This window comes from Neisseria subflava (assembly GCF_024205745.1).
GTDB lineage: Bacteria > Pseudomonadota > Gammaproteobacteria > Burkholderiales > Neisseriaceae > Neisseria > Neisseria flavescens_B.
This window is the reverse complement of sequence record NZ_CP073117.1, coordinates 344,721-401,084: the sequence shown is the minus strand read 5'-3', so window position 1 is coordinate 401,084 and position 56,364 is coordinate 344,721. Positions and strand designations below refer to the sequence as shown.

The 56,364-nt window shown below is 46.7% G+C and carries 56 protein-coding genes, 1 tRNA gene, 2 pseudogenes and 1 riboswitch (2 of these 60 running past the window's edge); of the genes and pseudogenes, 34 read left to right on the top strand and 25 right to left on the bottom strand.

The window, feature by feature from the left end; all coding sequences use genetic code 11:
• Together KCG55_RS01930 and KCG55_RS01925 are read right to left on the bottom strand one after the other, a co-directional pair.
• Positions 1-214 carry the 5' end (the start) of a bifunctional alpha/beta hydrolase/class I SAM-dependent methyltransferase gene (locus KCG55_RS01930; RefSeq protein ID WP_254323233.1) on the bottom strand. 1,529 nt of this gene lie to the left of the window's left edge, so 214 of the gene's 1,743 nt are visible here — the first part of the coding sequence; it begins with the start codon at positions 212-214; its stop codon lies off the left edge, out of view.
• 156 nt (positions 215-370) lie between these two features.
• Positions 371-1,141 (bottom strand): PP2C family protein-serine/threonine phosphatase, encoded by a 771-nt coding sequence (locus KCG55_RS01925; protein ID WP_254323232.1) that lies wholly within the window; start codon positions 1,139-1,141, stop codon positions 371-373.
• A gap of 231 nt (positions 1,142-1,372) precedes the next feature.
• Between KCG55_RS01925 and KCG55_RS01920 the strand changes: the two genes are divergently transcribed.
• The gene (locus KCG55_RS01920; RefSeq protein ID WP_254323231.1) at positions 1,373-1,657 is read left to right on the top strand and encodes a PepSY domain-containing protein; all 285 of its coding nucleotides are present in this window, start codon (positions 1,373-1,375) and stop codon (positions 1,655-1,657) included.
• 165 nt (positions 1,658-1,822) lie between these two features.
• Entirely contained in the window at positions 1,823-3,667 is a 1,845-nt protein-coding gene (locus KCG55_RS01915) for a Pycsar system effector family protein (protein WP_432761067.1), read from the top strand.
• 139 nt (positions 3,668-3,806) lie between these two features.
• Here KCG55_RS01915 and KCG55_RS01910 read toward each other — a convergent pair whose 3' ends face one another.
• A complete protein-coding gene (locus tag KCG55_RS01910) occupies positions 3,807-4,406 on the bottom strand; it encodes a CDP-alcohol phosphatidyltransferase family protein (RefSeq protein WP_254321015.1) in 600 nt (199 codons plus the stop codon).
• A gap of 71 nt (positions 4,407-4,477) precedes the next feature.
• Positions 4,478-4,523, top strand: a riboswitch (PreQ1 riboswitch).
• 3 nt (positions 4,524-4,526) lie between these two features.
• On the opposite strand from KCG55_RS01910, the gene queC reads away from it, so the two are divergent.
• Positions 4,527-5,186, top strand: coding sequence for a 7-cyano-7-deazaguanine synthase QueC (queC, locus tag KCG55_RS01905; protein ID WP_254323230.1), 660 nt, complete (start codon positions 4,527-4,529; stop codon positions 5,184-5,186).
• Between the two features lie 95 nt (positions 5,187-5,281).
• Here queC and KCG55_RS01900 read toward each other — a convergent pair whose 3' ends face one another.
• Complete coding sequence (locus KCG55_RS01900) at positions 5,282-6,385, bottom strand: L,D-transpeptidase (protein ID WP_254323229.1); 1,104 nt, start codon at positions 6,383-6,385, stop codon at positions 5,282-5,284.
• Positions 6,386-6,524: 139 nt separating this feature from the next.
• On the opposite strand from KCG55_RS01900, the pseudogene rlmD reads away from it, so the two are divergent.
• The 10 genes and pseudogenes from rlmD to KCG55_RS01850 all read left to right on the top strand — a co-directional run bounded on the left by rlmD (position 6,525) and on the right by KCG55_RS01850 (position 15,835).
• A pseudogene (gene rlmD / locus KCG55_RS01895) lies at positions 6,525-7,849 on the top strand (23S rRNA (uracil(1939)-C(5))-methyltransferase RlmD).
• A gap of 124 nt (positions 7,850-7,973) precedes the next feature.
• On the top strand, positions 7,974-9,449 hold the full coding sequence (locus KCG55_RS01890) for a 23S rRNA methyltransferase (protein WP_254323228.1): 1,476 nt from the start codon (positions 7,974-7,976) through the stop codon (positions 9,447-9,449).
• Positions 9,450-9,472: 23 nt separating this feature from the next.
• Positions 9,473-10,576, top strand: coding sequence for a response regulator (locus KCG55_RS01885; RefSeq protein WP_254323227.1), 1,104 nt, complete (start codon positions 9,473-9,475; stop codon positions 10,574-10,576).
• A gap of 10 nt (positions 10,577-10,586) precedes the next feature.
• Complete coding sequence (locus tag KCG55_RS01880) at positions 10,587-11,123, top strand: GTP-binding protein (RefSeq protein WP_003748733.1); 537 nt, start codon at positions 10,587-10,589, stop codon at positions 11,121-11,123.
• A gap of 1 nt (position 11,124) precedes the next feature.
• Complete coding sequence (locus tag KCG55_RS01875; RefSeq protein WP_003679679.1) at positions 11,125-11,766, top strand: hypothetical protein; 642 nt, start codon at positions 11,125-11,127, stop codon at positions 11,764-11,766.
• A 39-nt stretch (positions 11,767-11,805) separates the two neighbouring features.
• Complete coding sequence (locus tag KCG55_RS01870) at positions 11,806-12,165, top strand: roadblock/LC7 domain-containing protein (protein WP_003679682.1); 360 nt, start codon at positions 11,806-11,808, stop codon at positions 12,163-12,165.
• A 98-nt stretch (positions 12,166-12,263) separates the two neighbouring features.
• Positions 12,264-12,339 (top strand) — tRNA-Asn (locus KCG55_RS01865).
• A gap of 245 nt (positions 12,340-12,584) precedes the next feature.
• Positions 12,585-12,980, top strand: a complete 396-nt coding sequence (locus tag KCG55_RS01860; protein ID WP_063069136.1) for a hypothetical protein — start codon at positions 12,585-12,587, stop codon at positions 12,978-12,980.
• A gap of 345 nt (positions 12,981-13,325) precedes the next feature.
• On the top strand, positions 13,326-13,700 hold the full coding sequence (locus KCG55_RS01855) for a DUF596 domain-containing protein (RefSeq protein ID WP_254323226.1): 375 nt from the start codon (positions 13,326-13,328) through the stop codon (positions 13,698-13,700).
• 575 nt (positions 13,701-14,275) lie between these two features.
• Entirely contained in the window at positions 14,276-15,835 is a 1,560-nt protein-coding gene (locus KCG55_RS01850) for a TerC family protein (RefSeq protein WP_254323225.1), read from the top strand.
• 63 nt (positions 15,836-15,898) lie between these two features.
• On the opposite strand, the gene KCG55_RS01845 is transcribed toward KCG55_RS01850, so the two are convergent.
• Entirely contained in the window at positions 15,899-17,002 is a 1,104-nt protein-coding gene (locus KCG55_RS01845) for an anhydro-N-acetylmuramic acid kinase (RefSeq protein ID WP_254323224.1), read from the bottom strand.
• 153 nt (positions 17,003-17,155) lie between these two features.
• Here KCG55_RS01845 and KCG55_RS01840 point away from each other — a divergent pair, with 153 nt between their 5' ends.
• Complete coding sequence (locus tag KCG55_RS01840) at positions 17,156-18,730, top strand: inorganic phosphate transporter (protein WP_254323223.1); 1,575 nt, start codon at positions 17,156-17,158, stop codon at positions 18,728-18,730.
• Positions 18,731-19,068: 338 nt separating this feature from the next.
• Here the strand turns inward: KCG55_RS01840 and KCG55_RS01835 are convergent, their stop codons facing one another.
• From KCG55_RS01835 to secA, 4 genes are all read right to left on the bottom strand, one after another.
• On the bottom strand, positions 19,069-19,506 hold the full coding sequence (locus KCG55_RS01835; protein ID WP_254323222.1) for a ProQ/FINO family protein: 438 nt from the start codon (positions 19,504-19,506) through the stop codon (positions 19,069-19,071).
• A 202-nt stretch (positions 19,507-19,708) separates the two neighbouring features.
• Positions 19,709-20,302 carry a type II secretion system protein GspG gene (locus tag KCG55_RS01830; protein ID WP_254323221.1) on the bottom strand — a complete coding sequence of 198 codons (594 nt, stop codon included), beginning with the start codon at positions 20,300-20,302 and terminating at the stop codon, positions 19,709-19,711.
• Positions 20,303-20,393: 91 nt separating this feature from the next.
• Positions 20,394-21,494, bottom strand: a complete 1,101-nt coding sequence (gene aroC / locus KCG55_RS01825; RefSeq protein ID WP_254323220.1) for a chorismate synthase — start codon at positions 21,492-21,494, stop codon at positions 20,394-20,396.
• Between the two features lie 132 nt (positions 21,495-21,626).
• Positions 21,627-24,380, bottom strand: coding sequence for a preprotein translocase subunit SecA (gene secA, locus KCG55_RS01820; protein WP_254323219.1), 2,754 nt, complete (start codon positions 24,378-24,380; stop codon positions 21,627-21,629).
• A gap of 153 nt (positions 24,381-24,533) precedes the next feature.
• Here secA and KCG55_RS01815 point away from each other — a divergent pair, with 153 nt between their 5' ends.
• The 8 genes and pseudogenes from KCG55_RS01815 (at position 24,534) to KCG55_RS01780 (ending at position 30,967) form a co-directional block, all read left to right on the top strand.
• Positions 24,534-24,956 carry a DciA family protein gene (locus KCG55_RS01815; protein ID WP_254323218.1) on the top strand — a complete coding sequence of 141 codons (423 nt, stop codon included), beginning with the start codon at positions 24,534-24,536 and terminating at the stop codon, positions 24,954-24,956.
• 291 nt (positions 24,957-25,247) lie between these two features.
• The gene (azu, locus tag KCG55_RS01810; protein WP_254323217.1) at positions 25,248-25,826 is read left to right on the top strand and encodes an azurin; all 579 of its coding nucleotides are present in this window, start codon (positions 25,248-25,250) and stop codon (positions 25,824-25,826) included.
• An 85-nt stretch (positions 25,827-25,911) separates the two neighbouring features.
• Complete coding sequence (locus tag KCG55_RS01805) at positions 25,912-26,421, top strand: hemerythrin domain-containing protein (RefSeq protein ID WP_254323216.1); 510 nt, start codon at positions 25,912-25,914, stop codon at positions 26,419-26,421.
• A 34-nt stretch (positions 26,422-26,455) separates the two neighbouring features.
• Complete coding sequence (locus KCG55_RS01800; protein ID WP_101755896.1) at positions 26,456-27,076, top strand: glucose-6-phosphate 1-dehydrogenase family protein; 621 nt, start codon at positions 26,456-26,458, stop codon at positions 27,074-27,076.
• 104 nt (positions 27,077-27,180) lie between these two features.
• Positions 27,181-28,313 (top strand): annotated as a pseudogene (gene dapE, locus KCG55_RS01795) (succinyl-diaminopimelate desuccinylase).
• 106 nt (positions 28,314-28,419) lie between these two features.
• Positions 28,420-28,905, top strand: a complete 486-nt coding sequence (locus tag KCG55_RS01790) for a hypothetical protein (RefSeq protein WP_254323215.1) — start codon at positions 28,420-28,422, stop codon at positions 28,903-28,905.
• A 167-nt stretch (positions 28,906-29,072) separates the two neighbouring features.
• On the top strand, positions 29,073-29,828 hold the full coding sequence (locus tag KCG55_RS01785) for a methylated-DNA--[protein]-cysteine S-methyltransferase (protein WP_254323615.1): 756 nt from the start codon (positions 29,073-29,075) through the stop codon (positions 29,826-29,828).
• A gap of 143 nt (positions 29,829-29,971) precedes the next feature.
• Positions 29,972-30,967, top strand: coding sequence for an ornithine carbamoyltransferase (locus tag KCG55_RS01780; RefSeq protein WP_254323214.1), 996 nt, complete (start codon positions 29,972-29,974; stop codon positions 30,965-30,967).
• 99 nt (positions 30,968-31,066) lie between these two features.
• On the opposite strand, the gene KCG55_RS01775 is transcribed toward KCG55_RS01780, so the two are convergent.
• From KCG55_RS01775 to hemN, 4 genes are all read right to left on the bottom strand, one after another.
• A complete protein-coding gene (locus tag KCG55_RS01775; RefSeq protein WP_254323213.1) occupies positions 31,067-32,053 on the bottom strand; it encodes a TraB/GumN family protein in 987 nt (328 codons plus the stop codon).
• Positions 32,054-32,092: 39 nt separating this feature from the next.
• Positions 32,093-32,338, bottom strand: coding sequence for a DUF1289 domain-containing protein (locus tag KCG55_RS01770; RefSeq protein WP_070591646.1), 246 nt, complete (start codon positions 32,336-32,338; stop codon positions 32,093-32,095).
• Between the two features lie 614 nt (positions 32,339-32,952).
• A complete protein-coding gene (locus tag KCG55_RS01765) occupies positions 32,953-33,285 on the bottom strand; it encodes a hypothetical protein (protein WP_003684426.1) in 333 nt (110 codons plus the stop codon).
• A gap of 131 nt (positions 33,286-33,416) precedes the next feature.
• On the bottom strand, positions 33,417-34,838 hold the full coding sequence (hemN, locus tag KCG55_RS01760; protein ID WP_254323212.1) for an oxygen-independent coproporphyrinogen III oxidase: 1,422 nt from the start codon (positions 34,836-34,838) through the stop codon (positions 33,417-33,419).
• A 162-nt stretch (positions 34,839-35,000) separates the two neighbouring features.
• Here hemN and fnr point away from each other — a divergent pair, with 162 nt between their 5' ends.
• Positions 35,001-35,735, top strand: a complete 735-nt coding sequence (gene fnr / locus KCG55_RS01755) for a fumarate/nitrate reduction transcriptional regulator Fnr (protein ID WP_039862092.1) — start codon at positions 35,001-35,003, stop codon at positions 35,733-35,735.
• An 86-nt stretch (positions 35,736-35,821) separates the two neighbouring features.
• On the opposite strand, the gene KCG55_RS01750 is transcribed toward fnr, so the two are convergent.
• A complete protein-coding gene (locus KCG55_RS01750) occupies positions 35,822-36,772 on the bottom strand; it encodes a CysB family HTH-type transcriptional regulator (RefSeq protein ID WP_150537329.1) in 951 nt (316 codons plus the stop codon).
• A gap of 442 nt (positions 36,773-37,214) precedes the next feature.
• Between KCG55_RS01750 and KCG55_RS01745 the strand changes: the two genes are divergently transcribed.
• On the top strand, positions 37,215-37,976 hold the full coding sequence (locus KCG55_RS01745; protein WP_049323939.1) for an OmpA family protein: 762 nt from the start codon (positions 37,215-37,217) through the stop codon (positions 37,974-37,976).
• A gap of 136 nt (positions 37,977-38,112) precedes the next feature.
• Here KCG55_RS01745 and KCG55_RS01740 read toward each other — a convergent pair whose 3' ends face one another.
• Entirely contained in the window at positions 38,113-38,541 is a 429-nt protein-coding gene (locus KCG55_RS01740) for a DUF4149 domain-containing protein (RefSeq protein ID WP_254323211.1), read from the bottom strand.
• Between the two features lie 97 nt (positions 38,542-38,638).
• Complete coding sequence (gene greA / locus KCG55_RS01735) at positions 38,639-39,115, bottom strand: transcription elongation factor GreA (protein ID WP_003684304.1); 477 nt, start codon at positions 39,113-39,115, stop codon at positions 38,639-38,641.
• Positions 39,116-39,459: 344 nt separating this feature from the next.
• On the opposite strand from greA, the gene KCG55_RS01730 reads away from it, so the two are divergent.
• Positions 39,460-40,869 carry a PepSY-associated TM helix domain-containing protein gene (locus KCG55_RS01730; protein ID WP_070632549.1) on the top strand — a complete coding sequence of 470 codons (1,410 nt, stop codon included), beginning with the start codon at positions 39,460-39,462 and terminating at the stop codon, positions 40,867-40,869.
• Positions 40,870-41,079: 210 nt separating this feature from the next.
• Here the strand turns inward: KCG55_RS01730 and rplS are convergent, their stop codons facing one another.
• The 9 genes from rplS to KCG55_RS01685 all read right to left on the bottom strand — a co-directional run bounded on the left by rplS (position 41,080) and on the right by KCG55_RS01685 (position 49,987).
• A complete protein-coding gene (gene rplS, locus KCG55_RS01725; RefSeq protein WP_003679470.1) occupies positions 41,080-41,445 on the bottom strand; it encodes a 50S ribosomal protein L19 in 366 nt (121 codons plus the stop codon).
• Between the two features lie 14 nt (positions 41,446-41,459).
• Complete coding sequence (gene trmD, locus KCG55_RS01720) at positions 41,460-42,209, bottom strand: tRNA (guanosine(37)-N1)-methyltransferase TrmD (RefSeq protein ID WP_254323210.1); 750 nt, start codon at positions 42,207-42,209, stop codon at positions 41,460-41,462.
• A complete protein-coding gene (gene rimM, locus KCG55_RS01715) occupies positions 42,209-42,718 on the bottom strand; it encodes a ribosome maturation factor RimM (protein WP_254323209.1) in 510 nt (169 codons plus the stop codon). The genes trmD and rimM overlap by 1 nt, the downstream gene beginning before the upstream one ends.
• 15 nt (positions 42,719-42,733) lie before the next feature.
• Positions 42,734-42,982: a 30S ribosomal protein S16 gene (gene rpsP, locus KCG55_RS01710; protein ID WP_003684452.1), complete on the bottom strand. Its 249-nt coding sequence runs from the start codon at positions 42,980-42,982 to the stop codon at positions 42,734-42,736.
• Between the two features lie 75 nt (positions 42,983-43,057).
• Positions 43,058-45,448 (bottom strand): bifunctional acetate--CoA ligase family protein/GNAT family N-acetyltransferase, encoded by a 2,391-nt coding sequence (locus tag KCG55_RS01705; RefSeq protein WP_254323208.1) that lies wholly within the window; start codon positions 45,446-45,448, stop codon positions 43,058-43,060.
• A gap of 55 nt (positions 45,449-45,503) precedes the next feature.
• The gene (locus KCG55_RS01700) at positions 45,504-46,901 is read right to left on the bottom strand and encodes a HAMP domain-containing sensor histidine kinase (protein ID WP_254323207.1); all 1,398 of its coding nucleotides are present in this window, start codon (positions 46,899-46,901) and stop codon (positions 45,504-45,506) included.
• Between the two features lie 15 nt (positions 46,902-46,916).
• Entirely contained in the window at positions 46,917-47,594 is a 678-nt protein-coding gene (gene misR / locus KCG55_RS01695; RefSeq protein WP_063075637.1) for a two-component system response regulator MisR, read from the bottom strand.
• A gap of 207 nt (positions 47,595-47,801) precedes the next feature.
• The gene (locus KCG55_RS01690) at positions 47,802-49,634 is read right to left on the bottom strand and encodes a PglL family O-oligosaccharyltransferase (protein ID WP_254323206.1); all 1,833 of its coding nucleotides are present in this window, start codon (positions 49,632-49,634) and stop codon (positions 47,802-47,804) included.
• On the bottom strand, positions 49,631-49,987 hold the full coding sequence (locus tag KCG55_RS01685; protein WP_254323205.1) for a DUF2069 domain-containing protein: 357 nt from the start codon (positions 49,985-49,987) through the stop codon (positions 49,631-49,633). Before KCG55_RS01685 ends, KCG55_RS01690 begins: the two co-directional genes overlap by 4 nt.
• Positions 49,988-50,204: 217 nt before the next feature.
• Here KCG55_RS01685 and hisC point away from each other — a divergent pair, with 217 nt between their 5' ends.
• From hisC to KCG55_RS01640, 9 genes are all read left to right on the top strand, one after another.
• Positions 50,205-51,290, top strand: a complete 1,086-nt coding sequence (gene hisC, locus KCG55_RS01680) for a histidinol-phosphate transaminase (RefSeq protein ID WP_254323204.1) — start codon at positions 50,205-50,207, stop codon at positions 51,288-51,290.
• A gap of 19 nt (positions 51,291-51,309) precedes the next feature.
• Positions 51,310-52,266, top strand: coding sequence for an imidazoleglycerol-phosphate dehydratase HisB (gene hisB / locus KCG55_RS01675; RefSeq protein ID WP_254323203.1), 957 nt, complete (start codon positions 51,310-51,312; stop codon positions 52,264-52,266).
• Between the two features lie 168 nt (positions 52,267-52,434).
• Entirely contained in the window at positions 52,435-53,079 is a 645-nt protein-coding gene (gene hisH / locus KCG55_RS01670; protein ID WP_254323202.1) for an imidazole glycerol phosphate synthase subunit HisH, read from the top strand.
• 73 nt (positions 53,080-53,152) lie between these two features.
• On the top strand, positions 53,153-53,890 hold the full coding sequence (hisA, locus tag KCG55_RS01665; RefSeq protein WP_254323201.1) for a 1-(5-phosphoribosyl)-5-[(5-phosphoribosylamino)methylideneamino]imidazole-4-carboxamide isomerase: 738 nt from the start codon (positions 53,153-53,155) through the stop codon (positions 53,888-53,890).
• A gap of 177 nt (positions 53,891-54,067) precedes the next feature.
• Positions 54,068-54,385, top strand: coding sequence for a multidrug transporter MatE (locus KCG55_RS01660; protein ID WP_254323200.1), 318 nt, complete (start codon positions 54,068-54,070; stop codon positions 54,383-54,385).
• 40 nt (positions 54,386-54,425) lie between these two features.
• On the top strand, positions 54,426-55,193 hold the full coding sequence (gene hisF / locus KCG55_RS01655; protein ID WP_003748652.1) for an imidazole glycerol phosphate synthase subunit HisF: 768 nt from the start codon (positions 54,426-54,428) through the stop codon (positions 55,191-55,193).
• 43 nt (positions 55,194-55,236) lie between these two features.
• The gene (hisI, locus tag KCG55_RS01650; protein ID WP_432761066.1) at positions 55,237-55,644 is read left to right on the top strand and encodes a phosphoribosyl-AMP cyclohydrolase; all 408 of its coding nucleotides are present in this window, start codon (positions 55,237-55,239) and stop codon (positions 55,642-55,644) included.
• A gap of 32 nt (positions 55,645-55,676) precedes the next feature.
• Complete coding sequence (locus KCG55_RS01645; RefSeq protein ID WP_003679440.1) at positions 55,677-56,000, top strand: phosphoribosyl-ATP diphosphatase; 324 nt, start codon at positions 55,677-55,679, stop codon at positions 55,998-56,000.
• A 117-nt stretch (positions 56,001-56,117) separates the two neighbouring features.
• Positions 56,118-56,364: the 5' portion of a histidine triad nucleotide-binding protein gene (locus KCG55_RS01640; RefSeq protein ID WP_049329536.1), read on the top strand. The gene runs 77 nt beyond the window's last position; 247 of the gene's 324 nt are visible here — the first part of the coding sequence; its start codon is at positions 56,118-56,120; the stop codon falls past the right edge of the window.

The window sequence follows — 56,364 nt, the reverse complement described above, 5'->3', positions numbered from 1 at the left end:
CGGGGCTGTAACCATGACCGCGCGCGTCCCAAGCAAAATAGGCAAAATCATCAAAACCCAGCTCATCCGCTACAAACATTATCCGACCGGAATGCTCATGCCCGCGATGGAACAGCACAATAGCTTTGTCGGAAGAACCATCGGCAGCAGGGCGATAGCGGTAGAAAAGCGAAGTACCGTCTTGGGTAGAAAAGTATTTTTGCTGTTCGGACATGAGAAACTCCTAATAGTCATATTTTTTGAACAGTATCATGACATATCGAATAAATGCAATGATTATCCGATAGACGGACGAATGCAATGATGGAGAGATATGGTAAAAGATGATTCCAAATTTCACTTAAAACTAATGACAGTGATCGTTAAAAGGTTAGATAGAGGGTGTTTGGATAACCTTACAAATTACTACCGACATATCATCATAAACTCTTTGTTTCGCAATTAATTTACGAAATACAGTCAGACGGGACTTATCGTTATCATATTGTTGCCAAATTTTTTCTCTTATTTCTTCTGAAAGGGCGTCACTTAGGCCATCTGAACAAAGTAGTAGGCTTTCTCCTGCTTTAAGTGTAAGTTCGATATGGCATATTTTGTCTTGGAATTCGGAATAATCTGCTACTAGATAAGAAGAAACGCCGCCATATATGGTGGCAAAATCTTCTTCTTTTTTATCCGACAAACCATCCAGCAATTCGGAGAGTATCGAGTGATCTTGCGTCAGTTGCTTCCATTTTCCTTGTGTATCAATCAAATAGGCGCGGCTGTCGCCTACGCTGATGATTTTGGTTTTGCCGGTGGTTTGATCGATTTCTGCGGCAACGAAAGTGGTTGAGGAACCAAAATAATCCTCTGCCAACTCTTGAGATAAAGTGGCTTGTACATGATTGATGGTTTGACGGCTGAGTTGGGCTGTACGGCTTAATAGGTGCATGGCTGATTTGCTGGCTTTTTCGGGACGGTTGCTATTGGAAATGCCGTCGGCTATCCCGATGATAAAGCGTGGACGGGTTTCAAGACGTGTTTCAGCGGTTTTGAGTTTATATTGAAACACTTGTTCGCCATTAAAAAGGGCATCTTGGTTGTGCTGTTTGTTGCTGCCGATTTGTTGGCAAAAGGTGATTTCGCAAAATTTGTTCATGGTTTGTCCATTTGTTGGGTGAATATTCGCTGCAGGCTTTTCATCGTTTCTAACCCTCCAGATTTACACTTGGGCAATACGTTTGAAATTTGATGATTAAGGTTAAAGGTCGTCTGAACAGTTTTCAGACGGCCTTTACTGTGTTTAACCAAGCACTAATTAACTACTAATTTTGTCATGTTTTAATACATCCATCGAAACCCGAATACATATTTTAAAAGGAAATCAAACATGAAAAAATTCTTATTGACCGCCATCGTTGCTTTGTCTGCTGCTACTGCTGGTGCCAGCGATTACATCGAACACAAAATTTACAGCGACAAAAACTTCGAGCAAAACCGTGCTAAAGCCGTAAGAATGTTGGAACAACGCGGCTATCAAGTTCAAGATGTTGATGCCGATAGCCGTCGAGGTCAGCCTGTATTGGATATCGAAGCTTTTAAAGATGGACGTGAGTACGACATTGTTTTGTCTTACCCTGATTTGAAAATTATTAAAGAACGCATCGATTATTAATATTTCGATATAAAGTGGATTGTCGCAGGGCTTTTGGTCCTGCGGCAGTTTGCTATTTAGGCATTTAAAGAATGTAAATAGCATGTAAATTACCTGAAATAAATGAACTAAATATATTTTTTATTTTCCATGTAGTTCAAAGTGTTTGATGTTGGGAGTCATGATATGAGTTTGAATGATTGGAAGGAAGATAGTCAGTCGAAGCTGGTGGGCGACCAAGAAAAACCTTTAAACGACGGCGCAGCTGCCGAATCCCAACAGGATGTTGATTTTTGGGATCACAGTCAAAACGGTGTTGTTGAAAATGAAGTTGAGGTTGTGACTGAAGCGGTAGAAGGTCAGGGAGTGGTTGAACATCCTGAAATGCCGTCTGAAAAAAATGAGAAGAAAGCCAAACGCAAAAAAAACAAGGCGAAGAAGAAAAAAAATAAAGCCGAGGATTTGAATGCGCCTGATTTGTTGGGTACGAATAAGGGCGTGGAAACCATGTTCCGCAACGCCGTACGCTCGGAGATGGAATTGCTGGCGCTGGCGGCAACCAAAGCGAACATTATGATTTCGCTGAATGGTTTTATTGTTTCTGCACTGATGATTTCGGGTGCGTTTATTTTTTCATCGTCGCCCGAGTTTTTGATTCCGGCCAGTACGTTTATGATTACTGCCGCCGCGTCTATCGTGTTTGCATTGCTTTCTGCCTCGCCGGAACGTATCGGCAAAATGCAGGCGGCGCGTACATGGTTTAAGGATTTTGTCCGCGGCCGTTCTAAGCTGCGGGATTTGAAAACCCGCCTCAGCAGTACCGAAACGCGCTTTTTTGGCGGCAGCCAACCCAATATTTTGATTTATGAAGACCGAGTGAAACTGCAAAAAGATCAATATTGGGAAATGATGCAGGAAATTATGGGCGACCGTAAACAAATCTATGAAAAGATGAGCGATCATCTTTACTGGCTCGGTTTGTTGGCGGATAAACAGTTCAAATACATTAACTTATCTTACGCGGTATTCCGTTGGGGCTTGCTGGCTTCGTTGGTAGCATTTATCGGCGTGAAAACATTGCCGTCATTATTGACACCTCCGGCCAACAACGCGGCAGAGCTGCGTTCGCTGGGTATCAATATGTTTAACGGCGTATTTGAGCCTTCTGCCGTACAACAGCTTCCGGATGGTAAGTTGCTGATTGCGGAAGACGAACCCAACCATGCGTTCAGTATCATCAGCATTGATAAAACAGGCAGGTTTGTGGAAGACGAGGCATTGGATACGCGCGTGATTACCGGTTTCAAACGCCGCCTGAGCGACTTGGAGGCTTTGGCGCGCGACGATGAAGGCTTTATCTACGCACTGACTTCACATTCGCGTACCCGTAAAGGCAACCGTTCGCCCGACCGCGAACACCTGATGCGCTTTAAAATCCAAGACGGCAATATGTTGGGGCTGACCAGCTACGACAATCTGACGCAGGTTTTGGAAACCGACCACAAGCTGCATGATTTGATTCGCGAGCGAACCAAGGCAGAAGTTTCTTTTGAAGAAATCAATATTGAGGGCATGGCGTTTGATCCGGTGAAAAAACGTCTTGTTTTGGGATTTCGTGATCCTGAATTCAACAACATGGCTTTGGTCGCGTTTATCAGCAATCCGAAAGATGTATTTGAGCGCAATGCCAAACCTGAGTTTGATGAAGTGGCGGTGATTGATATTGATGGCGGCGGTATCCGTTCCCTCAACTATGATCCTGTGTTGAAAACCTACGTGATCGCCAATGAAGTGAAGGATGAGAATGGACAGAAATTCTCACAACTGTGGACTTGGAGCGGTAATCCGACCGATGAACCGCAAAAAATCTCTCTGCCTAATCTGCAACACATCACCAACGTTGAAGCCGTCGATTCGATTACCGTTAACGGCAAGCCGCAGATGATTCTGATGGGGGATGAAGGCAATGCTTCACAGAAAATTACTGCCAAATATATGTTGGTAGATTACAGTCAACTGGGTAAACAGTAAGTTATCTTGGCTACTGAATAAAAGGCCGTCTGAAACCATAAACTATCGGTTTCAGACGGCCTTCTTGTTTTCAGTAAAACAGGTTGATGGGTTTAAATACTCTAATCAATGATGATTAACCCAAAAAAGTGGACAAGTTTCAGACGGCCTTCAAACCATTGATGACACGTTTGTAGCAGGTATAAACCAATGCCGCGCAGGCCAACCACATAAGGATATAGAAAGTCGAATGGAAGCTGCCGGCGATTGCATACCATACGGCCAATGCGCCGATAAAGAATGCGCGGTCGCTTTTGCCGAATGGCCCGTCATAACGACGGCCGTTGCCATGAACTTGTCCCAAAACGCCGCAAAACTCGGTCATTGCCGCCAGCCAAATAAACAGGGCGATTTGCACGCCGCCGAAGGGCGCGATGAAGGCAAAAGGCAGATACAAAGCAGCATCGGCGACAATATCGGTGATTTCATTCAAATAGCCGCCTAATGCTGATTGCTGGCCGAACTCCCGTGCCAACATGCCGTCCATCGCATTCAATGCCATGCGGACAAACAACCAAATCGGCAAAAGCCAGAATAATGTGGATACACCTGCAAACAATGCTAAAAGCAAACCGATCAAAATGGAAACGGCACAGGCAAACAGAGTAACCTGATTGGCAGTAATGCCTTTTTGATACAGTCGCTTAACCATGGGGCGCAACAGGTTTTGAAATTTTGGTTTCAGGGCGTAGATGCTCATAATTATGCTATATAAAAGAAAATGAAGTGCCGTGATTATAGACGAAATCCGTTATAATCCGTCAATCTTCGAATCACGCGGTTCGCAAACCTCCCGCGTTAACAAAACTAGGAATTTACTATGGAAAAACAGCAGGCACTCGTTATTTTTTCGGGCGGGCAGGATTCAACAACCTGCCTGATTCAGGCAATTCAAACATATGGCCGTGAAAATGTGCAGGCCATCACTTTTCAATATGGGCAACGCCATGCCATCGAATTGGAGCGCGCGCGTTGGATTGCCCAAGATTTGGGCGTAAAGCAGACCGTACTCGATTTGAGCCTGATGCAACAGATTACGCATAATGCCTTGATGGATGATACGGCATCTATTGAAACAGCTTCAGACGGCCTGCCCAATACATTTGTAGATGGACGCAATGCTTTGTTTTTGCTTTACGCCGCTATTTACGCCAAAGGGCAGGGAATACGCCATATCATTGTCGGCGTATGCGAAACCGATTTTTCCGGTTATCCCGACTGCCGCGATGTGTTCGTCAAGTCGATGAATGTTACGCTGAATCTGGCCATGGATTACGCTTTTCAAATCCATACGCCCTTGATGTATTTAACCAAAGCGCAAACTTGGGCATTGGCGGATGAAATGGGTGCGTTGGATTACATTCGCGAGCACACACATACTTGTTATAACGGCATAGTCGGTGGTTGCCATGAATGCCCGAGCTGTATTTTGCGCGAGCGCGGTTTGTCAGAATATTTGGAAAGTAAAAAGGCCGTCTGAATTAAGAGAGGCATCTATTTCCAATATCCAGTTATACGAAAAGGCCGTCTGAAAAATTCATTTCAGACGGCCTTTGGCTATGTATTTTGTTCTGCTTAGAACAGCAAATCTGCCGGTTCACTGCTTGCCGGAGCATCTTTCACAGGAGAAGAGGCTGGGGCAGTAGCCGGTTCGGAAGCGGCTTTAGGTGCAGAGGCAGGGGCAGTAGCCGGTTCGGAAGCGGCTTTAGGTGCAGAGGCAGGAGCATCGGCCGGAGTGGTTGCCGGTTTGGCAGCAGGTTTTGCCGGTTTCACCGGAGTCGGACGAACGCTTTGTTTTGGTTCGGATGCTGCCTTGTTTGTATCGTCGGTAGCATCGACTTCGATTTCAGTGCCTTGAGGCAATACCACATCTTTAGCAGGAGCCGGTTTCGGCATAACTTTAGGTTTGCTGTAAGCATCTGTGCCGCTGGTCCATGCCAAAGATTTCAAGGGCGATTTGAGTTTCACGCCTTTGGCACAGGTCAGACAGTTTGCTGCGCCGGTGCGTCCTTTCAGGATTGCATCCACACGAGCGGCAGGAATGGTTTTACCGTGCGCTTTTGCCCAGGCGGCAATGCTTTTTTTCAGGGCAGCCGTATCAAGGTTTTTCTTGTCGTATGGGTCACGATAGGCAGCCAGCCACAAGTTTTGGTTGGCATCTTCGTTCAGGCTTGCCATTTGGTAGATAACGGAAGCAGGGGAACCTGTTGCGATGGTTTTGGCGAATTCCAATGCATCAGGCGATTTCATGCGCACGCAACCATGGCTGCGGACACCGGGTACGCTGGCAGGGGCATTGGTGCCGTGAATGCCAAGGCTCAATTTCGGGTCGCCAAGACGGACAAATACGGGGCCCAGCGGGTTATTTGGACCGGCCGGTACGCTTTTTACGCCGTCATTGCGTTCTTTTTGGATGGATTTAGGGATGTGCCAAACCGGATTGTAGGCTTTTGCGCCGATTTTATGTTCGCCCAGATTGGTTTGGGTCATGGCTTTGCCGACGGCAACGGGATAAATTTTGCTCAATTTACCGTTGTCGTAGAGGAACAAACGTTGTTGCGTAATATTGATAACGACGTGTTGTCCGGAAGAGGCGGGGGAGACGTCTGGAATAAGTGTGTTTGCAGCAGAGGCTGAAGTTAAAAGAGCGGCGGTCAGGCCGAACAGTATTTTTTTCATGTCGTCTTTTTTTGTAGGGTTTGAAATGAAAGTTTTTGGCGCATGATACCTGAAACTCTGTGTTTTTGTGAGAAAATATGCGCTTTCGGTATTGGAAGACAGTCAAACGGTCGGGTGGCGGCTGCGTGGCGGAAACGGTATGGGTGTGAAAGAACAGTATCAAGAGACGGAAGTTTTTTCTTTGGATTATGAGGGCAGGGGTGTTGCCAGAGTCGATGGGAAGACTGTATTTATCGGCGGTGCGCTGCCTGGGGAGCGTGTAACGTTTGTCATACATAAAGAGAAAAAGCAGTTTGCCGAGGCTCAGGTTGAAAAGGTTTTGAAGGCTTCTTCCGAACGTGTCGAGCCCGCGTGTTGCTATTTTGATACATGTGGCGGCTGTTCGCTTCAACATGTTTCTTTCGGAGCGCAAGTTGCGTTAAAGCAACGGATTTTGGAAGAGCAGTTGGAACGGATAGGTAAGGTCAAGCCGGAGCTAATTTTACCCCCTTTATATGGTTACTCCTGGTATTATCGTGATAGAGCACGTTTAAGTGTTTCGGTCGATAAAAAAGGCCGTCTGAAACTCGGTTTTCAGGCCAAAAAAAGCCATGATGTCGTCAATATCCGCTATTGCCAGATTTTGCCTAAACATGTGTCCGATAGATTGCCTGATGTCCGCAATTTGCTGCAAAAGCTGCATGATGACGGTGTAAAAGTGAAATTTGTTGAGTTTTATTGCGGGAAAAATGTGACAGTGCTCAACATTCGTTTCGTAAATCAACCGTTTGGACAAATATTAAGCGAATTGCGTAAATGGTTTGATAAGATATTGTCGGGTGCTGAAAAGGCATGGCAAATATGGTTGCAGGATCGTGCCGAGTCCTTGCCGTTTTACCCTGAGAATGCGCCTGCCCTGAACTATACTTTTGCTCAATTTGATATGGAAATGCCTTACAAACCCGGTGATTTTACGCAGATTAATGCGCAGCTGAACGAAGTGATGGTGGCAAGGGCCGTCAGACTTTTAAACCCTCAAAAAGGGGAGCGGATTGCCGATCTGTTTTGCGGTTTGGGTAATTTTAGTTTGCTGCTGGCAAAAAGTGGCGCATCAGTTGTCGGTATCGAAGGCGCCGATTATTTGGTAGATAGGGCAAGGGAAAATGCACGCCTGAATCGTTGTGCCGAGAATATGACGTTTTCTGTTGCAGACTTATTTGATACTGATGAAAAGACTGTTGAGTCGTGGGGCAATTTGACAAGATGTTGCTCGATCCGCCGAGAAATGGGGCTTATGCTGTTGTCAAATCGCTACACAAGCCGTTTTTGCCTCAGAAGATAGTGTATGTTTCGTGTAATCCATCAACATTTGCACGAGATGCCGGTGTCTTGGTTGATAAGGGCTATAAGTTTAAGGCGGCAGGAATCATGAATATGTTTGCACAAACCTCGCATGTTGAATCCATTGGTGTGTTTGAGTTGTAAATTGGTATCAAGTCCTTTATGTAAGTAGGGTTTTTAATGTAAAAATGAGTGCATTCATGTTATCATCATTCGTTTGGGGAATGAATAACGTTGAAGTTGCGTGTAAAGCAACAGATGTTAATAAATGCAGTTTGCAGCACAAGACCGGGAGGTGTTCTTGAACTATCAATTTTTAACTATTTTTTTGCTGGTGCTTTTTTTGCTGGTGTTGGTTTTTGTTCGTCATAAACAAAGTAACAATTCAGACAAACAAAGCGCGCATGCATCAAAAAGCGGCCGTACATCTGCTGCTCATACAGCCTCCTCTGAGGATGGAAACGACTGGATTGAGAAAGTCAACCAGACAGTTTCCAATGCGGATAATCAAGACTGGGAATGGGGTGGAAGCGGCTCAAACGATGCAACAGCTTCTGTTTCCGCACAAGAAGTCGATCCGTTGACCGAATATCAGGTTTATAAACAGTTCGGCTATGAGAGCAAAGCAGCGGAGTCTTTGGCCGGTTATCTCAATACTTTGGAAGACGGTGCGCCGGAAAAACTGGTTCATGAATTAATCGGTTTGAATCTGCGAGTCGGTAATATCGACATGCTGGCGGATACGCTTGAGCGTCATAGTGCTTCCCTTTCTGAAGACAGCGTAGCCGAATACCTGAAAGCCGGTCTGGCTTTGGATTCTACTAACCTGCGCCTGCGTGTTTTTGCCGAGCATCATCTCGGTTGGAATATGCAGGAAGTAGATCGTCAAATTGGCGAACAAAGCGGTTTGGAAGTTGCTTCCGACGAGCATATTGCTTTTGAAAACGATTCGGTTGAACGCATTGTCGTTCCAGGTATGGGCAAACGTGCGCCTATCGTATTAGGTAAGAAAGATTTTGGCGAAATCAGCCCTGAAGAGATGGGGGCAGTTATTGGTTTTGCCAAACCGGAGCGTAGTGCAAAAATCCTGAAAGACAAGATCAGCTACGAGACTGCTTTGCATCAATACAATAAAGCAATCCAAACTTCTGCGAAGCCTGCTGGTCTCATTATCGATGCCTTGCGTCTGGATTATCAGAATGAAGAAGTAGGGCAGTTTGCCAAGCATCTGTGGAAGCTTTACCACTCTTTGGGTCAATATGGCCGTCAAGTAAAAGAACGTATGCTTGGTTGGGGTTATAGCCTTGGTTATCACGAAATTTTTGATGACTTGGAAAAAGGGCCGTCTGAACAGCAAATTAAAGAAATTGGCTTGAAACGTGGTTATATTCAGCCAAGTTCTTTGCAGATGAAAGCCAAATATCGTGAGTTGGTTCAAAAAGACTCTTCAGTTATCAGCGCCAGCTCTTCACCAGCTGATGAAGCTCTGAAAGAAGTGGAATCTTTGTTGGCCTACGGTCAGTTGGATTTGGCCATTGGTACTTTGGAACAGGCTGTTTTGCAGTATCCTCAAGAATCGCAGTTGTACATTATCTTGTTTGATTTGTACGAACGCGTTGAAGATTGGGGACGTTTGGAACAATTTCTGCGCTTGTTGCGTGAACGTGTTGTCAGCCTGCCTGAAGAGGTTGTCTTGGCAATGAGCCGTCTCTTGCAACGAATGAACCAATATTCAAAAAAATAAGATAATCGTAGAAAGTACGAGTGATGAATAATCATTTACCAAAAATTAAAACCATACGGGTTATGCTACAGGAGATGGGTGAGCAACAGCAGGCGGTATTCCGTATGGCATTTAAAATGCACAATACGACGAATTACGTCATCGTTTCCTCTGATTCTGATGAAAAACCGGACTTGATATTGGTTGATACCGATACTCCGGTAGGTGTAGAGGCTTGGAAAGAGTCGAAGAAAACTTATCCGGAAGTACCTGTGGCTATGTTTTCTTCCGAGTTGCCGACAGTAACAACTCCTTATTTGGCTAAGCCGGTCAAATTCGATACCTTGTTTCCTGTTTTGCGCAGCCTGGCTCAAGGCGGCAATGTTTTTGAGCCGTCTGAACAACAAGCGGCTGAAGAGAATAAAAGACAATCAAATTCCGATGGCACAAGAAAAGCAACTATTCGCCGATTTAATCCAAATAAAGGCTTGTTGGGTGCGCTGAAATTTGCCAGTCAAGGACACCAAGATATTGCTGTCTTGCATGAAGGTAAGCCGATATTAATCGTGTTTCCTAGCATCCAGCGAGTACTGTTGACAGTCAGTGCCAACGAGTTAGAGAAATTGTGTAAGAACGATAACTTGGCTGTCGTGTGTAAGGCTGTTCCTGATAATCCTCAATGGAAAGAAAAAGCCAAAGTCACCATTATGTCATGCTTGTGGCAAATGGCTATTTGGACTGCATCAGGCCGTCTGATTTATCCGATGACACCGCAAACTGTCTTTACACTCAAGCGTTGGCCAAACTTAACCCGTTTGGCACATGTTCCGGAATCTATGCGTTTGTCGGCATTTCTGACGAAAACATCTGTTAATCTGAACATCCTCTATAAAGTCATGCCTTTAGAAATGCCTGATATTTTGAACTATTTATCGGCAACATATATGACAGGCTTTTTGGCGACAGATACAGAGTTTGCAACTGATGCGAACAATACGCCTTCGTTGAACGAACAGATTGATGTGAATAGCAAAGACGTACCTGAAACAGCAATGAGCAAAGAGGCTCAAAAAATTGCCGGTCCGTCGAAAGAACAACCTCGCGGCCTGTTGCAACGCCTGATGCGTAAGTTGCTGGGTAAATCGTAAAGGACACGTCATGAAAGAAAATAAAATTATCTTTACCGGTCCTGTTGGCGTAGGTAAAACCACTGCAATTTCAGCTTTATCTGATGAACCACCGGTTCAAACCGATGCATCCGCATCCGATATGACACTTGTCCGCAAGGGGTACACAACTGTGGCAATGGACTACGGTGTCATTCATTTGGATGAAGAAACCAAGGTTCACCTGTATGGTACGCCTGGTCAGGAGCGTTTTAATTTCATGTGGGAAATTCTGAGCCAAGGCAGTATGGGCTTGGTGCTTCTTTTGGATAATACAAGAAGCAATCCATTGAAAGACTTGCAATTCTTCTTGGATGCATTCCGGGAGTTGCTGAAAAAAGCACCTCTGGTTGTAGGGGTAACGAAGATGGATATCCGATCCTTACCAAGCGTGGATGTTTATCAAAAATATTTAGCACAGAATAATTTTAATGTACCGGTTTTTGAGATTGATGCGCGTCGAGAAGACGATGTAAAACAATTGGTTACTGCCATGTTGTTCTCAATTGACCCCGGATTAGAGGTATAAGATGGAAGCGACACTCTCTTTACAAGCAAATTTATATCCTAAGATTACACCGGCGGGTGCGTATTATGCTGTTTCAAGTGATACGCCCAGTGCCAGCAGAACTTTATTGTATGGTCTGTTGCGTGCAGAGCCGTCTGAAACCATCAGCAGTGAAAAAATCTTGGCGTGGGCGGATACCAGTGACATCAATACCGCTTTGAACCTGCTATACCGCCTCCAACGCTTGGAATTTTTGTATGGTGATGAGGAAATCAGTACAGACGATATCCATTTGACTGACGAGCAATTGCCTACATTGTTGGAACAGTTGTCTAATTCTGGCAAAGCTTTATTGGCTGATGAAAACGGTTTGTATTTTGCCAATGCCAATTTCCATCACGAGGCTGCGGAAGAGTTGGGTCTTTTGGCGAGCGAAGTGGCCAAAATGGAAGACAATCACCGTCTTTTGATTCGCAATAACCTGCATATCAATAATAGTGCATGGGGTATTTGTGATCCTTCAGGCCAAAGTGAATTGACCTTTTTCCCTCTGTATATTGGCATGACCAAGCTGATTTTGGTAATTGGCGGAATGCCTGACTTAAATAAAGAGGCTTTTGTTACTTTGGTTAAAGTGCTGTACCACCGATACGGCAGCCGTTGATTTTTGCCTGACCGATATTTATTTTAGAATGGAGCGACTATGCAACAACTATTAATCTCTGTATTAAGCGATTTGAACAATACCTCTGCTGATATCACTGCTTCTGCAGTTATTTCTACAGACGGCCTGCCGATCGCAACCATGCTGCCTTCCCACCTGAATGCAGACCGTGTAGGTGCGATGTCGGCAACGCTTTTGGCATTGGGCAATCGTTCTGTACATGAGTTGGCTTGCGGTGAGTTGGATCAGGTAATGGTTAAAGGTAAAAATGGCTATATTCTGTTGAGTCAAGCAGGTGAAAATGCAGTGTTGGCATTGATGGCAAAAGAAAGCGGTAAATTGGGCTTGATTTTGTTGGATGCGAAACGTGCGGCCAAACAAATTGCTGAAATCTTATAAAAGTTTTATAAATTAAAAAGATATAAAAATATTTTTGTTTTTATATAGATTGTTGCTTGACAGGTTTCTGATATTTTCTATATAATCCTATCCTTAATTCCCCGATAGCTCAGTCGGTAGAGCGACGGACTGTTAATCCGCAGGTCCCTGGTTCGAGCCCAGGTCGGGGAGCCAAATTTTAAAACCACCATGTTACATGGTGGTTTTTATTTTATCTATTGGTTAATATTTTAAGATATTTTGATGATGATTGATTAAATGATTATACTTAATTTATCAGCCTTTATAGGAACAAATTATTAAAGTGCCATCACAACCATCCATGTGAAAAGTGGAAAAGAGTTTTGGAAAGCTATAAATCGTAGCAATCCAAAAGATAAAACAATTTATGAAGTAAAATAATTTATGAAAGGTTAAAAATGATTTACTCAGCAAAGCTAAAAAAAATGGATGAAACAATTGAGGAATTTGCATATTTTTCTATAGAAAATAACGATCTATATTGTTTCCTTAATTGTTGTCCAATGGCTATTGAAGTGAATAAAGTTTACAATGTGGAACTTGACTATTTCATTATTGATGAGTTTATATTGGAAGAGGTTAATACAGATGAATCTGTTATTATTCCTTTTGAAAGAATAGGTGATAGTACACAATATAAGATAACAGGTAGGCTAGATGGCAATACATTTACAGCTGGAAATATTTGCTTTGAAGATGATGCTCTTCAATTAGAATATTCTTATTTAGATGGCAGATTAATTACTTTAACTGTATGGAGATTAAGTATATCCGTAATTTCTGAAAGAATATAATCGTTATATTTTCTAAGAAAATTATTGCCTATATAAATCGTGCCGTCTGAAAAGAATCCCAATTTTCAGACGGCTTGAGACCTTGGCAAAATCCCCTAAATTTCTACCTATTTAGGAGGAGCATTTGGGTATCCGGGGAAAAGGGAGACTTTTGGGGAAAAAGAAATTTAGATATGGAATAGTTGAAATCTTGTGTCCGGGTTGCGGCGATTGGCTACAGGGGGTTTGCAAAGGTTTCAACATTTAACTAACGCTCGATGGACATTAGAGTTCCACAAGGTACCATCATCTTTTAAGGGTGGTGTATTGGAGCTTAAATTTCAATAATTTATAAAGGATATTCCCGTGGATAAGAAACAAAAATTTGAGATTCTTGATTTTAATTTGAAGTTGTCTGCGATCTTTAATTCATATAAAGAATACATGCATATTGATCTTCAAGATCCGAACTTAAAAGATAAATTCTGTTCTTTTCTTGAAGAGCTTATAGATGATGGTTCAATTCGTTTGTATGATTATACTAATGGTATTGGAACTCCTCTGACTGGAACTTCAAAAGAACAGGTGCAGAAATTAAAAGACATATGGCCGACTTTGGAATATGCCCAAGAAGTCTTTCCTGAAGACCCTTGGTATTACTTGGAATGGCTTTGGTGGGATATTTTGAGCACCATAGGTTTGGACGGCATACCGAATATTGATATTTATGAGACGGTATAATGTGTAAGATTTGAGGTATTGGCAAAATCCTCTAAATTTCTACCCAGGCATTTAGGGGATTTCTTATGAGAATCTTCTTTCAGCAAACCGAACAAGCTGAGACCTTTGCAAAAATAGTCTGTTAACGAAATTTGACGCATAAAAATGCGCCAAAAAATTTTCAATTGACTAAAACCCTCCTAATATTGAGCAAAAAGTAGGAAAATCAGAAAGGTTTTGCATTTTGAAAATGAGATTGAGCATAAAATTTTAGTAACCTATGTTATTGCAAAGGTCTCAAGCTATGATCACCATATACATCGACCGACTCCTTTTGTTAAAGCTGGAGAAAGTGATTGATTGACAGCTGTAGGCTGTTTTTAAAAGAAAATATGCTGTCAGACTTTGCCTTTCTTTCGCCAAACTGATAAACTGTTTGCCATCATTTTTGACCGAGGCATAAATTTTTCATGAAAGACGCAGAGCAGAGTAGTTGTTATACCGCTTCTTTCCCTTTATTTATGTCCGAACTTTGGCAGTCTGTCCGTTTTAAGCGGAACGGCTGCCTTTTTGTATTTTAAAGGAACACAATCATTATGGATTTCAGTTGGTTGGCAGAGCCGCATACTTGGATAGGCTTTGCCACGCTTCTGGTTTTAGAAGTTGTTTTAGGTATTGATAACCTTGTTTTCGTAGCGATTTTGGCAAACAAGGTTAAACCGTCGCAACGTGATAGGGCGCGGATAACGGGCTTGGGTTTGGCCGTTGTTATTCGGATTTTCATGCTGGGCTTTATGGCGCACATCATGACGCTGACGCGTCCTTTGTTTGAGCTGGGCGGCTTGGATATTTCCGGTAAAGATATGATTATGTTTGCCGGCGGTATTTTCCTGCTTTATAAAGCGACTACCGAGCTGCACGAACGCCTTGAAGGCCACAATCAATTTGCTGTTGCTGAAGGGCAGAAGAAGCATTCCGCTTTTTGGGGCGTTGTGGCGCAAATCTTGATTTTGGATGCGGTTTTCTCTATCGATTCTGTCATTACGGCAGTGGCGATGGTGGATCATATTGTGGTGGCAATGGGTGCGGTTGTTGTGGCGATGACGGTGATGATTTCTGCCAGCAAACTGTTGACTGCCTTTGTGGACAAACATCCGACCGTTGTGATGTTGTGTCTGGGTTTCTTGTTGATGATTGGTTTCAGTCTGATTGCGGAAGCCTTCCATTTTCATATTCCGAAAGGCTATTTGTATGCGGCGATCGGCTTCTCGATTTTGATCGAACTGTTTAATCAGGTTTCGCAAAAGAATGCCCGCAAAAATGACTACATCAGCACTTCTTGGCGTAAGCGCACTGCTGAAAATGTGTTGGGTATGATGGGTATCCGCGAAAGCATTTTGGCAAAAGCAGGCGATAATGGCGGCGATGACGAGCATTTTGAAGAAAACGAAAAATCTATGATTCGCAGTGTACTGACTTTGGCGGAGCGTCCGATTATGGGCGTGATGATTCCGCGTCGGGAAATCGAAAAATTGGATATTTCCCAAAGCCGGGAAGAACAAAATGTGCAGCTGAAAAATACGCCGTATAGCCGTTTGTTGGTTGTCGGTAAAGCAGGTGTAGATGAGCCTTTGGGCTATATCAGTAAAAAAGATTTGCTGAACCAGCTGCTTGAATCGGGAGAAATCAATATTCAGACGGCCTTGCGCCAGCCATTGATTTTGCCGGACAGTACGACGGCGTTGAATGCGATTGAATTGTTCCGTCAAAGCAGCGCGGATTATGCGTTGGTGGTGGATGAGTTCGGTGCGGTGTTAGGCATGGTAACCATGAAAGATTTGTTGGAAACCATTGCCGGTGAATTCCCCGAAGAGTTTGAGCGTGAGGAAGAAGAAGCTGCTCCAGCCAGTCAGGATGAAACACTGTCTGTGGATGGTGCATTGGAGTATGTGGAATTGGCTTCTCAGTTAAATCTGCCTGCTCAAGAGGAAGATGCGGATTTTCATACCGTTGCCGGCTTGATTATGGAAGAGTTGCAAAGTATTCCTGATGTAGGAGATTTCATCGATTATCACGGCTGGCGTTTTGAAGTGGTTGAAAAAGACGGACAACGGATTGCCCGTGTGAAAATCAACCGTTTGCCAGAAGAGGAATAAGTAAAGGCTAATATAGTAAAGGCCGTCTGAAAATGTTCAGACGGCCTTTTTATTGATTCAACTTTAGTTGCCGTAATGTCCCGAGCCTAAGATTCGGTGTGAATGTGCGCCGGTTGCATGGTGGGGATTGCTCGGAACTTGATTGCACCAACAGGCTGCAAGCCAGGCGAAAGCGGCGGCTTCGACCCATTGTGGGTCAAGATGGAGCTTGGCTGTGCTGTGCAATTTGGTGTCAGTAGAAAACAGGGTTTCCAAGTCTTGCATCAAAACCGGATTGCGGATACCGCCGCCGCAGATATAAAGATTATGAATCGCCGGAGCAGCTTGCTTGGTTGCATCAAAAATGGTTTGTGCGGTATAAAAGACCAATGTGCGTATCACATCTTCCGGCTTTTCATCACCTTTCAGACGGCCTTGAAGCCAGCTTAGGGAAAATAACTCTCGGCCTGTACTTTTCGGATAAGGGCGGCTGAAGTAAGGATGGTCGAGCAGGGAAGCGAGCAGGTCTGGGAGGACTTTGCCTTGTGCGGCTTTTTCCCCGTTTTTGTCGTAAGGCTGTCGCCAAATATGTTGCATCCATGCATCCATCAGCATATTGCCGGGGCCGGTATCGAAGCCGAAAGAAGGGCTGTCGGGCGGAAGAATGCTGATATTGGAAATGCCGCCAATGTTGAGTACGGCACGAGTTTCATTCGCATCTTGAAACAGCGCTTCGTGAAAAGCGGGGACGAGGGGCGCACCTTGACCGTTGCAGGCAAGGTCGCGACTGCGGAAGTCGCCGACCGTGAAAATGCCGGTCAGTTCGGCTAAAAGCGAGAGGTTGACCAGTTGAATGCTGTAACCGTGTTCTGGCGCATGGCGGATGGTTTGTCCGTGGCAGCCGATCGCGACAATGTCTTTGGCTGATAGGTTTTGTTCTGTCAATAGTTGTTGGACGGTTTGGGCGTATAGGCGGCTGAGTGTTTGCGCCAGGATATTGCTTCTGTGCAATTCATTTTCGCCTATGTCTTGCAGTGCCAATAATTCTTGACGCAGGCCGTCTGAATAGGGTAGAAAGCTATGAGCAACGGCGCGTTGCCATTGCTTGCCCTGCATTTGAATCAGTACGGCATCGGCACCGTCCATGCTGGTTCCGGACATGATGCCGATATAGTATTGGGGTTGCATTTCGGTTACAGAAAGAGAAGGTAAAATGACATTTTAACGCCTTTTGACGTTTTTACGGGAATTTCGGCATTTAATGTAAATAGTTGGTGCAAGAAAGATTACAAAGAGGTTAAAATAACGCGACTCAACATGTTTTCCAAAAGGAAACTTTCCATGGCTCAAACTCAGTCGAGTGCGAACTTGAAGCTGATTAATACAGTTTTTGCCGCTATGCTTGTGAGCATGGTCGGCTATTTTATTTATTGGGGACTGGGTTATACCCACTACAACCACTCAGTCCTGTTTATTCTTGCTACCTTTTTCGGCGTCTTCATGGCGTTTAATGTGGGTGGTAACGATATTGCCAACTCTTTCGGTACAAGTGTCGGCTCCGGCACATTGACCATTCCTCAAGCTTTGTTGATTGCGGCAGTATTTGAAGTCAGCGGTGCAGTGATTGCCGGTGGTGAGGTAACAGATACCATCCGTAAGGGTATTGTCGATTTGAATGGCATGCATCTGGATCCGATGCAGTTTGTCTTTATTATGATGTCTGCGCTTTTGGCTGCGGCATTGTGGTTGCTTTTTGCATCGCGCAAAGGCCTGCCGGTTTCCACGACACATGCCATTATCGGCGGTATCGTCGGTAGCGCCTTGTGTATGGCGGCATTGAACGGTGTGGATTCCGTTGCGCTGATTCAATGGGACAAGTTGGGCGAAATTGCCTTGTCTTGGATATTGTCTCCGGTTTTGGGCGGCATCGTTTCCTATCTGTTGTTTTCACGAATCAAGAAAAACGTTTTGGACTACAACTCTTGGGCCGATAATACGCTCAAAGGCATCAAGCTGGAGAAGAAAGCTTATAAAGAAGAGCATCGCCTGTTTTTTGAAGCCTTAAGTGAATCTGAAAAAGTCGAATACGCCACCAAAATGGCGCACGATGCCCAAATTTATGATGAGCCAGACTTTGATCCTGCAGAATTGCAGTCTGAGTATTATCGCGGTCTGCACCGCTTTGACAGCCGTAAGGGTGAAGTAGATTCTTACAGAGCCCTGCATTCTTGGGTGCCGTTTATTGCTTCTGTCGGCGGTATGATGATTGCGGCCATGTTGATTTTCAAAGGTCTGAAAAATCTGCATTTGGGCATGAGCAATGTGAACAGCTTTCTGACCATTTTCATGATCGGCGCGGCTATTTGGATGGGTACGTTTGTATTTGCCAAAAGTTTGAAACGCAAAGATTTGGATAAATCGACTTTCCAAATGTTCTCATGGATGCAGGTATTTACCGCTTGCGGTTTCGCATTCAGCCATGGCGCGAACGATATTGCCAATGCGATTGGTCCATTTGCTGCGATTATGGATGTGTTGCGTACCAACAGCATTACCGCTCAAAACGCCGTGCCACCGATTGCCATGTTGACTTTCGGTATCGCTTTGATCGTCGGCTTGTGGTTTGTCGGTAAAGAAGTGATTAAAACCGTAGGCACCAGCTTGGCAGAAATGCACCCTGCCTCCGGCTTCTCAGCAGAGCTTTCGGCCGCCGCCGTCGTGATGGCCGCATCATTTATGGGCTTGCCTGTTTCCAGTACCCATATCTTGGTGGGTGCTGTTTTGGGTATCGGCTTGGTTAACCGCAATGCCAACTGGAAATTGATGAAACCGATCGGCCTTGCTTGGGTTATTACCTTGCCTGCCGCTGCCGTTTTGTCTGTTGTCAGCTATTTGGTTTTACAAGCAGTGTTTTAATTGATTATTTGATTTAAAAAGGCCGTCTGAAAGATATTTCAGACGGCCTTTTATGTTCATAAGAGGAGATTTTAGTTTGCTTTAATGTCGAACAAATAATGTTGTTCAATGTTTGAACTGATACAAGAATAATCAAGGTAATACAGAAATACCTTATTGGGAATATCTTGGAAAAGATTTTGGTTTCAAAACTTAGAGTAGTAAGGCAAACAAAGCTATTTTTAATCAGTTTACTATAATGTTAGGGCAATAAAAAAGCCCCAATTCATCGACGTTTAAGTGCCGTATTGAATTGGGGTTTTTCTATTTAGTATGAGCCTTATCAGGCCGTCTGAACATTATTCAGCAGCTTCGTTGGTCTCAGCTTGAGCAGGAGCCGCTTCTGCTTCGGCGGTAGCCTTAGCGGCTTGACGTTCGGCTTGTGCAGCCAATGCTTGTTGAACGGCTGGGTGTTGTTGGGCGATGGTTTGTTCTTCTGTGCTGACTTCGCCTTTGAAGCGGTTGTTCAAGTCAAAACGTTTGCCGCCGCGAGCCAGGGCTTTCAGATAGCGCGGACGGCGGCAGTGGTTGGCCAGTACGCGTGCAATCAGTGCAGGGTCGTATTGGGGCAGGGCGGCAACCAAGTCTTGGTCGATACCAACGGCCAACGGTTTGAATCGTTTGAATACATCATATTTGCCGTAAATGTGGTCGGCAATCATGTCTGTCTGTTTTTTCTTGCTCATGGTTTGGACGGCAGATTTCAGCGCAGCGCCCAAAGCGGTTTCTTGTGCCATTGCGGTTGTATTCCTCTAATATAAATCCGTATTTTCGTCATACGGCAATAAGGTGCTATTGTAGTATAAAGACTGTGATTTGGCTAAATTTTTCTGAGAATATTCGATTCTAAATGTTTAGTTTCAGACGACCTCAAGTGGGCAGATGTCGCGCTTCGTATTTTTCAGCCTCCGAAGAGGATTTGAAGTACCCATTCAATCTTTACTGAGCTTCTTTTTGCAATAACAGACCGATTTTGCTGTTTTGGGTCTGTTCAATATTTGGCAGAATGTCGTCAGCAGTAAACGCTTCACCATCATTGCCCACGCTGCGCAAGTAATAATGAGTGTCACCGCTGCGTTCGTAATAAAACAGTCGGAGCGGTTCGGAACTCAAAGGCGTAGTACTCGTATCGTACATAAATATCGGCTTGTTCGGCTGAGATTCTTGGAGCTGCTCTAATGATTCAGGATAGACACCGTGTTGCAGACGGTAGAATTCGACTTCGGAAACCAAACTAGACAAAGTATTTACCGTCAGTTGCTGCCTCAGTTCGTCGTACACACCTCCTCGCTGAACAAAGCCGAAATAAAACAATGTGCCGTAAAGTGCAACGGTGCATAACATTCCTAAGGAGGCAATCAAGGCAACAATTTTTGCACCACGTTTGCGCCATCCCAATATACTTAAAACCAAAGCCGCTATGCCGAAGATCAAACCGATAAGCGGAATAAAGGAAACGCCTGCAAGGACATAGGCGGCTGTGTGGATTTTGGCAGGTGGTGCGACGGATGTGTGGTTTTCAGTATTTTCCATTGTAAGGTCCTGATATATAGTTTAAGGCCGTCTGAAAAGTGCATATTATAATATCATATAAATAGGCGTTTTCAGACGGCCTTTTTAGATATTACCCACGAGTCTTGGCAATATCTGGCGTATCAACCACTACGTCGGCATTTTGCGCACGATGGCGTAAGGCGTGGTCAATCAATACCAAGGCCAGCATGGCTTCTGCAATCGGAGCGGCGCGTAGGCCGACGCAGGGGTCGTGTCGGCCGTGTGTGGCAAGCTCGACAGGGTTGCCCTCTATATCAATGCTGCGACGCGGTGTAGCGATGGAACTGGTCGGTTTGATGGCAATATTCACATGAATGTCTTGTCCGGTGCTGATGCCGCCCAAGATGCCGCCTGAGTGGTTGGATAGAAAACCTTGAGGCGTGAGCTCGTCGCCATGCTCGCTGCCGCGTTGCGTTACGCTATCAAAACCTGCACCGATTTCAACGCCTTTGACGGCATTAATGCCCATCATGGCATAGGCAATTTCTGCATCGAGGCGGTCAAAAACCGGTTCGCCCAAGCCGATAGGGACGTTGGCTGCTTCGATATGAAGTTTTGCGCCGACAGAATCCAATGATTTGCGCACGCTGTCCATATAGTTTTCCAAGTCCTCAATTTGGCTTTGGTTTGCTGCAAAAAAAGGATTTTGGGAAATATATTCGTAACCTTCAAACTGGATTTCTTTTTCACCGACTTGGGTCACGTAGGCGGTAATTTCCGTGCCGAATTTTTCTTTCAGCCATTTTTTAGCGACTGCTCCGGCGGCAACACGTGCGGCGGTTTCGCGGGCGGAACTTCTACCTCCGCCGCGGTAGTCGCGTGTGCCGTATTTGTGCCAGTAGGTGTAATCGGCATGGCCGGGGCGGAAACTGGTGGCGATATTGCCATAGTCTTTGCTGCGTTGGTCGGTATTGCGGATCAGGAGGGCGATGGGTGTGCCGGTGGTTTTGCCTTCGAATACGCCGGAGAGGATTTCGACTTGGTCGGCTTCGCGGCGTTGGGTAACGTGGCGGCTGGTGCCGGGTTTACGGCGGTCAAGGTCAAATTGGATATCCGCTTCGCTCAATTCTAATCCGGGCGGGCAGCCGTCAATGATACAGCCCAAGCCTGCGCCGTGGCTTTCGCCGAAAGTGGTAACGGTAAAGATTTGTCCGAAAGTATTGCCTGCCATAGGGATACTCTTTTGAAATTGGGTGTGGAAATTTTTTGCTTGTTTGGATAATTCTCAGGCCGTCTGAACAGTGAAACGAGAATCTTTGACTTCATTGTTACATCTGTTCAGACGGCCTTTTGAGATGACTGCTTAGTTCAATTTACCGTGGCACTGTTTGTATTTCAGGCCGCTGCCGCAAGGGCAAGGATCGTTGCGGTGAACAATCAGGCCATTTTGTGCAAGCGCTTCAGGGCTGAAGTCTGTGCCGTCAGGATCAAACGCTTCGGTAACCAAATCGGTTTGCGATTGACCGAGCAATTCTTCCATATCAGGCGCATCGGAGTGGACGGTTTGAACATCGCTGACGCTTTGTGCGGCAGTGTGGTCGTATTCGCTGTTGCGCTCGATTTGAACGGCGGTCAGCAAAGCGGCAATGTTTTGTTTGATGCCGCGCCACAGGTTTTCAAACATGGCGAAAGCTTCGCGTTTGTATTCCTGTTTCGGATTTTTCTGAGCATAGCTGCGCAGATGGATACCTTGGCGCAAGTAGTCCATAGCGGCGAGGTGTTCGCGCCATTGGTTGTCGATAACTTGCAGCATAACATTGCGTTCAAAATCTGACATAGCCTGTTTGCCGACCAATTCGACTTTTTCGGCATACTCGTCTTCGATGCGCTTGATGAGGCGTTCTTTAATGTCTTGGTTGTCCAAAGTGCTGTCTTCTTTCAGCCAACCTTTAATATCGACATGCAGGCGGAAATCGGCGGCAAGTTGGTGCTCCAATGCCGGAATGTCCCATTGCTCTTCCATGCTGTCAGGCGGGATGTGGTAATCAACCAAGTCGCTGATAACGTCGGCGCGGATTTCGCGGGTCAAATCGCTGACGTCTTTGCTGGTCAGGATTTCGTTGCGTTGATGGTAAATCACTTTACGTTGGTCGTTGGCAACGTCATCGTATTCCAAAACTTGTTTGCGCATATCGAAGTTGCGGCCTTCGACTTTACGTTGTGCGCCTTCGATTTGACGGGTCAGCAGACCGTGTTCGATGGCGACGCCGCGCTCAGGTGCCAGACGGTTGAGGATGGCGGCAGCACGGTCGAGTGCAAACAGGCGCAGCAATGGGTCTTCAAACGACAGATAGAAACGGCTGGAGCCAGGGTCACCTTGACGACCGGCACGACCCCGTAATTGGTTGTCGATACGGCGGCTTTCGTGGCGTTCGGTACCGATAATGTGCAAACCGCCTGCAGCCACAACTTGGTCGTGTTCGGCTTGCCAACCGCTTTCAAGGGCGGAAATTTGCGCTTGTTTTTGCTGTTCGCTCAAGGTTTCATCTGCACGGATGGCTTCGATTTGATGTTTGAGGTTGCCGCCCAAGACAATATCGGTACCGCGGCCGGCCATGTTGGTGGCAACGGTAATTGCGCCCACTTTACCGGCTTGAGCCACAATCAATGCCTCGCGCTCGTGTTCTTTGGCGTTCAGAACGTTATGTGGTAGACCTGCTTTGCGTAACAAGTCAGAAACCAGTTCGGAGTTTTCGATGCTGGTTGTACCGACCAAAACCGGCTGGCCGTTTTTGTGGCATTCGGCGATGTCTTTGACAACGGCTTCAAATTTTTCTTCGGCTGAGCGGAAGATTTGGTCGTTGAAGTCTTTACGTTGTACAGGACGGTTGGTCGGGATGATGACGGTTTCGAGGTTGTAAATGCTTTGGAACTCGAATGCTTCGGTGTCGGCCGTACCGGTCATGCCGGACAGTTTGTTGTACAGACGGAAGTAGTTTTGGAAGGTAATAGATGCAAGCGTTTGGTTTTCGCGTTTGATTTCTACACCTTCTTTGGCTTCAACGGCTTGGTGCAAGCCTTCGGACCAACGGCGGCCGGCCATCAGACGGCCTGTGAATTCGTCCACAATCACGATTTCGCCGTCTTGAATGACGTAGTGTTGGTCCTTGTGGAACAGGGTGTGCGCGCGCAATGCAGCCATGAGGTGGTGCATCAGGGAAATATTGGCGGCAGAGTAGAGCGAATCGTTTTCCTGCAATAAGCCCATTTGAGTCAGGATTTGCTCGGCGTGTTCGTGACCGGCTTCGCTTAGGATAACTTGGTGTGCTTTTTCATCTACCCAGTAATCACCTTCGCCTTCTTCGGTTTCTTGGCGGATAAGGTGGGCAGGAACGGCATTCATCACGCGGTAGAGCTGGATGTTGTCATCCGCCTGGCCGGAAATAATCAGTGGCGTACGCGCTTCGTCAATCAGAATGGAGTCCACTTCGTCGACTACGGCAAAGTTCAATTCGCGTTGAACTTTGTCGTATTGGTCGGTCACCATATTGTCGCGCAGGTAGTCGAAACCGAATTCGTTGTTTGTACCGTAAGTAATGTCGGCACCGTAAGCAGTCTGGCGTTCGAAAGGTTGCAAATCGGCGACGATCACGCCGACGCTCAAGCCTAAGAAATTGTATAACGGCTCCATAATGCTCGCGTCACGGGAGGCGAGGTAGTCGTTGACGGTAACGACGTGTACGCCTTTTCCTGACAATGCATTCAGGTAAACGGCAAGGGTGGCCACCAGAGTTTTACCTTCACCGGTACGCATTTCGGCGATTTTGCCGTTGTGCAGGACCATACCGCCGATCAGCTGTACATCGAAGTGGCGCATGCCCAATACACGGCTCGATGCTTCGCGGCAGACGGCAAAGGCTTCGACCAAAATGTCGTCCAAGCTTTGTCCGTCGGCGAGACGTTGTTTGAATTCGGCTGTTTTAGCTTGCAGTTCTGCATCGCTCAAGGCCTGCATTTGTTTCTCAAGCGCGTTGATTTTGGCAACGGATTTACGATATTGTTTCAGCAGGCGGTCGTTGCGGCTGCCGAAGATTTTCTTAGCAATGTTTGTCAGCATGAATAATTCCTGCGCCTTGATATAATAGTGGGCGAAACTGAGATTTTAACACAAGCGCTTGTATAACGCGGTAATGCTGTTTGAAATAAAGGCGGTTTTGCTGTATTTCAATTGTAATTGTTTGGTTAATTCACTGAGAGGCCGTCTGAAACTATGGATTTAGCACAATTAGGCAAGCGCGATCATTTATTGGAGGGCTTGTTGCAACAATCGCAACAATGGCGGAAATTGGATGCAAAAATCAAAACGGTTTTGCCGGCCAACCTGCATCCGCATTTTCAGACGGCCTGCGTAGAAGACGGAAGATTGGTCTTTCTTGCCGCCAATAATATGGCTGCTTCGCGTTTGAAAATGATCCTGCCTGCCATGTTGCCCAAGTTGCAAACATTGCATGCAGGGGTAAGGGAGGTGGTGGTCAGGGTAGTCCCCAGTCCTCCAGCTCAACCGAAAACCAATAGTTTGCGATTGAGCGAGGCAGCTTTAGACAGTTTTGATGAGGCGGCAGCCAAATTGGAAGGCAAACATCCCGAATTGGCGGCGGCATTGGCAGAATTGGTACGCAAGCACAGCCGTTAAAATCATGCCAGATGAGATTCTCGTTAAGAAACGTTAAAACTTATATCGTTCGGCTTATAGCATCTAATACTAAAGAAATACGACCTAAAAAGTATCTGTTTTCTTTTAGGTAAACTGATGTAAACTTGGCTTGAAACTTTGATTTCGTGTGAAGTTTGTAGCAAAATAACGCCTGAATTTCACATCACGCTATGCGGATAAATTTTAGTTTGGCGTTTGCCTTTTATTAATATATTCGCGTGGTGCTGTTAATAGAACTTAACAAGACTCTCATCATTAGGAGATACATCAATGAAAGCTTATCTGGCTCTGATTTCCGCTGCCGTTATCGGCTTAGCTGCATGCTCTCAAGAAGCTGCAAAACCTTCTGAAGCCCCTGCTGCTTCCGCTGCTTCTGAAGCTGCTCCTGCAGAAACTACTGCACCTGCCGATGCCGCTCCTGCCTCTGAAGCCGCTCCAGCCGATACTGCCGCCGCTCCTGCTGCCGGCAACTGCGCGACTACTGTTGAAGCCAACGACGCTATGCAGTTCAACACTAAAGAAATCCAAGTAAGCAAAGCTTGTAAAGAATTCACCATCACTTTGAAACACACCGGTACCCAACCTAAAGAAAGCATGGGTCACAACATCGTCATCGGTAAGGCCGAAGACATGGACGGTATTTTCAAAGACGGTGCCGGTGCTGCTGCAACTGACTACGTTAAACCTGACGACGCACGCGTTGTTGCTCACACCAAACTGATCGGTGGTGGCGAAGAAGCTTCCCTGACTCTGGATCCTGCTAAATTGGCTGGCGGCGAATACAAATTCGCTTGTACCTTCCCAGGTCACGGCGCTTTGATGAACGGTAAAGTTACTTTGGTTGACTAATCCGCCTAAAGCTCGAAAACAGACAGCCTGCCTTGCGCAGGCTGTTTTGTTATAATCTGGAAACATTAATTTAAGAATAAATCCTATGAATCCGTTTGAAACCAAAAGCGTTACTTTTGCCGAACCCATTGAAATGCTGTACGCCTGCCACGGCAAAGTGCGCCGTTTCTGCAATCAGGTTGCCATGTTGTCGGACTATATCGCCGAAAATGGCTGCAATCAGGTTGTTTTGCAAACCATCCGCCAAATTGCCCAGTATTTCAACGTTGCCGCACCGTTACACCATGAAGATGAAGAAGAAAACTTCTTTCCGCTTTTGTTGCAATATGCGCCGCAAGCACAAGAAAGCGTTGACGAGCTGTTGCGCCAACATGTCAGCCTGCATAGCAACTGGGACGGCGTGGCGGCTGAATTTGCCAAGCTTGAAGCGGACAACACCTATATCCCTGATGCCGAAGCATTCAAACGTTTTGTCGCAGGATATGATGTTCATCTAGCAATTGAAGAGCCTTTGTTTGATATGGGCAAAACCTTTATCCCCAAAGAAAAATTGACCGAAATCGGCGAAATTATGGCTGCACGCCGCCGCAAATAAGGCCGTCTGAAACAATCGTCTCAAGGAATACACTATGCTGACCCCAAAAAGTTGCGATTTGTTCAATATCCCTTTTTTCCAGTTTTCCCAGCTTAAAAAATACCAGCCTGAAAGCATTCCGCAAATCAAGGCAGACTATAAAGAAAACTGGCAGGTATGGCAGCAGCTGATCCAGCAGGTTGCCGCCGAATTGGGTGCGCCGTTTGCGCCGCCGCATATCGAACGCTGGTGTAACGGCTGGCAGGTACGCGCTCATTTCTTTGCTTATTTCAAATACGAACAATATAAAAATTCCGCAGCGATTTTATCGATTTTGCTGAATCGCCGCCGTTTGAGTGTCAGCTTGGATTGGCACTGTTATAAAGCCGATGTTTCCCCCATCGCGCTGCCTGATTACAACCGCTGGCTGGATAATTTTGATACTGAAAAATACGCTTCATTCGATATGTGGCACGGTGCGGAAAGCGAATATGACGATTATCGTACCGTCGCCCAACAAAGCGACGGCGATAGAAAGCTTCGAGACGACAAAGATTTCTTCTGTATCGGAAAACACATCGAACGCGATGATTTGGGCAAGCAGGATGTCGCGAAATGGATAGCGGAAACAGTGGAAGAATTACTGCCGCTTTATGAAGCTTGTCATGGAAAATAACTCAGGACGTAGAAAGACAAATTGCCCATAATAAACTCAAGGCCGTCTGAAAATCATATTCAGAACGTTTCAGACGGCCTGTTTCTCAAAGTGAACAAACAAATATGACCGAAACTCAATCCTTAGAGCTTGCCAAGGAGCTGATTTCCCGCCCGTCCGTTACGCCGGATGACCAAAACTGTCAACAACTGCTGGCCGAACGCCTGCAAAAAATCGGTTTTTCCGTCGAAGAGCTTCATTTTGGTGACACCAAAAATGTTTGGTTGCGCCACGGTACGCAGGCTCCGGTGTTCTGCTTTGCCGGACATACCGACGTCGTGCCGACAGGCCCTGTTGAAAAATGGGATTCCCCCCGTTTGAACCGACCGAACGTGAAGGCCGTCTGTATGGCCGCGGCGCGGCGGATATGAAAACCAGTATCGCCTGTTTCGTTACCGCCTGCGAGCGTTTCGTTGCCGAAAATCCCGATCATCAAGGCAGTATCGCACTCCTGATTACTTCGGACGAAGAGGGCGATGCGCTGGACGGCACGACCAAAGTTGTCGATGTGTTGAAAGCGCGCGGCGAGTTGATTGATTACTGTATCGTTGGCGAACCAACTGCCGTGGATAAATTGGGCGATATGTTGAAAAACGGCCGACGCGGCTCGTTGTCGGGCAACCTGACCGTCAAAGGCAAGCAAGGCCATATTGCTTATCCGCATTTGGCAATCAATCCCGTGCATACTTTTGCCCCGGCCTTGCTGGAGCTGACACAAGAAGTCTGGGACGAGGGCAACGAATACTTTCCGCCGACCAGTTTCCAAATTTCCAATATCAACGGCGGCACAGGCGCGACCAACGTTATTCCAGGCGAGCTGAACGTCAAATTCAATTTCCGTTTTTCTACCGAGTCTACCGAAGAAGGGCTGAAACAACGTGTCCACGCCATTTTGGACAAACACGGCGTGCAATATGATTTGCAGTGGACTTGCTCAGGCCAACCGTTCCTGACTCAGGCCGGAAAATTGACCAATGTGGCGCGCGAAGCCATTGCCGAGATTTGTGGCGTTGAGGCCGAATTGTCCACCACCGGCGGTACTTCGGACGGACGCTTCATCAAAGCCATTGCCAAAGAACTCATTGAGTTAGGCCCGTCTAACGCGACCATCCACCAAGTCAACGAAAACGTACGTTTGGAAGATATTCCGAAGCTGTCGGCAGTGTATGAAGGTATGTTGAAACGTTTGTTGAAGTGAAAAGGCCGTCTGAAAACGGCAGAAAAGGTATTGCCTCATCAAAATTGGCATACATTGGGACAATGCTTTGACTGTTATTAATCGATTTCTTCACTAAAGGTTTTCTATGCAGAAATTTATCTCAGCCCTTGTTGTATTGGGATTGTCATTATCTTTGACAGGTTGTCTTGAGTCCGAGCCAAAGCCTCAAGCAGTTTCAATCAATCAAGGAAAAATTTTAGAAAAAAATGTACTAGTGGGATTGTGGCATATTGACGAGTTACCCATGGATGCGCCCAAAAACGCATATTATCTCAGTCGGGTAGAAACAGCCGGCTCTGACAATCACATTTATGGAAAGCACATTGAGTTTGATAAAGACGGCAGGTTTAGTAGCAGTTATTCAGCAGAATGCGGTAATGATTGTTTTCCGCATTCAGAAGGTCTTTATCGATTTGTAAGTGATGATGAAGTGATTCTGCAAGCGACCAAGGTTGAGCAAAGAGGCTATTGTGGAGAAAACGGAGAGTTTAAAAAGAGTGGTGAGTGGATCTTGGGAAAATTTAAGATAGAAAAAGACAAAGAATTTGTTGTTTTAAAGAAAATTCTATAATTCCAATTTTTGGATTTTATAAAATTTTGAGTGAATTTCATTGATAGGGTAGGCGGAAACTTCCAGCCAACCTGCACATAAGTTTTAAAGCCGCCGTACCGGATGGTGGATTCTATGATCCGTCGGGTAATCGTTTGGGGTTTGTTGATTATCGGGAGTAAATGCAGATGATTACTCTGCCTTCTTTAAATGCGCTTCCATTAAAGTGGAATGACATCCGCGAGCAGTTGGAAACCAACTTTCCTGCCGACCTCGAAGCCTTGCTGCACGAGCGGTTTACGGAACACGAAGCCAAGCAGCTTGAGCAGGATTTTATTGACTGTATCGGTTGTACGCCTGAAGAATATGTCCGTATCCGCCGAGCTGTCCGACTGTTGGAAACGCGTTATCCGGATAGTCCGCACGAACTGACTGCGGCCGCGGTTGCCACGCCGTTGGGCGAGATGTTGGCGGTGTTCGGCAGTAAGGGTTTGTGTCTGCTGGAATTTGTCGGGCAGAAACATATGGAACAGGAAATCATGGCTGTCCAAAAAGCTTTGCGCGGGCAATTTATTTTCCTAGAAAATGAGCAAACGCAACTTTTGCGCCAAGAATTGGATTTATACTTTCAAGGCCGTCTGAAAGTTTTTGCAACGCCTTTGGAAACAATAGGTACAGCTTTTCAACAGCAGGTGTGGAATGCGCTGCTGACCATTCCTTACGGCGAAACGCGCAGCTACAAGGAGCAGGCGCAACAGTTGGGTAATCCCAAAGCCATTCGTGCCGTTGCCGCTGCAAACGGGCAGAACAAGGTGTCTATCTTGATTCCCTGCCACCGCGTTATCGGTAGCGACGGTAAGCTGACCGGCTACGCAGGCGGTTTGAACCGCAAACAATCGTTGCTTGCCTTGGAGCAAGGCGAGGTTCAGACGGCCTTGTTTTGAGTTTTGATAGAGGATAAGGGGCCGCGCTTCGGGCAGGCTTCGAACGTTGAAAAATTGAGTAGCAGAAGGTCGGGGAAGCCCGGAAAAATCTGCATGGAGAAAAATGTTGGGTAACGCCCACGCTAGAAAAAGAGAAATAAGACATGAGCCTGAAAAACCGCCATTTTTTAAAACTTTTGGATTTTACGCCGGAAGAAATTACCACCTATCTCGACCTTTCCGCCGAATTGAAGGCCGCTAAAAAAGCAGGGCGCGAGGTGCAGCGTATGAAGGGAAAAAACATCGCCCTGATTTTTGAGAAAACATCGACTCGCACCCGTTGTGCGTTTGAAGTGGCAGCACGCGACCAAGGGGCAGGGGTGACTTATCTGGAGCCTTCTGCCAGCCAAATCGGGCATAAGGAAAGCATTAAGGATACGGCGCGTGTTTTAGGGCGGATGTTTGACGGTATCGAATATCGTGGTTTTGAACAGGATGTGGTGGAAGAGCTGGCCAAGTATGCAGGCGTGCCTGTGTTCAATGGTTTGACCAACGAGTTCCACCCGACCCAAATGCTCGCCGATGCGCTGACGATGCGCGAGCATAGCGACAAGCCTTTGAATCAAATTGCGTTTGCTTACGTCGGTGATGCGCGTTACAACATGGCCAATTCGTTGCTGGTGTTGGCTGCGAAACTGGGCATGGACGTGCGTATCGGTGCGCCGAAAAGTTTGTGGCCGTCTGAAAACATTATCGAGACGGTGCAGGCTGTTGCCAAAGAGACCGGCGGACGGATTCTGTTGACGGAGAATGCGCAGGAAGCCGTGAAAGGCGTGGATTTTATCCATACCGATGTGTGGGTCAGCATGGGCGAGCCTAAAGAGGCTTGGCAGGAGCGTATCGATTTGCTGAAAGGTTACCGCGTTACCCCCGAATTGATGGCGGCGGCGGAAAATCCGCAAGTCAAGTTTATGCATTGCCTGCCTGCTTTCCATAATCGCGAAACCAAGGTCGGCGAATGGATTTATGAGACATTCGGCCTGAATGGTGTGGAAGTAACGGAAGAAGTTTTTGAAAGCGAAGCCAGTATTGTGTTTGATCAGGCAGAAAACCGGATGCATACGATTAAAGCGGTGATGGTAGCGGCATTGGGCGATTGAGTTTTGCGCTCAACGCTGCTTACTGCTTCATTTAATAGAGATTAAATAAAGGCCGTCTGAAAGAAAGACTTTCAGACGGCCTTGTCGTTTGATTGGGGTTTATTGCCAAATCAGGACTTTGGGTTCGGGCGTTACTTGATAGCCTTCTTGACGCAATAGTTCGATTAAGCCTTTTTCGCTGGGTAAATGGGCAATACCGACGGCAAAGAGGGTACTTTGTTTGGCAGATTGCTTGCGGATTTCAGGTAACCATGCCAAGTTACGCCGAATCAGGAGGTCGTTTTTCAGCCAATCGGACATGGTTTTGGCGTATTTGGTATCAACAAGTTTGAGGGTGCGTTGTTCGGTTTCTTCTAAAAGTGGGATGAGTTCTTCAAAGCGACCGTCTGAATAGGCTTGATGGAGTTTTTTGATATCTTCGGTTTCTTCTTTATTGGTTTTAATACTGGCTTTCAGAAAGTTGAGCATGGTTTCTTCAGGCTGGGCTTTGAAGATCGCGGTAACATCGTCCAAGCTTTCTAATGAACCACGCGGCTTATTGATGTCGGCGGCCGCGTTGGTCAGCAACATATCTGCACCGGTTTCTGAGCTATACCCTTTGGGAAATGTACTGCCGGCAAAAATGAATGCCGCCCACGGATGGAGTTTGTCGGCAAATTGGGCGATGGGTCGGCTTTCTTCATTTTGTGAATAGATTTCTTGTAAAAGACGGAAATCTGCTTTGCCAAGCTTGAGGCTGAGCGGTTCGGTACTCATGACTTCCTTGAAGTATTTTTGATACATTTTTTTCGTTTCCGGACTGCTGTCCGGCAGTGGATCGACTTCTGTGGTCAGTTGGTCGGTGGATTGCAATAGTTTGACTGCATCGGAAGACAAGGTTTGATTGGTTTGCCCCATGTGGATGGTGCCGAGCAGATAGGAATCGGGTTGGCCTTCTTTGCTGATTTTCCAAACATTGCTGGTCAGTTTAGGCTGCTGCCAGTTAAGTTCGGCAGGTTTGTTGTCGGTTGAAGTTGCATTAGGTTGGCAGGCACCCAAGGCAAGGGCGGTCAATGGCAAAAGCAGGCAGGCAAGCAGTTTTTTCATGTTTTTCCTTATTGTGGTGTGCGGTAGGTAGGGGCAATTTTAGAAATCGAGCAGGTTTTGAACCGGATGTTCGCCCGTTTCGGGTTTTTCCATTTTGCGGTTGCGGATTTTGGCCTTCCTGAGGGATAGAAGGTGCATGACTTGATGCTTTTGGCTATCGGTCATCTGGAGCCAGTACAAGCGCTCTTCCCGGTTGCGCAGACAGCCTTTGCAATAGCCTTTGGCATTGGCTTCGCAGACACCTATACAGGGACTGGGGATGGGGAAAAAATCGGGTTGTTCCATATTTTAAAAGCGTTTGAGATAAGAGACCGGACAAATCAAAATTGCAGACTGCATTCGTATTTGTCTAAACACGGCAAGTGTATCCAGTAGGATTCCTACCAATATCCAATTGAGTTGGTCATTTCAATAAGTTTATATCTGCCACCCTAGGCATAAAAACCCTAAGAGAAACCATAAATATATCGCAGAAGAAGTCAGTATCTTCCCTATCGTCAGATTTTTCCAATAAAACCCAAGTAAAAACATTATAAAAATTAAAGGAATTCCAATATAAATATAATAATTAAGCGAACCTAATTCACTGAACACGTTTATAACAGAATAGAGACCGACAAATCCACCTGACCAAAAAACAATTATTGCTGGCCCTAAAAAAATAGCCGTTATTAAATGAGGGAGGAGTAAGATTTTTATCCATTCTTTATGTTTAATGTTCATTTTATATCTTGTACTGCAATGGTATCGTATCGATTCAAATAGGGGGAACAAAGTGTACAGTAAGGTCTCCAAGATCAATTACGGTATGTTTGGCAGAATCATGTTTTAATACAAATCTGGAGTTCCTCTATATGTTGATTTTCAGACGACCTATTTCAGCCCCAACGATCTGCATTTTATGACTTAATCAGTTTACGCAAAGACTGATTATTGTATTTGATATCGGCAATCATTCGGTCGTATTGGTGCATTCTACGGAGCGAGCGGGTAATCAGATAGATCGAGAAAATAATCAAACTGATGTTCATCAGACTGACCAGTGCGAGCAAAGGCCAAACATCAACGGCCTCGTACCATTTTGATGTCGCAATCAGCGCACTGAAAATAGACAAAGGGAGTGCGAAAACGGCAATGCCCGTACGCATGATAGCAAGTGCCGTGCGTTTTTCAGCAAGGAGAAGCTGCACTTGATTGATGCTGAGGATATCGTTTTGCTGTTCGGTAATCATAGGGTGCGCGCCTATACAAATTAACTTTGAATCCTGATAAAGCGGGAAATATGGTTTTATGTTACCCGAAAGTATTGAAAATAAAAACAAAGGTCGTCTGAAAATTTTCAGACGACCTTTTCCATTCCTGTTTACACAGTTTGCGAGTATTTGGCTTTGGTTTCTTTATGGCGCAGATGGTAGTCGAACACCATGGCGATGTTGCGGATCAGGAAACGGCCCTTCGGCGTAACAGTCAGGCTGTGCGGTTTGAGACGGACCAGGCCGAGGGTTTCCAGTTGCTTCATATCTTCCAGTTCGGCTGCAAAATAACGGCTAAACGGAATGCCGAACACGCTTTCGTAAATCCGATAGTCGAGCGAGAAGCGGCACATCAAATCCTGAATGATGTTGCGGCGCAAAATATCGTCTTGATTGAGCTGGTAGCCGCGCATAATCGGCAGATGTCCGGCATCGAGTGCGGCGTAATAGGCATCGATGTCACGCTCGTTTTGGGAGTAGGTGCTACCGATTTTGCCGATAGAGGATACGCCGATTGCCACCAAGTCGCAGTCGGCATAGGTCGAGTAGCCTTGGAAGTTGCGTTGCAGGAAGCCTTCTTTGAGGGCGATGGAGAGTTCGTCGTCAGGTTTGGCAAAGTGGTCCATACCAATGAAAACGTAGCCTCGCTCAGTCAGGGTTTGAACGCAATATTGCAGCATATCGAGTTTTTCTTCGCTTCCAGGTACGACATTGGTGTCGATACGGCGTTGCGGTTTGAAGATATGCGGCAGGTGGGCGTAGTGGTAGAGGGCGAGGCGGTCGGGACTGAGGGACAAGACCGTGTCGATGGTGGTTTTGATGCTTTCGGTGTTTTGGTGCGGCAGGCCGTAAATCAAATCGACGCTGACGGATTTAAACCCGGCTTCACGCGCGGCATCAATCACCTCTTTGGTTTCTTCATAACTTTGAATGCGGTTGACGGCTTCCTGTACTTTAGGGTCAAAGTCTTGAATGCCGACACTCATGCGGTTGAAACCGAGTTTGCCCAGTTTGAGGACGGTTTCGCGGCTGACTTTGCGTGGGTCGATTTCGATGGAGTATTCGCCGTTTGGAATCAGCTGAAAGTATTTACGAATCATGTCGAAGACGCGTTCGAGTTGGTCGTCGCTCAGGAATGTGGGCGTGCCGCCGCCGAAGTGGAGCTGCGCGAGCTGGTGTCTTCCGCCTAAATGAGGTGCCAGCAATTCCATTTCTTTTTCCAGATACTGGATATAGGCATCGGCACGGCTTTTGTCTTTGGTAATAATTTTGTTGCAGCCGCAGTAGTAGCAGATAGTATTGCAGAAGGGAATGTGGATGTAGAGTGAAAGGGGTTTGTTGAGCGCGCCCATGTTGCGCAGGTTTAAAGCTTGGATATATTCGGCTTCTTTAAAGCCTTCATGGAAGCGGTCGGCAGTCGGATAGGAGGTATAGCGAGGACCGCTTGATGGCAAACTGGCAATCAATTCACGGTCAAATTCCGGTAATTCATTGTTTGTGTTGGTGTTATTTGAGATGGGGATAATTTTCATGGTCGGGGCTTGTAGTATGAAGTAGGGAAATTAGGGAAAATTTTAGTCAAAATTTCGATAGTTTGGTAGAATGCCTGATAATGATATGCCGACTTTGACTTGGGTCAATAGTTATTCGGCTTCATCAGGGATTTATAGAACTATGCAGATTAAGGGTGCGTTATGGCCACACACAATGCAACACATCAAATGAAAACCTTGTGTTCCACATGTTCTTTACGCGAGCTGTGTTTGCCTGTCGGACTGATGCCTAACGAATTTTCACAATTAGACGCGGTTATTCGTCAAAGCCGCCGTCTGAAAAAAGGTGAATACCTGTTCCGTGCCGGCGAGCCGTTTACCTCTTTGTTTGCCATCCGTGCGGGCTTCTTTAAGACAACAGTCGCCAGCCAAGATGGACGAGATCAGGTAACCGGCTTTTTTATGTCGGGCGAGCTGATCGGTATGGATGGGATTTGTTCCCATATTCACAGCTGTGATGCTGTGGCTTTGGAAGACAGCGAGGTATGCGAGCTTCCGTTTACACATATTGAAGAACTCGGTCAGGATATTCCCAGCCTCCGTTCTCACTTTTTTCGCTTGATGAGCCGCGAAATTGTCCGAGATCAGGGCGTTATGTTGCTTTTGGGCAATATGCGCGCTGAAGAGCGATTGGCGGCATTCTTGCTCAACTTGTCCCAGCGTCTCTATTCACGAGGTTTTGCCGCCAATGATTTTATCTTGCGGATGTCGCGTGAGGAAATCGGCAGCTATTTGGGGCTGAAACTGGAAACAGTCAGCCGCACCTTGTCTAAATTCCATCATGAAGGCTTGATTTCTGTTGAACACAAGCACATCAAAATCTTAGATGCGACAACCTTGAAGAAAATGGTTTCTGGTTGTTCGCATGCTATCTGAATCTTAGGCCGTCTGAAATATTTCAGACGGCCTTTTTAACAAGAATTAAAGAATAATTGTTAAGTTACGCAAGTTATAGTTAGATGTTAAATTGAAAAATCTTCAACAACCGGCGTGTACAGAATGCGGTCAACTGCTTCACGGGTCAGTTTCGGTGCAAACATCTGTATAAAATCATAGGTATAACCGCGCAGGTAAGTATCCGAGCGTAAGGCTATCCAAGTGGGCGACGGTTCAAATAAGTGCGCCGCATCAATCAGCTGTAAATCTTGATCGACCGCGGGATCGTACGCCATTTTGGCCATCAAACCAACACCCAAGCCTAAGCGAACATACGTCTTCAATACATCCGTATCGGCAGCCGATAAGGCAACATCAGGTTGCTCAATATGCGCTTTATTAAATGTACGCGCAATGCTGCTGCCGGAATTAAAAGCAAATTCGTAAGTAACCAGCGGAAAAGAAGCCAAATCTTCAAGGCTTAAAGGATTGCGGCAGTCCAAAAGAGGGTGGTCGTGCGGAACAATGACGGCATGGTTCCATTCATAGCAGGGCAGTTTGCCCAACTCGGGATGATCGTCAATGCGTTCGGTAATAATTGCCAAATCCGCTTCGCCGCTGCTGACCATTTGCGCAATGGCAGAAGGGCTGCCTTGTTTGATGGTCAAATTGACTTTAGGGTAGTTTTTGACAAATTCCGCAACGATTGTGGGCAAGGCATAACGCGCCTGGGTATGCGTTGTCGCGATGGTCAGCGAGCCGCTGTCGTGATCGGTAAACTCGCTGCCGATATTTTTAATGTTCTGTACATCACGCAAAATCCGTTCCGAAATCTCTAACACGGCTTTGCCCGGTTGTGAAACGGAAACCACACGCTTGCCGCTGCGGATAAAAATTTGGATACCCAATTCTTCTTCAAGCAGGCGGATTTGTTTGGAAATGCCGGGCTGGGATGTAAAAAGCGCATCTGCAGCCTCGGAGACATTCAGATTGTGCCGGTAAACTTCAAGGGCGTAACGTAATTGTTGCAGTTTCATGGTAGCAGTATCGGATACGTTGTTATTGTGGATTTTGTGCGACAAACGGTCTGTAATTTAACATATTTTGCCCGGTTTTGCCCTGAGTTTTGAAAACGTTTGTTTTTAATGAAAATATCTTTTAATGATATGAAAACAGGAAATTCAGGAAAGAAGAGGGAAAGGGGTTTTGTTGTTTTTGTACAACTTTAGGTAGGTGAATTGTCTGATTTTGCCCTAAATTAATGACACAAGATTGATTTTTCGGCATGATTAACTACTAGGAAGCAGGCACTTCATAATTGTTTGAAGGCATCGAGTATTGACAGTTTGCCTTGCGCTTCTTTATAGTGCAACCTGATATATCCGATTTGCCGCTGTTTTGATACTGCGGCCTGTATATTGGTACTTTGCAGCGGTTGCTTTCCTAGTCCGCCGCATAACAATTTGATGAGGGAATAAAATGACCAAACAGCTGAAATTAAGCGCATTGTTCGTTGCCTTGGTTGCCTCTGGCACCGCTATGGCCAGCGAAGCGCACACCAAACACGGTTACACCGTAAGCAGCCAATCTCAAGAAATCGTCCGTAACAACTACGGCGAATGCTGGAAAAACAGCTACTTCGACAAAGCTACCGAAGGCCGCGTTGAATGTGGTGATCGTGAAGCAGTTGCTCCTGTACAACAAGCTCCTGAGTATGTTGATGAAACTGTTTCCCTGTCTACTAAAACTCTGTTCGGCTTCGACAAAGACAACCTGCGTCCTGAAGCTCAAGAAAACCTGAACGCTTTGGCTCAACGCCTGAGCAACGACAGCGTACAAACTGTACGTGTTGAAGGTCACACTGACTTCATGGGTTCTGAAGAATACAACCAAGCTCTGTCTGAGCGTCGTGCTAACGTAGTTGCTAACTACTTGGTAGGCCGTGGCGTTGCTTCTAGCAAAATCTCTGCAGTAGGTCTGGGCGAGTCTCAAGCTCAAATGACTGCTACTTGTGAAGCTGAAGTTGCTAAACTGGGTAAAAAAGTTTCTAAAGCTAAGAAACGTGCTGCCCTTATCGCTTGTATCGAACCTGACCGTCGCGTTGATGTTAAAATCCGCAGCGTTGTTACTCGTCAAGTTGCTCCAGGCCAAACTATCGAAGGTCAAGGCGAATTGCCTGCTACTGATGAAGGTTGGATCCCAGCTCCTTACAATGGCGTTCACGGTTACGCTAAACCTTAATCGGTTTGTGAAAAATGCCCTGCAATATGCAGGGCATTTTTTTATGGTTTATATTTGAAGAGTCGGGGGAGTTCATGATTCAAAATAAAAGGCCGTCTGAAAGACTTCTTTTCAGACGGCCTTTTATTGAGACAGATTAGTTTGGTTTGGGCCATTTCCATACGCAGATGGCTGCCAGTATCGTACAAATCAAAAAGATGATATTGGATAAGCCGTGCCAAACGCCGAATGTTCCACCTACTAGGGACAGCAGCCAGTTATCCAGCCCATATTTGTGTGCTTCGATAACAGGCGTAACCAAAAGATGGTTGCAGGCTAAGAGTAGCCAAAGTACCAAGATCCACCAAGAAAGTGAGGCCAGTTGCCGTCTGAAAAAGGCATAGGCTGCGCCAAAAATAACTAAGCCACATATCGCTGTAATGGCAAATAAAATGCCGGCAATTTCTCCCGCCTGCATTTTAGGCAGAAGGCGGAACAGGATAGGGGCGGTAACATAGCCTGCGGTCAGCTGCATACCGAGCCACATGGTGGCAGCGGTTTGGATAATTTTGTACAGTAGATTCATTATATTTCTCTTGGGAAGATTTCACTTTTTCTATTATGGTGTTTTTAGGTACAACAAAAGGCCGTCTGAAAATGTTTTCAGACGGCCTTTTGTTTATTTAGATATATTGTACGGCAATGATGTCATATTCACGTACGCCGCCGGGTGCTTGAACTTCTGCAACGTCGCCTTCTTCTTTGCCGATTAAGGCGCGGGCAATTGGAGAGCCAACGTAGATTTTGCGTTCTTTGATGTCTGCTTCATCTTCACCGACGATTTGGTAGGTAACTTGTTCTTCAGTTTCCAAATCTTCCAGTGTTACAGTTGTGCCGAATACGATTTTGCCTTCTGCATGGATTTCGGCAGGGTTGATGATGTGCGCCATAGAGAGTTTGTGTTCCAACTCGGCGATGCGGCCTTCGATAAAGCCTTGACGCTCTTTAGCGGCTTCGTATTCTGCGTTTTCAGACAAGTCGCCGTGCGAACGTGCTTCGGCGATGGCTTCGATGACTTCTGGGCGTGCTACGCTTTTGAGGTGTTGAAGTTCTTGTTTCAATAATTCTGCACCACGGACGGTCAAAGGGATTTTTTGCATTGGGTTCTCCATGAAAGCATGATAATGCTTTTAAAATTTTATCCGGCCACGCGCGGTAGCCGGATTGGAAATAAAAATACAAGCCGCCAAAGCTTGGCGGCTTGATGAATAAATAAGTAATGTCTGTATTCTACCAAATTCTGCCGAAACCGCAATGATTAAAACGGATTTTCAGTAAAGTGTTGTTTTCTGTCTATTTTGTTTTTTCAGACGGCCTAAAAACTAAATATTGAAGTATTTCAAAGCTGCATTGGAAAAACGGTTTCTTAAATGAATGTTTTTGATTAAAATACCTGTTGCTAATTCGTAGTAATTAGTCTGCTTTAACTATATGAAGAGAAAATATGGAAACAAAACCAACTTCCCAAAATGAACAACAGGCTAACCGCCGTTATTTGACTGTTTGGCGATGGCATTTTTATGCCGGACTTTTGGTTGCGCCGTTTTTAACCCTGCTGGCTGTTACAGGGTTGGGAATGCTGCTATTCGCCAATATTACCGGTAAAGAAGGCGAACGCATACATATTACGCCGCAGGCAGTGGTGCAGCCTTTGTCGGCTCAGGCTGAGGCCGCCAGACAGTTTGTGAATCCGGAAACTGCTTCTGTAGTGCAATATATTGCGCCGCGCGCAGATGATATGGTTGCCGTATTCCGCGTGAACAATGACGATAAAGCCACTATGGTTGCCGTTGATCCCTATACGGCAAAAGTTGTGAATACGATGCCGCGTGGTCAAGGCTGGTATCACACGATGGACGAAATCCACGGCGATATGATGATCGGCCCGGTGGGCGACTATCTGCTGGAAACTGCCGCGTCGCTGACCATCCTGATGATAATCACGGGGATTTATTTGTGGTGGGCGAAACAGCGCAGCCTGAAATCCATGCTTGTGCCGAAAGCAGGCAAAGGACGCACATGGTGGCGTAGCATGCACGGAGCATTTGGTTCTTGGGTTTCTTTGATTTTGTTGCTGTTCTGTCTGTCAGGTATTGCTTGGGCAGGTATTTGGGGGGGTAAAGCGGTTCAGGCGTGGAGCCAATTTCCTGCGGGTAAATGGGGCGTCGAGCCGAATCCTGTATCTTCCGTACCAACCCATGGTGATGTGCTGAACGACGGTAAATCTAAAGAAGTGCCATGGATTTTGGAGTTGACGCCTATGCCGGTTTCCGGTACGACAATGGGTGAAAACGGCATTAATCCAAGCGAGCCGATGACTTTGGAGACGGTTGACCGCTTTGCACGTGAAATTGGCTTTAAAGGCCGTTATCAGCTCAATTTACCCAAAGGTGAGACCGGTGTATGGACGTTGTCGCAAGACTCAATGAGTTACGATATGATTAGTCCAACCGCTGACCGCACGGTACATATTGATCAATACAGCGGTAAAATCCTAGCTGATATTCATTTCGACGATTACAACTGGTTTGGTAAATTCATGGCGGCAAGTATTGCTTTGCATATGGGTACATTGGGCTGGTGGAGCGTATTGGCAAATGTCTTATTCTGTCTGGCGATTATCTTTATCTGTGTCAGCGGCTGTGTAATGTGGTGGAAACGCCGTCCGTCGGAAGCACGTGGTTTGGTTCCTCCTGCACAGAAAATCAAATTACCGGTATGGTGGGCAATGGCTGTGCCACTTCTGATTTTGGCTGTGATTTTCCCAACTGCCATTGCCGCAATCGCTGTTATTTGGATTTTGGATACACTGTTGTTATCACGTATCCCTGCATTGGCAAGATGGTTTAAATAACCATTCGATGTGATTAAAGGCCGTCTGAATCTTTTGTTTCAGACGGCCTTTTGTATAAAGGTTAAAAGAAGCAGGGGAATTATGATTCTGTTTAAGTTTATGCGCGAGATGTGTATTGTGATTGGCTTGCAGGATTGTGTAAGAAAGACGAGGAGATCTTGTATAAAAACAAAAACCCACTTCATTGAAGTGGGTTTTTGATGAAAGCTATTAGCCTTTGCGAGCAGGCAATTTTTCTTTAATGCGAGCTGCTTTACCGGTCAGGCCGCGCAAGTAGTACAGTTTGGCGCGACGTACGTCACCACGGCGTTTAACTTCGATTTTTTCTACGGTAGGAGAGTACAGTTGGAAAGTACGTTCTACACCTTCGCCGCTAGAGATTTTGCGAACGATGAAGTTGCTGTTCAGGCCACGGTTGCGGCGAGCGATAACAACACCTTCGTATGCTTGCAGACGGCTGCGAGAACCCTCAACTACGCGTACAGATACGACAACGGTGTCGCCTGGAGCGAATTCAGGGATTTCTTTGTTCAAGCGAGCGATTTCTTCTTGCTCTAATTGTTGAATCAAGTTCATTTGTTTTTCCTAAGTTATGATTGGATTTCCTGTTGCTCTTGCAAGATTTCTTTTAAGAGGCGGGATTCCTTTGGGATTAAACTGCGCTTTTCTAATAAGTCAGGTCGGCGCTCTAAAGTGCGTCGCAGCGATTGTTTCAATCGCCACTCGGCAATCAAGCCATGATTTCCTGAGCGTAAGACCTCGGGAACCATCATGCCTTGGAATTCTACGGGTTTGGTGTAATGAGGACAGTCTAAAAGGCCGTCTGAAAACGAGTCTTGTTCGGCTGACTGTATATCGCCCAATACACCCGGAACCAATCTTAAGACGGCATCCATCAACATCATGGCGGGTAATTCGCCACCCGAGACGACAAAGTCGCCAATGCTGATTTCTTCGTCCACACTGCTTTGCAGCAGTCTTTCATCTATGCCTTCATAGCGTCCGCATAGAAGAACAAGATGGGGCAGTTCGGCAAGTTCTGCCGCTTTTTTATGTGTCAGCGGCTGACCTTGCGGACTGAGATAAATTACTTTGACAGGTTTTTGCGAGTTTGCTTTGGCTTCTTCAATTGCCGCTTGAAGCGGCGGCGCCATCATAATCATTCCTGGACCACCTCCGAAGGGGCGATCATCGATATAGCCAAGTTTGTTATCGGCAAATTTTCGGGGATTGATGGCTTGAAACTGCCAAAGATTTTGTTTTCTTGCTCTGCCTGTAACGCCATATTCGACAATGCTGTCGAACATCTCCGGGAAAATGGTGATGGCTTGAATCAGCATCAGTAGTCCAAACCCCAGTCGGCGATAATGGTTTTGCTGTCGGTATCGACAGATTCGATATAGTTGGAGACAAAGGGAATCAGGATTTGTCCGTGTTCGCCTTTAATCATCAAAACATCATTTGCACCGGTTTCCATCAGGTTGCTGACTTTGCCGAGGACGATGTTTTCTTTGTTGATGACGGTCATGCCGACTAAATCTGCCCAGTAGTATTCGTCTTCCTCAGTAGGGGCGAATGACTCTCTGGGGATTTCGATGGTATAGCCGCGCAAGTCAAATGCTTGGTCGCGATCGTCTATACCTTCAAATTTGACCTGAAGTTCGCCATTGACAATTTTACCTGCCTCAAGCACAACATTCAGGGTTTTGCCATCCTTGCACAACTGCCACTCGGGGTAGTCCAGCAGGCTATCGGTATATTCGGTATTGGCGGCAATTTTAAGCCAGCCTTTAATACCGAATACGCCTTTGATGTAGCCCATGGCTACCCGTTTTTGAGTGTCTGTCATGGTCATTTTGGCTGATTAAGCAGCGATTTTTTGCTCTTTAATCAGTTTGGCAACTGCGTCGCTAACTTTCGCGCCTTGAGCAACCCAGTGGTTGATGCGGTCTGCGTCGAAACGCACGCGTTCTTGTTTTTCGTTGGCAACGGGGTTGTAGAAACCTACGCGCTCGATGAAGCGGCCGTCACGACGGTTGCGAGAGTCAGTTACGACTACGTTGAAGAAAGGGCGGTGTTTTGAGCCGCCGCGAGCCAAACGGATAACTACCATTTTGAGTCCTTTTGAAAAATGCGGATATATAGAAACCGCTAATTTTAGGATATTTCACACGGGTTATGCAAGTTTTTATTTGTTTTTGTTGCTGTTTTGCCATTCGTTCAAATCGAGGCTGGCTTGATACAGGCCGCGGTCGGTTTCCGATGGGGTGACGGTAAATCCTGATTTTTCAGCGAGTTTGAGCATCGGTGTGTTTTCTTTGAGGATTTCCGCATTCATGGTTTGGTAACCTTGCTGTGTGGCAGTTTGGATAATCAGGCTCATCATTTTGCCGGCCAAGCCGGTTTTGCGTGCTTCAGGTGCCAAAGTAATGCCGAACTCGCACTCATTGCGATTGATGCGGCTGTAGCGGCTGACTGCGACGATACGGCCGTCTGAAGCGAAGGCTGCCCATGCGCATTCGGTATGAAAATCGGGACGGGTCAGCCGTGCGAGTGTGGGCAGCGGCAACTCGTTGGTATGGGTCATGAAGCGCGTATAGCGGTCAGCCGCGGGTAATTGGCGGACAAATTTTTGTTTGGCTTCGGCATCTTCAGGCTCTAGTGCGCGGATGTGTAGTGTGTTGCCGTCGGGTAGAGTAAATGTATCGGTTCGGCTCGGATAGGGTGCGAGTACGTTTTGTATCTTGGGCGTTTCAGTTTTAGGGTGCAGCAGTTCGGACGCGGCTTCGCCTGTGTTGCGTAGGAATTCGGCCGCTGCCGGATTTTTTTGTTGGAGGTAGGCGGCGGCACTTTGCATTTTGGCAGCGGCCTGTTCCAAGGTTTGGACGGCTTTTTTGGGGATTTTGGTTGTTGGTGTGGCTGGTTTTTCCACGATTTCGGGAATGATGGTGCTGTTGTATTGGCTACCATTGTAGTTGAGGATAATGTCGCCGATATGCTGGTCGTTGTGGATAAGCGTGTTTAGGGAATGCAGAAATTGATTGAGAACGGAAGTGTTGTCGAGTTCCGCAAATTGACTTAAACGCTGAATATCGAGCGTGGTAAAGGGAGGTAATGCGGCTTCGGTTTTGCCGTTGTAATGGGCGGTAAGGATGTTGCCGTAAATGGCATGGCGGCTGAACCGGAACTGGACGGCATGGTGTTTTTGGGTTTGGCACGGAGGCAGGTATAGCGCTTCCGCCATCAGTTCGGTTTGGCCGGATGCAATGGCTTTATCGATACTTTTGCTTTTAGGTGTTTTCAGACGGCCTGTTTTGGCTGGGGCAGGGGTATTTTGTACTTGTTGCAAATAGGCTGTTTGATTGCGGAAATAAAGTGTCAGTAAGGCTTCTTCCGGCGTGTTAAACCGAGTCAGGCCGTCTGAAAAACGATAGCTGACGAGAATGGGCTTGCTGGTTTTTTGTGCCAAATTATCCAGAGTTTGATGAATGCTGTACGCATCCGGCGTATCTGGCGAAATAATGCCGAGCAGGGCTTGAGTATGCGGATTTTGTAATTGTTCGAGCGCCAGACGGTGGATGCGTGCAGGCGTGGGGTTGCTGCCGATGCAGCCTTGTCGGATGGATGGTGCTTCGGTTGGGAGGTCGAGGGTCAATTCGCAGGCATCGGCGGTAGTGCGCAGCCATTCTATCGGCGTGTCGGACAGAATGGTAGGGTTGGTAATGACGGGAATGCCGGATAGGTGGGCTTTTAGGGCTGTTTCCAGTTCGGCGGTATTGAATACCGGTTGGAAATTGCAATGGCGGCTGAGGCTGCGCAGGATGGCTTTGTCTGTGTCGTTGGTGTAGTGTGTGGACAACAGGATAAGCGGTGTGTGGCGTGTAAAGTGGCGGATGGCACTGAACAGCTCGCGTTGGTTTTCGGCTGGATTGTAGTGGATCACGGCAACTTTGGTATGGCGGTTGTGACCGAAGCGGTTGAGCCAGTCGGCGGATGTGGTGGGGCTTAGGTCATAGTTGAGGCTGATGTGGCGTGATACGCCTTGGTGCAGCGTATTCAGCAGATGGTTGATGTTGCGGCTGACGGTGCTGTGGCCGGTTAGTAATGCGATATGGCCGGCCGGATAGTCGGTTTGGGTGCCGATGTTGAGGTTGAGTGAGGGGAGTTGGATGCCTGCACTGTTGCACACGGTGATGTTCAATTCGTCGCCGTGATATTTTTGAATAATGGAACGGGCGTTTTTGCAGGATTCGGGTGGCAGGTTTTCCCAATCTTGAATCAGGATAATGTGGCGCAGGTCTTTTTTACGGCAGGCTTTGAACAGCGAGTCGTAATGGTCGGGCGGGATAACGGCAACAACCAAATCGGCTTGGCCCGGGATTTTGCTGAGGCTGGAGTAGGAGGGAATGCCTGCGACACTGCTGTGTCGAAGATTGACGGGGGTGATTTTGCCTTGATATGAGGAACCGAGCAGGTGGCTGAAAATGCGTTCGCCAAGGCTGTGCGGACGTTCGCTGGCGCCGACGAGGATGATGTGTTCAGGCATGAAGAAGTAGCCGGTTTGGACGGTTGCACTCATGATGGTTCCTTATTTGTGTTTTTGGCCGTCTGAAAAGGTTCAGACGGCCTTATTTTTAGACTTCTTTTTTGTCTCCGGCTTTCTTTTTGGGAAGGATAAAACGCATCCTCAGGCCGTTGGGTTTGACATTTTCAGCAATGATTTTACCGCAGTGCTGTTCCATAATGTGCTGCGTCAAGGCAAGCCCTAAACCTGTACCGGGCTTGTGTGCGCTGGAGTCGGCGCGATAAAAGGCAGTGAAAATATGCGGAAGCTGCATTTCGTCCACGCCAGGCCCGTTATCGGTAACATCGATAATCCAGTTTTTGCCGTCTTGTCCAATATGAGTTTGAATGGTGCTGCCTTCCGGACTGTAATTGATGGCATTGCGGATAACGTTGTCAAAGGCGCGGTATAGATAGCCTTCGTTGGCGCTGACCACGGCATTTTCAGGGATTTTGGGGTCAATGCTCAGGGTAACGCTTTGGTTGTTTTGGTGGGCGATGCTTTGGTTGTCCTCAATCAAGTTGGTTAAGAACGGAACGAATTTGAGGTTTTCTTTTTCCAAAGGGATATTGGAAGTTTCCAAGCGAGAGAGGGTCAACAATTCGCCGACCAAAGTATCCATGCGCACCAGTTCGCCTTCGAGTCGCTTGAGGTATTGCTCTTGTTTTTGCGGCTGAGATTGAATCAGGCCGACAATCGCCTGCATACGCGCCAGCGGCGAGCGCATTTCATGCGAAACGTGGTGGAGCAGGTGGCGCTCTTTGGCAACAAGTTTTTCAAGTTTTTCGGCCATTTTGTCGAACTGTACGGCAAGGTGAGACAATTCGTCGTCACGGTCGTCAACTTGTTGGGAAATGCGGGTTTCAAGTTCGCCATTGGCCACTCTGTCCATGCCACTACCCAAAATTTTAATAGGCTTGGTAATGTTGTTGGCAAGGATGTATGCCATCAAGAGCCCCACAACGATGATAAAAGACAGAATGATAAATTCGTGCCAAATAGGCGAAAGCGGCAGGCCGGGAATGAAGAGCGGGCTAGGGAGGCGTTGGGCTTGATGATTGTCCCAGCCTTTAATAAAGAAGAGGTATTCTTCGCCGAAGCGGTCGTATTCGATGTGTGCCAAATCAGATTCGGGGTTGTTGATGGCAAAGATACGGGCGCGTTCGATGGAGAGGCTGTCAATATCGCGGCCTAAAATATCTTTTTTATCGTCGCCGGCAATGACATAAACGGCATTGGAAACCGGATTGTTTTTCCATTCGGAAAGAATTTCGCGCGCACCGCTGTCTCCGCGTGAGTTGAAGGCGGAAATGATGCTGCTCATCAATGTGGTTTCGATGGTGCGGCGTTGGTTGAATTGGTTTTCGGCAAGGGTGTTTTGTACCAGCCAAAATGAAAAACTCGCCACAAAGATTGCGCAGACGATGACTGCGCAAAATGTGGCGAAGATGCGTTGAAACAGTTTCATTGATCTGTTTAATCTTTAATTTTTAACAAACAGGTAGCCTAAGCCGCGTACAGTTTGAATCAGGGAAGCATCGCCCAATTTGTGGCGGATGCTGGAGATGTGTACGTCGATACTGCGGTCAAATTTAGCCAGCTTGCGGTCGAGTGCCTCGATAGACAGGGTCTCTTTGCTGACAACTTGTCCGGCATGGCGCATCAAAACTTCGAGCAGATTGAACTCGGTGCTGGTCAATTCAAGCGGAATGTCTTTGATGCTGGCTTGGCGTTTGGCAGGGTAGAGGACAACGTCGCTGACAGAAATGCTGTTAGGCGCGTTGTTTTGTTCGTTGCTGTGTTGCGCACGACGCAAGATGGCGTTGATACGCGCCAAGAGTTCGCGCGGTGTGCATGGTTTCGGTACATAATCGTCCGCACCCATTTCCAAACCGATAATGCGGTCGATGTCGTCACCTTTTGCAGTCAGCATGATGATGGGCACAGTGCTTTGGGTGCGTACGTTTTTCAAAACGTCCAAACCGTTCATTTTAGGCATCATGGAGTCTAATACGACGACATCGTATTGTCCGGTCAGAATTTCTTGAACGCCGGCTTCGCCGTCAGAAACACTGTGGACGTTGAGGCCTTCGGCAGTCAGGTATTCGGTCAGTAATTCGGTCAAGAGGGCATCGTCATCTACGAGTAATACGCGACTCATGGAATTTCCTTTTCGTGATTGTATGCGCCGTGGCACTAAATAGGCGGTGCGGCGATTAAAATAGAGTTGTATTCAATCTTAACATGCAATCTGCTTTTGTTGATAGCGTAATTTTCTGTGCTTTTGCGCTTTTTTGCATAGAAACTTGTCGCTCTTTACATTTTCAGACGGCCTGTAGGGACAAACTGACAATTGAGTGTATTTTGTTTAGGGTTTGTCACATGATTTGGCAGTTTGGTGTTTCGGTGCATTGATGAAATCTTTGCAATCGGACAAAAGTTTGGGCAGCAGTGGGGCGAATACCGGATGGCTGCGTATTTTGTCGGCGTAGAAATACATCATATACGGATAATAATATTGCACTGCCTGCATCCATTGCGCACCTTCTTCTTTTTTGCCTTGTCGGTAGAGGTAGAGGCCGACTTGATAGGCGCTGGAGTAGGGGCGGTAGGTCAGGGCTTTGAGTGCGGCTTCTTCTGCCCACGGGCGGATGTAGGCATCGGTCGGGTCGGCACGTTTGCTCAAACTTAAATCGGCGTAATAGGCAAGCATGGAGCTTTCTTTGGAAAGCTGCTGCAAGCCGTCGATTTTATTTTGAACTGTTTGCGGATTGTCGGTTTCCTTTACACGGCTATATTGGGTCAGATTTTGATATTCCCAGCTGAGGTTTGCCATGCCGATTAAAATCGATAAAGCGGCTATACCGCCTGCCCACTGCCTGATTCGGGTAGATAAAGGGCCATCTGAAATATCTTTCGGATAAGAAGGTGTCAGCGACAGAATCAGGCTGAATACGGTGAGGAAGTAGATATACCAAAGCGGATATTCGAGCATGCTGTGGCAGAGGCTGACGGCAGCGGCGGTCAGTAAAAACAGAGAAGCCGGTGTTTGGTTGCGGCCCAACAGTCGCCATACGGCTGCAAGCAGGGTTAAGGTTGCAAGCAAGGTGCCGGCAATGCCCATTTCGGACAATAACTGCATGACGATATTGTGCGAATGGGTAAACAGTACGCCAAGGATATTGTTGGGGAAGTATTGTTGTTGGGCATTGATCAGGAAGGTTTGCTGGGCAAAGCTGTTCCAGCCATGCCCGAACCAAGGCGCGGATTGAAAGGCAATCCATGCCTTACTCCATTCGATTTGGCGCATGGAGCCTTCAAAACCGCTGGTGCCTGCGCGCTCGACAGCGGTTTCGTATTTGATGTTGCCAAACAAATCCAACAGGCTGCCCATGCCGAATTGGAAAGCGGCGGCCAGGATTGCGGTCAGAAGGAAAATGCACAGTGCGCGTTTGTGTTGGAAGCGGGTACGCCAAAACCATAACGGCGTAATCAGGAATAGGGCGGCAATGTAGCCTAAGATGGTGCGCGAGTTGACAAGGCCGAGGGTCGCAGTCAAAGCCAATACGAACAGAAAACCTGCTGCATTGGACATTTTGCGCGCCGTCCATAAATAGGATGCCGCCAAAATGCCCCACATTAAATAATGTCCCAAATGATTGCGCTGACCGAGTTGGCCGTTTACGGTACCGCTGCTTCGGGCGATGATGCCGTTCAACCACTCTACGTTGGACCAACCTTTAAATTGCAGCCAGACAATGGCAGCCTGTATGGATGCACCTATCAATAAAGACCAAGCAAAGATGCTGACGATGCGTTCTTGTCCGTAAGCTGTCACCCAGCCCCGCACCGACCATGCGCCCAGTGCCAAAATGACAAAGGTCCAGGCGGTGATGTCGCTCATGCCGGGGTAGGTGGAATGCATGAGGCGCGCTTGGAGCGACCAAAATGCGGCCATGGCAAACAAGCCGATACTGAGTGCAGGAAGGCGGATATTCAGCAGGCCTTTGTGTGCGCTAATCAATGTCAGTACCAATGAGCCGCTCAGTGAGATGGCTTCCAGATAAAAGCTGGGCAGTGGGCCGACGCGGTAGAGTGAGAGAAAAGGGACGGCGCAAATCCAAAGAAAGCTGAGCCATAAAGGCCAAAAGGTTTTTACTGAAGATTCAGTCAGGCCGTCTGAAAGTGTGTGGTAGGTCATTTTGATGTGTGTTTTTGTTGTTTAATAAATGCAAGGCAGCCGAGGAAAAAGGCAATGCACAATAATACGGAAACAGCGGCGCAAATCCGGCTGGCGACGGCTGTGTCGGCCAGGCGCATACAGGCTTCGGCAAAGTAAATCAGAATCAGCATGGAGCTGTATTGATAGGTGTAGATGCGTTTTTTCAAAATGCCGGTCAATGGCAGGCACAGCGGCAGGGCTTTCAGTGCCAGCCATGAGCCGCCTTCGCGCAATGGCGCGATCCACAATTCCCATGATAAGGAAAGCAGAATCAGCAGGATAAGGCTTACGGAAGTTGTAAGATAAGGTAATGGGGAGCGTGTATTGTTCACAATATTGAGGGCGTAAAGCCGTACTGGAAACTTAAAATTATACCGCTAAAAAGGCGGGGTAAGCCAAGAATATTGCTTAAAGATACTGAAGAAAGGATTTATTGTTTTTTCTTCAAACGAATGAAACTTTATCTTGTTTTATAGTCTTATTAATATATATATTTAATAAAGATTGTGCTATTATTCTAAATACTTTATCTCAGGAGGATAGAAAACCATGAATCGCGTTGCTGATGTTATCCGTGATGATATTAAAGTAATGACAGCCTATCAGGTTGCCGATTTGCCGGAAGGTTTTATTAAGTTGGACGCCATGGAGTGTCCGCATCATCCTTTCGCCGGGTATGAATCTTTATTGTCAGAATGGGCAGATTTGGCAAAGCAGGCACCGATTCATTTGTATCCCCATACTGCTAAGAGCGGTATTTATGAAGAATTGAGGGAAGTTTTCGGTATTCCCGATAAAGCGGAAATCGCGTTGGGTAACGGCTCCGACGAGCTTATCCAGTTTTTGACTATGCTGGTTGCCAAACCAAATGCGCGTGTATTGGGTATTGAGCCAAGTTTCGTTATGTATCGTCATAATGCCGCGCTTTATGGCATGGAATATGTCGGTGTTCCCGTAAATCCGGATTTCTCTTTGAATCTCCCTGCCGTTTTGTCCGCTATCGAGCAACATCAGCCGTCATTAATTTTTATTGCCTATCCCAATAACCCTACCGGCGTGTGCTTTAAGCGAGAAGAAGTGGAGGCGGTCATTCGTGCGGCTACCGGCATTGTGGTTGTCGATGAGGCATATGGTGCGTTTCATCATGACAGTTTCCTTCCGTGGGCGGGCGAAGTCGAAAACCTGGTCGTAATGCGCACCATCAGTAAAATCGGCTTTGCCGGCTTGCGGATGGGATATGCGGCGGCAAGCCCAAGCATTATGGGTGAAATGGCTAAAATTCTTCCGCCTTACAATATGAATCAATTAAGCTTGGCGGCGGCAAAATTCTCATTGAAACATCATCAAATCATTCAGCAAAACATTGATACATTAAAAAACGAGCGTTCGCGCGTGATGAATGAATTGTTGAAATTAAACCGTTTGGAAGTTTTTCCAAGCGAAGCCAACTTTATTACCGTTCGTGTTCCTGATGCGAACGAGTTGTTTGAAACATTGAAGCAAAACCGCATACTAATTAAAAAACTGCATGGCAGCCATCCGCTTTTGGATCAGTGTGTCCGCATAACCATAGGCTCGGCAGCGCAAAATGATGCCGTCTTGGCCGTTATTAAAAACCTTTCCCCTAATCTTTGATTCCAAGGAAACTATCATCATGAACAAAGCTCAACTGCATTTGACCAATTTTCTGTTACTGGTTGAAGAAGCCGGCTCATTGACCAAGCTTGCACGCGCATGCGGTTATGAAAACTCCGCCTCTTTGTCTCAGCTCAAACGCCGTTTGGAACAACAAGCAGGCGATGAGTCTGCACGCGGCATTCGTCCAAGCCTGGCTGCGAAGTTGGAATCCGGCATGCACAAACGCAAAGGCTGGCTGAACCGTGATCATAGCAAAGACCAAGAAAAAGCAGCAGCGGTTGAGGCGGCGCGTTTGGAAAAACAAACTGTCGAAGCAGTCGAAGCTGGTGTTTCAACCGAAGGCCGTTTTGTTACCGTTACCCGCAATACCAGCGAAACCCAAATTACCGTCAGCCTCAATCTTGACGGTACCGGTAAATACCGCTTGGATACCGGCGTTCCTTTCCTTGAACACATGCTTGCCCAAGTAGCACGTCATGGTTTGATTGACTTGGATATTACCTGCAAAGGCGATTTGCACATTGATGATCACCACACGGTTGAAGACATCGGTATCGTGGTGGGGCAGGCACTGAAACAAGCGCTTGGCAATAAAGCCGGCATTACCCGTTATGGCCATGCCTATGTTCCGCTGGATGAAGCGTTGAGCCGTGTAGTCATCGACCTTTCCGGCCGCCCTGGCTTGGTGTACAACATCGACTTTACCCGCGCCCTGATCGGCCGTTTTGATGTCGATTTGTTTGAAGAATTTTTCCACGGCCTTGTGAACCACAGCATGATGACTTTGCACATCGATAACTTGAGCGGCCGTAATGCACATCATCAAGCCGAGACTGTTTTCAAAGCCTTCGGCCGCGCATTGCGCATGGCGGTCGAATACGATCCGCGCATGGTGGGTCAAACGCCTTCTACCAAAGGCACGCTGAGCGAAGAGTCTGTTCAAGAAGAAGCAGAAGCCGCATCTGAAGAATAAGGCATCGTGTGAATGAATAAAGGCCGTCTGAAACCGATTGGGATTTCAGATGGCCTTTATTATTTGTCTTGTATATCAACAATATTTTGTTTTAAACCATCTTTTGCTACAATCATTCTTATTATTATATTAATCATTAAATGTTTTCAGACGGCCTGAGGAGAAGCAATGAAAGTAGCGATTGTCGATTATGGAATGGGAAACCTGCATTCAGTATTGAAATCTGTTCAGGCGGCTCAGGTCTTGTCTGACAAACATGCCGAGGTTTATCTGACTTCGCGGCCTGAAGAGGTGATGGCGGCGGATAAGGTTATCTTTCCGGGGCAGGGTGCCATGCCGGATTGTATGTCGGCGCTGAAGGCAAGCGGTTTGGGTGAGGTAGTTTCAGACGGCCTGAAAAACAAGCCGTTTTTTGGCATTTGCGTAGGTGCGCAATTATTGTTTGAACACAGTGAGGAAGGCGATACAGATGGTTTGGGTTGGTTTGAAGGTCAAGTAAAACGGTTTTTGCCCAATCAAACCGATGCACAGGGAGGCCGTCTGAAAGTACCGCATATGGGTTGGAATACAGTGCGTCAAACCCGTCCGCACCCTTTATTTCAAGACATTGGGCAGAACGAGTATTTTTATTTTGTTCACAGCTATTATTTTGCACCGAAAAATGAAGAGATTGTTTTAGGCGTCAGCGAATATCCGAATGAATTTGCCTGCATTGTCGGTAAGGACAATGTGTTTGCCACACAGTTCCATACGGAAAAAAGCCATCAGGCAGGATTGCTGCTGCTGCGTAATTTTTTAAATTGGCAGATTTGAGGCTTTTAACATAAATCTACTAAAAATCGCTAATTTGTGTAAAATATACTGAAATTGAGTAGAGGAGAAAAAAATGCTGTTGATACCTGCCATTGATTTGAAAGAAGGACGCTGTGTTCGCTTAAAACAAGGCTTGATGGAGCAGGCGACGGTATTTTCCGATTCGCCGGCAGAGATGGCGTTGCATTGGCGCAATCAAGGTGCACGCCGTTTGCATTTGGTTGATTTGAACGGCGCATTCGCAGGCGTTCCTCAAAATTTTCCGGCGATTAAAGAAATTTTGGCCGCCGTAGCCAAAGATATTCCGGTACAGCTTGGCGGCGGTATCCGTGATTTGGGCATCATCGAAAAGTATTTGGATTTAGGGCTGACCGATGTGATTATCGGTACGGCCGCGGTGAAAAATCCTGAATTTGTACGCGAAGCATGTAAGGCATTTCCGGGTCAGATTATTGTCGGCTTGGATGCCAAAGACGGCATGGTGGCGATAGACGGTTGGGCAACGGTAACGGAACACCATGTCGTCGATTTGGCCAAGCGTTTTGAAGACGATGGTGTCAACAGCATTATTTATACCGATATCGGTCGCGACGGCATGATGAGCGGGGTGAATATCGAAGCTACAGTCAAATTGGCTCAATCAGTGAATATCCCGATTATCGCTTCCGGCGGCTTGACGAATTTGGACGATATCCGCGCATTGTGTGCCGTTGAAAAAGAGGGTGTGAGCGGTGCGATTACCGGCCGCGCAATTTATGAGGGGAGTATTGATTTCGTACAGGCACAAAAACTGGCCGATTCTTTGGCTTGACCTAAGTGCGTTTAATTATGCAGATTAGGGCTTTGCAAGGGGTAACAGCGCAGGAGTTGGCGCATAGCTGAAAATACCTTCAAAAGCGGCATTTTGCAAAGTCCTTAGACTTAAAATCTGTCTGAAATAATTATAAAAAACAACTCACTCAATATCTTATTTTATTAAGGGATTGGTATGCTTGAAGCGTTTGTTTTGGGTTTTTGGATTATCTGGTCATCCGACCGCGAAGTGTATCCGCTAAGCGAAAGTTTGTGGTTTACACTGATTGCAGTGATATTGCGGCAGCTGACGGCGTTTGATTTGCCGATTATCGATACCTATTGGATGATTTTCAACGGGATAATCTGGGCATTTGCCGGTTTAATTTTTTCCATTGTCGGCCGCATTGACAGCAATTTCATTATTTCCTGTGTTTTGGCGATGATAGCCGGCATTGGTTATTTTCAGCTGTTGCAACATTTGCCGGATTGGTTGGGCAAATTTTTGGCCTGACGGTTTCAGACGGCCTGATAACGGATAATAGGTATTGAGTATGGCATTGGCAAAACGAATTATTCCTTGTCTGGATGTAAAAGACGGTCGCGTGGTAAAAGGTGTCAACTTTTTGGGCTTGCGCGATGCAGGCAATCCGGTTGACGTTGCCAAACGCTACAACGATGAAGGCGCGGATGAGTTGACCTTTTTGGACATCACTGCCTCCAGTGACAATCGCGACACTATTTTGCACGTTATTGAGGCAGTCGCATCACAAGTTTTTATTCCATTGACGGTCGGCGGCGGTGTGCGCACGGTTGCCGATATCCGTCGTCTGCTTAATGCCGGTGCCGATAAGGCCAGCATCAATACGGCCGCTGTAACCAATCCTGATTTGGTAAACGAAGCGGCCGGTTTTTTTGGTTCGCAAGCGATTGTTGTTGCCGTGGATGCCAAAGCAGTCAACCCTGAAAACACCCGTTGGGAAATCTTTACCCACGGAGGACGTAATCCGACCGGTTTGGATGCGGTGGAATGGGCTGTCGAAATGCAGCGGCGCGGTGCAGGCGAGATTTTGCTGACCAGTATGGATCGGGACGGCACCAAGCAAGGTTTTAACCTGCCTTTGACGCGCGCGGTCAGCGAGGCGGTGGATATTCCGGTCATTGCTTCCGGCGGCGTCGGTTCGGTTCAGCATTTGGTGGACGGTATTAAAGAAGGGAAGGCAGATGCGGTATTGGCCGCCAGTATTTTCCACTTTGGCGAAGCGAGTATCCGCGAAGCGAAACTGGCCATGCGCGAAGCAGGAATTGAAGTACGTTTGTGATTGCTATCCAAAGGCCGTCTGAAAATATGGGAGAAAAACGCGAATGTCGAACATAAACGAAACGCTGCTGAATGCCGTAAAATTTGATGAAAAAGGCTTGGTTTGCGCGATTGCCCAAGATTGGCAGACACACCGTGTGCTGATGGTTGCCTGGATGAACGCTGAGGCCCTGCAAAAAACCGTAGAAACCGGTTTTACCCACTATTACAGCCGTTCCCGCCAAAAACAATGGATGAAGGGCGAAGAATCTGGACATACGCAAAAAGTACACGAATTACGCCTGGATTGCGATGGCGACGCAGTGGTCATGCTGATTGAGCAAAACGGCGGCATTGCCTGTCATACAGGGCGTGAAAGCTGTTTTTACAAAGTTTGGCAAGACGGAGCATGGCAGGCAGTCGATGCTGTGTTGAAAGACGAAGAGGCGATTTACGGACATAAACATCCTTAAGGCCGTCTGAAAGAAAATAAGAGAAACCGACCATGACCGATACTATCCTTACCCAAATTCAAAACGTCATCGATTCGCGCAAAGGCGGCGATCCGGATGCCTCTTATGTTGCCCAACTGCTGCACAAAGGCGAAGACAAGATTCTGAAAAAAGTCATCGAGGAAGCGGGTGAAACCTTGATGGCCTCTAAAGATGGCGGTGGCGAACATTTGGTTTACGAAGTGGCGGATTTGTGGTTTCATACCATGGTTTTATTGGCGCATCACGGATTGCGTGCCGAAGATGTGGTCAACGAGCTTGCGCGCCGTCAAGGTTTGTCGGGATTAGTGGAAAAAGCTTCTCGCAAAGAATCTTGAATTTATATTACAATCTCGTATTTGACCTGTTTCAGAATCCGTCTCTTTGGGTAAAACGATTTCCCTTTTTTGGTCGAAACTCGTTACGCCCGTTTTCAGACGGCCATTGGAGCCATTATGGATAATTGTATTTTCTGCAAAATCGCAACTAAAGATATTCCGGCACAAACCGTTTACGAAGACGACGAGATGCTTTGTTTCAAAGACATCCGTCCTGCCGCGCCGGTGCATCTGTTGCTGATTCCGAAAGTGCACTTCGATTCACTGGCACACGCAACCGCCGAACATCAAACCCTGTTGGGCAAAATGATGTTGAAAGTTCCTCAAATCGCCCATGAGGCAGGTTTGACCGACGGTTTCAAAA

What these genes read in the sequence shown, in the direction of transcription:
- KCG55_RS01860 (WP_063069136.1), top strand. Translation starts at nt 12,585, where the DNA reads ATGATTTACTCAGCAAAGCTAAAAAAAATGGATGAAACAATTGAGGAA.
- hisA (WP_254323201.1), top strand. Translation starts at nt 53,153, where the DNA reads ATGCTGTTGATACCTGCCATTGATTTGAAAGAAGGACGCTGTGTTCGC.
- KCG55_RS01815 (WP_254323218.1), top strand. Translation starts at nt 24,534, where the DNA reads ATGGATTTAGCACAATTAGGCAAGCGCGATCATTTATTGGAGGGCTTG.
- fnr (WP_039862092.1), top strand. Translation starts at nt 35,001, where the DNA reads ATGGCCACACACAATGCAACACATCAAATGAAAACCTTGTGTTCCACA.
- hisC (WP_254323204.1), top strand. Translation starts at nt 50,205, where the DNA reads ATGAATCGCGTTGCTGATGTTATCCGTGATGATATTAAAGTAATGACA.
- hemN (WP_254323212.1), bottom strand. Translation starts at nt 34,838, where the DNA reads ATGAAAATTATCCCCATCTCAAATAACACCAACACAAACAATGAATTA.
- rpsP (WP_003684452.1), bottom strand. Translation starts at nt 42,982, where the DNA reads ATGGTAGTTATCCGTTTGGCTCGCGGCGGCTCAAAACACCGCCCTTTC.
- KCG55_RS01880 (WP_003748733.1), top strand. Translation starts at nt 10,587, where the DNA reads ATGAAAGAAAATAAAATTATCTTTACCGGTCCTGTTGGCGTAGGTAAA.
- rimM (WP_254323209.1), bottom strand. Translation starts at nt 42,718, where the DNA reads ATGACAGACACTCAAAAACGGGTAGCCATGGGCTACATCAAAGGCGTA.
- KCG55_RS01765 (WP_003684426.1), bottom strand. Translation starts at nt 33,285, where the DNA reads ATGATTACCGAACAGCAAAACGATATCCTCAGCATCAATCAAGTGCAG.
- secA (WP_254323219.1), bottom strand. Translation starts at nt 24,380, where the DNA reads ATGCTGACAAACATTGCTAAGAAAATCTTCGGCAGCCGCAACGACCGC.
- KCG55_RS01750 (WP_150537329.1), bottom strand. Translation starts at nt 36,772, where the DNA reads ATGAAACTGCAACAATTACGTTACGCCCTTGAAGTTTACCGGCACAAT.
- azu (WP_254323217.1), top strand. Translation starts at nt 25,248, where the DNA reads ATGAAAGCTTATCTGGCTCTGATTTCCGCTGCCGTTATCGGCTTAGCT.
- KCG55_RS01840 (WP_254323223.1), top strand. Translation starts at nt 17,156, where the DNA reads ATGGCTCAAACTCAGTCGAGTGCGAACTTGAAGCTGATTAATACAGTT.
- KCG55_RS01745 (WP_049323939.1), top strand. Translation starts at nt 37,215, where the DNA reads ATGACCAAACAGCTGAAATTAAGCGCATTGTTCGTTGCCTTGGTTGCC.
- KCG55_RS01700 (WP_254323207.1), bottom strand. Translation starts at nt 46,901, where the DNA reads ATGAAACTGTTTCAACGCATCTTCGCCACATTTTGCGCAGTCATCGTC.
- rplS (WP_003679470.1), bottom strand. Translation starts at nt 41,445, where the DNA reads ATGAACTTGATTCAACAATTAGAGCAAGAAGAAATCGCTCGCTTGAAC.
- KCG55_RS01740 (WP_254323211.1), bottom strand. Translation starts at nt 38,541, where the DNA reads ATGAATCTACTGTACAAAATTATCCAAACCGCTGCCACCATGTGGCTC.
- KCG55_RS01925 (WP_254323232.1), bottom strand. Translation starts at nt 1,141, where the DNA reads ATGAACAAATTTTGCGAAATCACCTTTTGCCAACAAATCGGCAGCAAC.
- hisB (WP_254323203.1), top strand. Translation starts at nt 51,310, where the DNA reads ATGAACAAAGCTCAACTGCATTTGACCAATTTTCTGTTACTGGTTGAA.
- KCG55_RS01875 (WP_003679679.1), top strand. Translation starts at nt 11,125, where the DNA reads ATGGAAGCGACACTCTCTTTACAAGCAAATTTATATCCTAAGATTACA.
- KCG55_RS01780 (WP_254323214.1), top strand. Translation starts at nt 29,972, where the DNA reads ATGAGCCTGAAAAACCGCCATTTTTTAAAACTTTTGGATTTTACGCCG.
- KCG55_RS01910 (WP_254321015.1), bottom strand. Translation starts at nt 4,406, where the DNA reads ATGAGCATCTACGCCCTGAAACCAAAATTTCAAAACCTGTTGCGCCCC.
- aroC (WP_254323220.1), bottom strand. Translation starts at nt 21,494, where the DNA reads ATGGCAGGCAATACTTTCGGACAAATCTTTACCGTTACCACTTTCGGC.
- KCG55_RS01770 (WP_070591646.1), bottom strand. Translation starts at nt 32,338, where the DNA reads ATGGAACAACCCGATTTTTTCCCCATCCCCAGTCCCTGTATAGGTGTC.
- trmD (WP_254323210.1), bottom strand. Translation starts at nt 42,209, where the DNA reads ATGCTGATTCAAGCCATCACCATTTTCCCGGAGATGTTCGACAGCATT.
- KCG55_RS01830 (WP_254323221.1), bottom strand. Translation starts at nt 20,302, where the DNA reads ATGGAAAATACTGAAAACCACACATCCGTCGCACCACCTGCCAAAATC.
- KCG55_RS01730 (WP_070632549.1), top strand. Translation starts at nt 39,460, where the DNA reads ATGGAAACAAAACCAACTTCCCAAAATGAACAACAGGCTAACCGCCGT.
- KCG55_RS01690 (WP_254323206.1), bottom strand. Translation starts at nt 49,634, where the DNA reads ATGACCTACCACACACTTTCAGACGGCCTGACTGAATCTTCAGTAAAA.
- greA (WP_003684304.1), bottom strand. Translation starts at nt 39,115, where the DNA reads ATGCAAAAAATCCCTTTGACCGTCCGTGGTGCAGAATTATTGAAACAA.
- KCG55_RS01890 (WP_254323228.1), top strand. Translation starts at nt 7,974, where the DNA reads ATGCAGTTTGCAGCACAAGACCGGGAGGTGTTCTTGAACTATCAATTT.
- KCG55_RS01790 (WP_254323215.1), top strand. Translation starts at nt 28,420, where the DNA reads ATGCAGAAATTTATCTCAGCCCTTGTTGTATTGGGATTGTCATTATCT.
- KCG55_RS01885 (WP_254323227.1), top strand. Translation starts at nt 9,473, where the DNA reads ATGAATAATCATTTACCAAAAATTAAAACCATACGGGTTATGCTACAG.
- KCG55_RS01705 (WP_254323208.1), bottom strand. Translation starts at nt 45,448, where the DNA reads ATGAGTGCAACCGTCCAAACCGGCTACTTCTTCATGCCTGAACACATC.
- KCG55_RS01645 (WP_003679440.1), top strand. Translation starts at nt 55,677, where the DNA reads ATGACCGATACTATCCTTACCCAAATTCAAAACGTCATCGATTCGCGC.
- hisF (WP_003748652.1), top strand. Translation starts at nt 54,426, where the DNA reads ATGGCATTGGCAAAACGAATTATTCCTTGTCTGGATGTAAAAGACGGT.
- hisI (WP_432761066.1), top strand. Translation starts at nt 55,237, where the DNA reads ATGTCGAACATAAACGAAACGCTGCTGAATGCCGTAAAATTTGATGAA.
- KCG55_RS01850 (WP_254323225.1), top strand. Translation starts at nt 14,276, where the DNA reads ATGGATTTCAGTTGGTTGGCAGAGCCGCATACTTGGATAGGCTTTGCC.
- KCG55_RS01845 (WP_254323224.1), bottom strand. Translation starts at nt 17,002, where the DNA reads ATGCAACCCCAATACTATATCGGCATCATGTCCGGAACCAGCATGGAC.
- KCG55_RS01805 (WP_254323216.1), top strand. Translation starts at nt 25,912, where the DNA reads ATGAATCCGTTTGAAACCAAAAGCGTTACTTTTGCCGAACCCATTGAA.
- KCG55_RS01775 (WP_254323213.1), bottom strand. Translation starts at nt 32,053, where the DNA reads ATGAAAAAACTGCTTGCCTGCCTGCTTTTGCCATTGACCGCCCTTGCC.
- KCG55_RS01660 (WP_254323200.1), top strand. Translation starts at nt 54,068, where the DNA reads ATGCTTGAAGCGTTTGTTTTGGGTTTTTGGATTATCTGGTCATCCGAC.
- queC (WP_254323230.1), top strand. Translation starts at nt 4,527, where the DNA reads ATGGAAAAACAGCAGGCACTCGTTATTTTTTCGGGCGGGCAGGATTCA.
- misR (WP_063075637.1), bottom strand. Translation starts at nt 47,594, where the DNA reads ATGAGTCGCGTATTACTCGTAGATGACGATGCCCTCTTGACCGAATTA.
- KCG55_RS01800 (WP_101755896.1), top strand. Translation starts at nt 26,456, where the DNA reads ATGCTGACCCCAAAAAGTTGCGATTTGTTCAATATCCCTTTTTTCCAG.
- KCG55_RS01915 (WP_432761067.1), top strand. Translation starts at nt 1,823, where the DNA reads ATGAGTTTGAATGATTGGAAGGAAGATAGTCAGTCGAAGCTGGTGGGC.
- KCG55_RS01920 (WP_254323231.1), top strand. Translation starts at nt 1,373, where the DNA reads ATGAAAAAATTCTTATTGACCGCCATCGTTGCTTTGTCTGCTGCTACT.
- KCG55_RS01785 (WP_254323615.1), top strand. Translation starts at nt 29,073, where the DNA reads ATGATTACTCTGCCTTCTTTAAATGCGCTTCCATTAAAGTGGAATGAC.
- hisH (WP_254323202.1), top strand. Translation starts at nt 52,435, where the DNA reads ATGAAAGTAGCGATTGTCGATTATGGAATGGGAAACCTGCATTCAGTA.
- KCG55_RS01870 (WP_003679682.1), top strand. Translation starts at nt 11,806, where the DNA reads ATGCAACAACTATTAATCTCTGTATTAAGCGATTTGAACAATACCTCT.
- KCG55_RS01900 (WP_254323229.1), bottom strand. Translation starts at nt 6,385, where the DNA reads ATGAAAAAAATACTGTTCGGCCTGACCGCCGCTCTTTTAACTTCAGCC.
- KCG55_RS01835 (WP_254323222.1), bottom strand. Translation starts at nt 19,506, where the DNA reads ATGGCACAAGAAACCGCTTTGGGCGCTGCGCTGAAATCTGCCGTCCAA.